The sequence below is a fragment of the Variovorax endophyticus genome (assembly GCF_025376855.1).
Taxonomy (GTDB): domain Bacteria; phylum Pseudomonadota; class Gammaproteobacteria; order Burkholderiales; family Burkholderiaceae_C; genus Variovorax.
This window is the reverse complement of the sequence record NZ_JAHUTH010000010.1, coordinates 109423-165044: the sequence shown is the minus strand read 5'-3', so window position 1 is coordinate 165044 and position 55622 is coordinate 109423. Positions and strand designations below refer to the sequence as shown.

53 protein-coding genes and 1 tRNA gene (2 of these 54 only partly in view) are annotated in these 55622 nt (G+C 68.4%); 32 read left to right on the top strand and 22 right to left on the bottom strand.

Annotation, left to right across the window (positions count from 1 at the left end; all coding sequences use genetic code 11):
• Positions 1-448, bottom strand: partial view of a C45 family autoproteolytic acyltransferase/hydolase gene (locus KV106_RS15530; RefSeq protein WP_261210957.1) — the beginning only. The gene continues 644 nt to the left of window position 1, outside the view; the window shows 448 of its 1092 coding nt (coding positions 1-448); its start codon is at positions 446-448; its stop codon lies beyond the left edge, outside the window.
• Positions 449-468: 20 nt separating this feature from the next.
• Positions 469-1851 carry an omega-aminotransferase AptA gene (gene aptA / locus KV106_RS15525; RefSeq protein ID WP_462982917.1) on the bottom strand — a complete coding sequence of 461 codons (1383 nt, stop codon included), beginning with the start codon at positions 1849-1851 and terminating at the stop codon, positions 469-471.
• A gap of 169 nt (positions 1852-2020) precedes the next feature.
• On the opposite strand from aptA, the gene KV106_RS15520 reads away from it, so the two are divergent.
• On the top strand, positions 2021-2962 hold the full coding sequence (locus KV106_RS15520) for a GntR family transcriptional regulator (RefSeq protein ID WP_261210956.1): 942 nt from the start codon (positions 2021-2023) through the stop codon (positions 2960-2962).
• Positions 2963-3007: 45 nt separating this feature from the next.
• On the top strand, positions 3008-4243 hold the full coding sequence (locus KV106_RS15515) for a serine hydrolase domain-containing protein (RefSeq protein WP_261210955.1): 1236 nt from the start codon (positions 3008-3010) through the stop codon (positions 4241-4243).
• On the opposite strand, the gene KV106_RS15510 is transcribed toward KV106_RS15515, so the two are convergent.
• From KV106_RS15510 to KV106_RS15500, 3 genes are all read right to left on the bottom strand, one after another.
• The gene (locus KV106_RS15510) at positions 4244-4624 is read right to left on the bottom strand and encodes a hypothetical protein (protein ID WP_261210954.1); all 381 of its coding nucleotides are present in this window, start codon (positions 4622-4624) and stop codon (positions 4244-4246) included.
• Positions 4625-4672: 48 nt separating this feature from the next.
• Positions 4673-5137: a redox-sensitive transcriptional activator SoxR gene (gene soxR, locus KV106_RS15505; protein WP_261210953.1), complete on the bottom strand. Its 465-nt coding sequence runs from the start codon at positions 5135-5137 to the stop codon at positions 4673-4675.
• A gap of 66 nt (positions 5138-5203) precedes the next feature.
• Positions 5204-5617: a DoxX family protein gene (locus KV106_RS15500; RefSeq protein ID WP_093343438.1), complete on the bottom strand. Its 414-nt coding sequence runs from the start codon at positions 5615-5617 to the stop codon at positions 5204-5206.
• Positions 5618-5829: 212 nt separating this feature from the next.
• On the opposite strand from KV106_RS15500, the gene dusA reads away from it, so the two are divergent.
• Positions 5830-6879, top strand: coding sequence for a tRNA dihydrouridine(20/20a) synthase DusA (dusA, locus tag KV106_RS15495; RefSeq protein WP_261210952.1), 1050 nt, complete (start codon positions 5830-5832; stop codon positions 6877-6879).
• A gap of 19 nt (positions 6880-6898) precedes the next feature.
• Here dusA and KV106_RS15490 read toward each other — a convergent pair whose 3' ends face one another.
• Together KV106_RS15490 and KV106_RS15485 are read right to left on the bottom strand one after the other, a co-directional pair.
• Positions 6899-7777: a TauD/TfdA dioxygenase family protein gene (locus tag KV106_RS15490; protein ID WP_261210951.1), complete on the bottom strand. Its 879-nt coding sequence runs from the start codon at positions 7775-7777 to the stop codon at positions 6899-6901.
• A 28-nt stretch (positions 7778-7805) separates the two neighbouring features.
• Positions 7806-8819 (bottom strand): tripartite tricarboxylate transporter substrate binding protein, encoded by a 1014-nt coding sequence (locus tag KV106_RS15485; RefSeq protein WP_261210950.1) that lies wholly within the window; start codon positions 8817-8819, stop codon positions 7806-7808.
• A gap of 114 nt (positions 8820-8933) precedes the next feature.
• Between KV106_RS15485 and KV106_RS15480 the strand changes: the two genes are divergently transcribed.
• A complete protein-coding gene (locus KV106_RS15480; RefSeq protein ID WP_261210949.1) occupies positions 8934-9719 on the top strand; it encodes an IclR family transcriptional regulator in 786 nt (261 codons plus the stop codon).
• Between the two features lie 40 nt (positions 9720-9759).
• Here KV106_RS15480 and KV106_RS15475 read toward each other — a convergent pair whose 3' ends face one another.
• Positions 9760-10401, bottom strand: coding sequence for a GntR family transcriptional regulator (locus tag KV106_RS15475; protein ID WP_057593638.1), 642 nt, complete (start codon positions 10399-10401; stop codon positions 9760-9762).
• A gap of 158 nt (positions 10402-10559) precedes the next feature.
• Between KV106_RS15475 and scpA the strand changes: the two genes are divergently transcribed.
• The 7 genes from scpA to KV106_RS15440 are packed head-to-tail and all read left to right on the top strand — an operon-like array spanning position 10560 to position 19420.
• Complete coding sequence (gene scpA, locus KV106_RS15470; RefSeq protein WP_093342684.1) at positions 10560-12722, top strand: methylmalonyl-CoA mutase; 2163 nt, start codon at positions 10560-10562, stop codon at positions 12720-12722.
• 11 nt (positions 12723-12733) lie between these two features.
• Positions 12734-13207, top strand: coding sequence for a GNAT family N-acetyltransferase (locus tag KV106_RS15465; RefSeq protein WP_057593640.1), 474 nt, complete (start codon positions 12734-12736; stop codon positions 13205-13207).
• Positions 13201-14253 (top strand): methylmalonyl Co-A mutase-associated GTPase MeaB, encoded by a 1053-nt coding sequence (gene meaB, locus KV106_RS15460; protein WP_057593641.1) that lies wholly within the window; start codon positions 13201-13203, stop codon positions 14251-14253. Before KV106_RS15465 ends, meaB begins: the two co-directional genes overlap by 7 nt.
• A 40-nt stretch (positions 14254-14293) precedes the next feature.
• Positions 14294-15838: an acyl-CoA carboxylase subunit beta gene (locus KV106_RS15455; protein ID WP_261210948.1), complete on the top strand. Its 1545-nt coding sequence runs from the start codon at positions 14294-14296 to the stop codon at positions 15836-15838.
• A gap of 17 nt (positions 15839-15855) precedes the next feature.
• Complete coding sequence (locus KV106_RS15450; protein ID WP_057593643.1) at positions 15856-17904, top strand: acetyl-CoA carboxylase biotin carboxylase subunit; 2049 nt, start codon at positions 15856-15858, stop codon at positions 17902-17904.
• Positions 17904-18935, top strand: coding sequence for a biotin synthase BioB (gene bioB, locus KV106_RS15445; RefSeq protein WP_261210947.1), 1032 nt, complete (start codon positions 17904-17906; stop codon positions 18933-18935). Before KV106_RS15450 ends, bioB begins: the two co-directional genes overlap by 1 nt.
• Positions 18932-19420 (top strand): VOC family protein, encoded by a 489-nt coding sequence (locus KV106_RS15440; RefSeq protein WP_057593644.1) that lies wholly within the window; start codon positions 18932-18934, stop codon positions 19418-19420. The genes bioB and KV106_RS15440 overlap by 4 nt, the downstream gene beginning before the upstream one ends.
• A gap of 11 nt (positions 19421-19431) precedes the next feature.
• Here the strand turns inward: KV106_RS15440 and KV106_RS15435 are convergent, their stop codons facing one another.
• Positions 19432-19929, bottom strand: coding sequence for an Lrp/AsnC family transcriptional regulator (locus KV106_RS15435; protein WP_208512240.1), 498 nt, complete (start codon positions 19927-19929; stop codon positions 19432-19434).
• Positions 19930-20046: 117 nt separating this feature from the next.
• Between KV106_RS15435 and yedA the strand changes: the two genes are divergently transcribed.
• Positions 20047-20952 (top strand): drug/metabolite exporter YedA, encoded by a 906-nt coding sequence (gene yedA, locus KV106_RS15430; protein WP_261210946.1) that lies wholly within the window; start codon positions 20047-20049, stop codon positions 20950-20952.
• 9 nt (positions 20953-20961) lie between these two features.
• On the opposite strand, the gene KV106_RS15425 is transcribed toward yedA, so the two are convergent.
• From KV106_RS15425 to KV106_RS15410, 4 genes are all read right to left on the bottom strand, one after another.
• Positions 20962-21600, bottom strand: coding sequence for a LysE family translocator (locus tag KV106_RS15425; RefSeq protein WP_057593647.1), 639 nt, complete (start codon positions 21598-21600; stop codon positions 20962-20964).
• Complete coding sequence (locus KV106_RS15420; RefSeq protein ID WP_057593648.1) at positions 21597-22229, bottom strand: RnfABCDGE type electron transport complex subunit B; 633 nt, start codon at positions 22227-22229, stop codon at positions 21597-21599. The genes KV106_RS15425 and KV106_RS15420 overlap by 4 nt, the downstream gene beginning before the upstream one ends.
• Before the next feature lie 19 nt (positions 22230-22248).
• Positions 22249-23700 (bottom strand): polyhydroxyalkanoate depolymerase, encoded by a 1452-nt coding sequence (locus KV106_RS15415; protein WP_261210945.1) that lies wholly within the window; start codon positions 23698-23700, stop codon positions 22249-22251.
• Between the two features lie 166 nt (positions 23701-23866).
• Positions 23867-25063, bottom strand: a complete 1197-nt coding sequence (locus KV106_RS15410) for an amino acid aminotransferase (protein WP_261210944.1) — start codon at positions 25061-25063, stop codon at positions 23867-23869.
• 105 nt (positions 25064-25168) lie between these two features.
• Between KV106_RS15410 and uvrB the strand changes: the two genes are divergently transcribed.
• From uvrB to KV106_RS15340, 14 genes are all read left to right on the top strand, one after another.
• Positions 25169-27289: an excinuclease ABC subunit UvrB gene (gene uvrB, locus KV106_RS15405; protein WP_261210943.1), complete on the top strand. Its 2121-nt coding sequence runs from the start codon at positions 25169-25171 to the stop codon at positions 27287-27289.
• Positions 27290-27528: 239 nt separating this feature from the next.
• Positions 27529-28065: a Fe-S cluster assembly transcriptional regulator IscR gene (gene iscR / locus KV106_RS15400; RefSeq protein ID WP_056580055.1), complete on the top strand. Its 537-nt coding sequence runs from the start codon at positions 27529-27531 to the stop codon at positions 28063-28065.
• Between the two features lie 109 nt (positions 28066-28174).
• Positions 28175-29395, top strand: coding sequence for an IscS subfamily cysteine desulfurase (locus KV106_RS15395; RefSeq protein ID WP_057593652.1), 1221 nt, complete (start codon positions 28175-28177; stop codon positions 29393-29395).
• A gap of 41 nt (positions 29396-29436) precedes the next feature.
• Positions 29437-29850: a Fe-S cluster assembly scaffold IscU gene (gene iscU, locus KV106_RS15390; RefSeq protein ID WP_057593653.1), complete on the top strand. Its 414-nt coding sequence runs from the start codon at positions 29437-29439 to the stop codon at positions 29848-29850.
• 1 nt (position 29851) lies between these two features.
• Complete coding sequence (gene iscA / locus KV106_RS15385) at positions 29852-30175, top strand: iron-sulfur cluster assembly protein IscA (protein ID WP_057593654.1); 324 nt, start codon at positions 29852-29854, stop codon at positions 30173-30175.
• A 63-nt stretch (positions 30176-30238) separates the two neighbouring features.
• A complete protein-coding gene (gene hscB, locus KV106_RS15380) occupies positions 30239-30757 on the top strand; it encodes a Fe-S protein assembly co-chaperone HscB (protein ID WP_261210942.1) in 519 nt (172 codons plus the stop codon).
• Positions 30758-30763: 6 nt separating this feature from the next.
• Positions 30764-32623: a Fe-S protein assembly chaperone HscA gene (gene hscA, locus KV106_RS15375; RefSeq protein WP_261210941.1), complete on the top strand. Its 1860-nt coding sequence runs from the start codon at positions 30764-30766 to the stop codon at positions 32621-32623.
• Positions 32624-32661: 38 nt separating this feature from the next.
• Complete coding sequence (fdx, locus tag KV106_RS15370) at positions 32662-33000, top strand: ISC system 2Fe-2S type ferredoxin (RefSeq protein ID WP_057593657.1); 339 nt, start codon at positions 32662-32664, stop codon at positions 32998-33000.
• Positions 33000-33707 carry a DNA polymerase III subunit epsilon gene (gene dnaQ, locus KV106_RS15365; RefSeq protein WP_057593658.1) on the top strand — a complete coding sequence of 236 codons (708 nt, stop codon included), beginning with the start codon at positions 33000-33002 and terminating at the stop codon, positions 33705-33707. The genes fdx and dnaQ overlap by 1 nt, the downstream gene beginning before the upstream one ends.
• Before the next feature lie 85 nt (positions 33708-33792).
• Positions 33793-33867 (top strand) — tRNA-Val (locus tag KV106_RS15360).
• A 161-nt stretch (positions 33868-34028) separates the two neighbouring features.
• Positions 34029-34157 carry a stereocilin gene (locus KV106_RS15355; RefSeq protein WP_261210940.1) on the top strand — a complete coding sequence of 43 codons (129 nt, stop codon included), beginning with the start codon at positions 34029-34031 and terminating at the stop codon, positions 34155-34157.
• A 28-nt stretch (positions 34158-34185) separates the two neighbouring features.
• The gene (locus KV106_RS15350) at positions 34186-35292 is read left to right on the top strand and encodes an NAD(P)/FAD-dependent oxidoreductase (RefSeq protein WP_261210939.1); all 1107 of its coding nucleotides are present in this window, start codon (positions 34186-34188) and stop codon (positions 35290-35292) included.
• 148 nt (positions 35293-35440) lie between these two features.
• On the top strand, positions 35441-35737 hold the full coding sequence (locus KV106_RS15345; RefSeq protein WP_057593661.1) for a glycine zipper domain-containing protein: 297 nt from the start codon (positions 35441-35443) through the stop codon (positions 35735-35737).
• Positions 35738-35764: 27 nt separating this feature from the next.
• Entirely contained in the window at positions 35765-36478 is a 714-nt protein-coding gene (locus tag KV106_RS15340) for a phage holin family protein (protein WP_261210938.1), read from the top strand.
• Positions 36479-36521: 43 nt separating this feature from the next.
• Here the strand turns inward: KV106_RS15340 and KV106_RS15335 are convergent, their stop codons facing one another.
• A complete protein-coding gene (locus KV106_RS15335; protein ID WP_261210937.1) occupies positions 36522-37610 on the bottom strand; it encodes a quinone-dependent dihydroorotate dehydrogenase in 1089 nt (362 codons plus the stop codon).
• A gap of 43 nt (positions 37611-37653) precedes the next feature.
• Here KV106_RS15335 and rpiA point away from each other — a divergent pair, with 43 nt between their 5' ends.
• Positions 37654-38370: a ribose-5-phosphate isomerase RpiA gene (gene rpiA / locus KV106_RS15330; RefSeq protein ID WP_261210936.1), complete on the top strand. Its 717-nt coding sequence runs from the start codon at positions 37654-37656 to the stop codon at positions 38368-38370.
• On the opposite strand, the gene KV106_RS15325 is transcribed toward rpiA, so the two are convergent.
• From KV106_RS15325 to KV106_RS15305, 5 genes are all read right to left on the bottom strand, one after another.
• Positions 38371-39021, bottom strand: coding sequence for a glutaredoxin family protein (locus KV106_RS15325; RefSeq protein ID WP_261210935.1), 651 nt, complete (start codon positions 39019-39021; stop codon positions 38371-38373).
• 30 nt (positions 39022-39051) lie between these two features.
• Complete coding sequence (locus tag KV106_RS15320) at positions 39052-41109, bottom strand: M3 family metallopeptidase (RefSeq protein WP_261210934.1); 2058 nt, start codon at positions 41107-41109, stop codon at positions 39052-39054.
• Between the two features lie 5 nt (positions 41110-41114).
• On the bottom strand, positions 41115-41966 hold the full coding sequence (folD, locus tag KV106_RS15315) for a bifunctional methylenetetrahydrofolate dehydrogenase/methenyltetrahydrofolate cyclohydrolase FolD (RefSeq protein WP_261210933.1): 852 nt from the start codon (positions 41964-41966) through the stop codon (positions 41115-41117).
• 80 nt (positions 41967-42046) lie between these two features.
• Positions 42047-42679, bottom strand: coding sequence for a response regulator transcription factor (locus KV106_RS15310; protein ID WP_057593667.1), 633 nt, complete (start codon positions 42677-42679; stop codon positions 42047-42049).
• The gene (locus KV106_RS15305; RefSeq protein WP_057593668.1) at positions 42676-45216 is read right to left on the bottom strand and encodes a PAS domain-containing sensor histidine kinase; all 2541 of its coding nucleotides are present in this window, start codon (positions 45214-45216) and stop codon (positions 42676-42678) included. The genes KV106_RS15310 and KV106_RS15305 overlap by 4 nt, the downstream gene beginning before the upstream one ends.
• A gap of 215 nt (positions 45217-45431) precedes the next feature.
• Here KV106_RS15305 and aceE point away from each other — a divergent pair, with 215 nt between their 5' ends.
• The 4 genes from aceE to lpdA are packed head-to-tail and all read left to right on the top strand — an operon-like array spanning position 45432 to position 52350.
• Positions 45432-48158: a pyruvate dehydrogenase (acetyl-transferring), homodimeric type gene (aceE, locus tag KV106_RS15300; RefSeq protein WP_057593669.1), complete on the top strand. Its 2727-nt coding sequence runs from the start codon at positions 45432-45434 to the stop codon at positions 48156-48158.
• 49 nt (positions 48159-48207) lie between these two features.
• The gene (gene aceF / locus KV106_RS15295; protein WP_261210932.1) at positions 48208-49884 is read left to right on the top strand and encodes a dihydrolipoyllysine-residue acetyltransferase; all 1677 of its coding nucleotides are present in this window, start codon (positions 48208-48210) and stop codon (positions 49882-49884) included.
• Between the two features lie 55 nt (positions 49885-49939).
• Positions 49940-50533, top strand: a complete 594-nt coding sequence (locus tag KV106_RS15290; protein ID WP_057593671.1) for an Ntn hydrolase family protein — start codon at positions 49940-49942, stop codon at positions 50531-50533.
• Complete coding sequence (lpdA, locus tag KV106_RS15285) at positions 50530-52350, top strand: dihydrolipoyl dehydrogenase (RefSeq protein WP_261210931.1); 1821 nt, start codon at positions 50530-50532, stop codon at positions 52348-52350. The genes KV106_RS15290 and lpdA overlap by 4 nt, the downstream gene beginning before the upstream one ends.
• A gap of 106 nt (positions 52351-52456) precedes the next feature.
• Here the strand turns inward: lpdA and KV106_RS15280 are convergent, their stop codons facing one another.
• Complete coding sequence (locus KV106_RS15280; RefSeq protein ID WP_057597282.1) at positions 52457-53038, bottom strand: C40 family peptidase; 582 nt, start codon at positions 53036-53038, stop codon at positions 52457-52459.
• A 282-nt stretch (positions 53039-53320) separates the two neighbouring features.
• Here KV106_RS15280 and KV106_RS15275 point away from each other — a divergent pair, with 282 nt between their 5' ends.
• Positions 53321-54400, top strand: coding sequence for a PQQ-dependent sugar dehydrogenase (locus KV106_RS15275; RefSeq protein WP_261210930.1), 1080 nt, complete (start codon positions 53321-53323; stop codon positions 54398-54400).
• 3 nt (positions 54401-54403) lie between these two features.
• On the opposite strand, the gene KV106_RS15270 is transcribed toward KV106_RS15275, so the two are convergent.
• On the bottom strand, positions 54404-55195 hold the full coding sequence (locus tag KV106_RS15270) for an alpha/beta fold hydrolase (RefSeq protein WP_261210929.1): 792 nt from the start codon (positions 55193-55195) through the stop codon (positions 54404-54406).
• Between the two features lie 10 nt (positions 55196-55205).
• On the bottom strand, positions 55206-55622 hold the 3' portion of the coding sequence (locus KV106_RS15265) for a 4-hydroxyphenylacetate 3-hydroxylase family protein (protein ID WP_261210928.1). Its footprint extends 1221 nt past the window's final position; the window shows 417 of its 1638 coding nt (coding positions 1222-1638); its start codon lies beyond the right edge, outside the window; it ends in the stop codon at positions 55206-55208.

The window sequence follows — 55622 nt, the reverse complement described above, 5'->3', positions numbered from 1 at the left end:
GCTGGATGCGCAGCACCACGCCGAGCTCGAGGCTCTCGACACGCCAGTCCCAGTTCTGCGCGTGGATCAGCTTGCCGTCGCGCGCGGCCGAGGGCATGACCACCACGCCGGTGCAGCCGTCGGGCGGCTCGGTGGCCTCGAGCTGCTGGAAGGCATAGAGCATCTCGCTGCGCGCGTTGAGCGCCACGATGTCCTCGGCCGGCACGCCCGCGCCCTCGGCCACGCCCTCGATCTCGCGCAGCATGCCGGCGTCGAAGGCCTCGACCAGCGGCATGAAGCGGCGCGCCAGCGCGCGCGTGCGCTCCCAGTTCAGGCCCACGCGCTCGAAGGCGGCGCGGTAGGTGCGCAGGCTCAGGTCGATGCGGTCGCCGGCCGCGCGGCCGTACTGGCGGCCGCACTGGGCGGCGTCGCCCTCGATGTCGTAGAGGGGGAAGGATTCGATGTCCATGGGGTGCGGTCCTCGGGAATTCAGGCGGGCGTGTCGGTGGGCTGGGCGGTCTGGGCGATGGCCTGGCGCAGGCTGTCGACGATCTGGTCGACGTGCCGGCGCTCGAGCGTGAACGGCGGCGACAGCGCGATCGTGTCGCCGACCGAGCGCACCAGCACGCCGGCGTCGAGGCAGTGCTGCGCCACGGCCTGGGCGTGCGTGCCCGGGCCGGCGACCCAGGGCTGCAGCTCGATGCCGGCCAGCAGGCCGACGTTGCGCACGTCGATCACGCCGGGCAGGCCGCGCAGCGCGTGCAGGCCTTCCTCGAAATAGGGCGACAGCGCCGCGGCCTGGGCGATCAGGCCGTCGTGCACATAGGCGTCGAGCGTGGCCATGGCGGCCGCGCAGGCCAGCGGATGGCCCGAGTAGGTGTAGCCGTGCGAGAGCTCGACCGCGCTCACGCTGCCCTGCATGAAGGCGTCGTGCACCGCGTCGCGCATCAGCACCGCGCCCATCGGCACCGCGCCGTTGGTCAGGCCCTTGGCGGTGGTGATGAGGTCGGGCTTCACGCCGAACAGGTCGGCCGCGAAGTTGGTGCCCAGGCGGCCGAAACCGGTGATGACCTCGTCGAAGATCAGCAGCACGCCGTGCCGGTCGCAGATCTCGCGCAGGCGCTTCAGGTAGCCGCGCGGCGGCGGCAGCACACCGGTGGAGCCGGCCACCGGCTCGACGATGACGGCGGCCACGGTCGAGGCGTCGTGCAGCGAGATCAGCGCCTCGAGCGCGTCGGCCTTGTCGAGGCCGTGCGGCGGCTCGCCGCGCGAGAAGGCGTTGCGCGCCAGGTCGTGCGTGTGCGGCAGGTGGTCCACGCCGTTGAGCAGCGGCCCGAAGGTGCTGCGCTGGCGGCCGATGCCGCCGACCGAGATGCCGCCGAAGCCCACGCCGTGGTAGGCGCGCTCGCGGCCGATCAGCCGGTAGCGGCCGGCCTCGCCGCGCGCGCGGTGGTAGGCCACCGCGATCTTCAGCGCGGTGTCGACCGACTCGGAGCCCGAGTTGGTGAAGAACACGTGGTTCATGCCCCCGGGCGCCATCCCGGCGAGCCGCTCGGCCAGCGTGAAGGCGGCCGGGTGGCCGATCTGGAAGTTCGAGGCGTAGTCGAGCACGTCGATCTGCGCCTTCAGCGCGGCGCTGATGCGCGGGTTGCGGTGGCCGGCGTTCACGCACCACAGGCCGGCGATGGCGTCGAGCACGCGGCGGCCGTCGGCGAGGTCGTAGTAGAGGCCTTCGCTGCCGACGATCAGGCGCGGCGATTGCTTGAACTTGCGGTTGGGGGTGAAGGGCATCCAGAACGCGTCGAGGGACGCGGGCAGGGCGGGCGACGCCGCGGCGGCGTCGGGGGTCGAAAGGGTGTCGGCTGCGGCCACGAGGGTTTTCTCCGTTGGGACGCGACCCGGCGCTCGGGTCGTCGTGGGCCGATCTTGGAGCGTGGATTGTATTTTTGTCGCAAGATGTACATGGTTTTTTGCGGTCAAAAATACAAAGTCGGCGCGATGATCGGCGCCGATCCCGCGATTCCTCCCCGGAGAACCTTGGATGGCCGAAGCACAGATGGACACGCCCCCGGCGCCCCCTGCGTCGCAGATCGCGCCGCTCGCGCAGCGCGTGAGCCGCTACATCCTCGACCAGGCCCTGGCCGGCGGCTACGAGAACGGCCGCCACATGACCGAGGCCGATCTCGCGAGCCGGCTCGGCATCTCGCGCACGCCGGTGCGCGCCGCGCTGCGCTTCCTGCACGAGCGCGCCTTGCTGGCCCATGTGCCCAACCGCGGCTACACGCTGGTGGCCGACCGCGAGGCGCTGGGCCGCGCGTGGCGCGAGATGCCCGAGGACGAGGAGAAGACCCTCTATTACCGGCTGCTGCGCGACCGCCTCGCGGGCAAGCTGCCCACGCGCGTCAACGAGCTCGAGCTGGCGCAGGCCTACGACGCGCCGCGGCCCCTGCTGCGCACCGTGCTGACCACGCTGCTGCAGGACGGCGTGCTGCGCGGGCGCCACTACCAGCGCTGGGAGTTCACCGAGACCCTCGACTCGGTCGAGAGCGAGCGCGAGAGCTACCGCTTTCGCCTGATCGTCGAATGCGCCGCGCTGCGCGAGCCGGGTTTCCGCATCGACCCTGAGCGGCTTCTGGCCTGCCGCGAGCGCCAGCAGAGCCTGCTGGCCCAGGCCGCGCGCTACAACTGGATGGACTTCTTCGAGGCCAATGCGCAGTTCCATGAGCTGCTGGCCAGCTTCTCGGGCAACCGCTTCGTGCTCGACACCGTGCAGCAGCAGAACCGGCTGCGCCGCATGTCGGACCTCTCGGACTATCCGCTCGTGAACGTCGACCTGCTGCACAAGTCCTGCCGCGAGCACCTCGAGATCCTCGACGCGGTCGAGGACGGCGACCTGGCCCGCGCCGCCGAAGGCATGCGGCTGCACCTGAGCCGCGCCAGCGACCTGCTGGAGCGGCGGGTGATGGGCGTGCTCGGCGACTGACTGAATCCGCAACCCAACCTTCTCCTCTTTCTTCTTCTTTTCTTCATGACGCAAGACAACACAGCGCTGGCCGCCGGCTGGCGCGACGGATTCCCCACGGCCGGCGCGCCCGTCACGAGGCCGCGCGAATGCCCGGTGTTCCAGCCGCCGCACAACCGCTGGGCCTTCTCGCACCTGCGCGAGCTGCAGCCCACGCGCAGGGTGGGGCGCGGCAGCGCGCCGGTGGCCGAGCTGCCGCGCGCGATGCGGCCCGAGATCGATGCGCTGCCCTTCGCGCGCTTCGGCGACGGCGCGCCCACGACCTGGCTCGCGGCGCTCGAGGCCATCCATGCCGACGGCGCCGTGGTGCTGCATCGCGGGCGCATCGTCTACGAGCGCTACTTCGGCGCGCTCGACGCGCAGGGCGAACACATGGCGATGTCGGTCACCAAGTCGGTGGTGGGCACGCTCGGCGCCATGCTCGCGGCCGACGGCACGCTCGACGAGAACGCCTTCGTCACGCACTACATCCCCGAACTGGCCGACAGCGCCTTCGGCAGCGCGACCGTGCGCCAGGTGATGGACATGACCACGGCCATCGACTATTCGGAGGAATACGCCGACCCCGATGCCGGCGTGTGGAAGCACGCGCGCGCCGGCGAGCTGCTGCCGCGCCCGGCGGGCTACGCGGGCGCCGAGGGCTACCGGCAGTTCCTGCAGAGCGTGGGCGCGGCGCGCGACGGCACCGTGCACGGCCAGGCCTTCGCGTATCGCACCGTCAACACCGACGTGCTGGGCTGGCTGATCGCGCGCGCGGCCGGGCAATCGGTGGCGAGCCTGCTGGGCGAACTGATCTGGTCGCGCCTGGGCGCCGAGCAGGACGCCAGCTTCGCGCTCGACGGCCAGGGTGCCGAGTTCGCGGGCGGCGGCTTGTGCACCGGCCTGCGCGACCTCGCGCGCTTCGGCGAGGCGATGCGGCTGGGCGGCCATTTCAATGGCGCGCAGATCGTGCCCGAGGCCGTGGTCGCCGACATCCGCCGCGGCGCCGACCCGGCGCGCTTCGCACTCGCGGGCTACACCCGGCTGGCGGGCTGGAGCTACCGCAACATGTGGTGGGTGGCGCACGACGCGCACGGCAGCTTCACCGCGCAGGGCATCCATGGCCAGGCGCTGCACATCGATCCGGTGGCCGAGATGGTGGTGGCGCGCTTCGCCTCGCATCCGCTGGCGGCCAATGCGCACCTGCCGACTTCGATGCCGGCCTTTCGCGCGCTGGCCGCGCACCTCATGGGCGAGGGCTGATCAGCCGGCGATCAGCGCGGCATCGACCACCCGCACGCGGTGGTCGATGTAGTAGCCGCCGAACTCGGTGTAGCGCAGCACCAGGCGCGCGCAGGCGCTGCAGCGGTAGACGTCGCAGCGGTTGTACGGGAAGTGCGCGACCGAGATCGGCGCCTCGGGCGAGTCGTAGCGCGTGCCGGCCGGGTGGAATTCCTCGAACGTGGGTTCGTAGGCCTCGGGGTCGCGCAGCGTGCCGACCTGTTCCATCAGCGCCTTGGGCCAGCGTTCCTCGGTGATGCTTTCCCAGGCCCTGGCGTCCTGCAGGCGGCAGGCGCAGGTGGGGCGCGTGGGCGTGGCGGCTTCGGCGAGCCGGCGGAGGGCGGGGGTGTCGAGCAGGATCATGCGCGAAGGGAGTCTAGTGCTCGTGCCATGTCCGAGCGGCGCGCGGGCTCAAGGCGGATCGTCGAGCAGCACCGCCCCCGGTCCCGTGGCGCCCAGCTGGTCGCCGGGATTGCGCAGCGGGCAGTCGGTCATCGACAGGCAGCCGCAGCCGATGCATTCGCCGAGGTCGTCGCGCAGCCGGGTCAGCACGCGGATGCGTGCGTCGAGCTCGTCGCGCCAGTGCGCGGACAGCGCCTTCCACTGCGCGGCATTGAGGATGCGCCCCTCGGGCAGCCGCGACAGCGAGTCGCGGATGGTCTCGAGCGGAATGCCCGTGCGCTGCGCCACGCGGATCACCGCGATGTGGCGCAGCACCTCGCGCGGATAGCGGCGCTGGTTGCCCTCGCTGCGCCAGCCCTTGATCAGCCCCTTCGATTCGTAGAAGTGCACCGTCGAGACGGCGACGCCGCTGCGCCGGGCGACCTCGCCGACGGTCAGGACCTTGGCGGGCTCGGCGGGATGGTTCTCTGGCATGGCGGAAAGGCTCGGAGTCGGATCGGCGTCTTATAGGCGGTATAGACGATATAGGCGATGGGGCGCTCAGCCGCCGAGCTGCCGCCGCAGGTGGCTCGCGATCGCCGCCGCGAGCAGCCCGCCGATGATGGAGACGTGCTCGAGCGCGAAGTACAGCGACAGCGTGGCGCGCGGTTCGGGCAGCGACCAGAAGCGATGCACGATCGCGATCGTGAGTAGCAGGAACACCGAGAGCGCGCCGGCGCCCAGCCACACGGCGCGATCGACCAGCAGCAGCAGCGAGCCGGCCAGCAGCACGAAGATGGTGGCGACATTGAAGGCCCAGGCCGGCTCGAGGCCCGCCGCGCGCATCTCGCCCACCCCGCCCGCGAAGTTCAGCGCCTTGGCGAGACCCGACGCGGCAAAGACCACGGCGAGCAGTATCCGGGCGGCCAGCCACAGCAGTTGGCTTTCCAACGCGGCATCGATCCACGACCTCATCAACACAGCTCCTGATTTCGGCGGGATATTCGTTGCCGCCATGGGTTCATCGGTGAAGCTCACGCGGGTATTCGGGTGAGCGCGGCGGACTGTAAAACCTCAACCAAACTTGAGGTCAAGCGCTGTCGCCATGCAGCGGAATGGCCGGGTGCGCTACGCTCGCGCCCTGCGCGCTTGCAACCGAGAGAAGCGGCGGCGCCCAAAGACATCGAATGACACCGAACGAGAACCCAGAAAACGCCGGGCCCGGGCCCGATCCAGTGCGAGGCCCTGAAGCGGCCCAGGCGCTCGAGGCGATGCGCCTATCGGTCGCGCCAATGATGGACTGGACCGACCGCCATTGCAGGTATCTGCACCGCCTGCTGAGCCGCCACGCGCTGCTCTACACCGAGATGGTGACGACCGGCGCGCTGGTGCATGGCGACGTGCCGCGGCACCTGCGCTTCAACGCCGAGGAGCATCCGCTGGCGCTGCAGCTCGGCGGCAGCGAGCCGGCCGATCTGGCGCACTGCGCGAAGCTCGGCGAGCAATGGGGCTACGACGAGATCAACCTCAACTGCGGCTGTCCGAGCGAGCGCGTGCAGCGCGGCGCCTTCGGTGCCTGCCTGATGAACGAGCCGCAGCTGGTGGCCGACTGCGTGAAGGCGATGGTCGACGCGAGCAGCGTGCCGGTGACGGTGAAGCACCGCATCGGCATCGACAAGATCGAGAGCTACGAGTTCGTGCGCGACTTCGTGGGCCAGGTCAGCGAGTCCGGTTGCGACACCTTCATCGTGCATGCGCGCAATGCCTGGCTCAAGGGCCTGAGCCCGAAGCAGAACCGCGAGATCCCGCCGCTGCGCTACGCGCTGGTGCATCGGCTCAAGCACGACTTTCCGGCGCTGAAGTTCTCGATCAACGGCGGCATCACGCTCAATGCGCAGGTGCACGAGCACCTGCGGCTGCTCGACGGGGTGATGGTGGGACGCGAGGCGTACCACAACCCCTGGTGGCTGGCCGAATGGGACGCGGAGTTCTTCGGCGCGGCGCCCTCGGAACGCACGCGCGAGGAGGTCGAAACCCTGATGTGCGACTACATGGTGCGCGAGGCGGCCGAGCACGGCACGCCGTGGTCGAACATCGCGCGCCACATGCTGGGCCTGCGCAACGGGCTGCCGGGCGCGCGCCGCTGGCGCCAGGTGTGGAGCGACCACCGCATGAAGAGCAAATCGCCGCACGAGGTGATGGCGATCGCGCACGAGCCGGTGGCGCAGGCGGCCTGAGCCGCGCTCCCGCTTCTTTTCAGGCCGCCATCAGCGTGGCCTCGGGCACGTCCTCGATGGTGGTGCGGCGCAGCTCGCGGCGCTCGGCGATGTCGTAGCGCCGGCCGCGGTGCAGGGTGCTGCGGTTGTCCCACATCACGAGGTCGTGCACCTGCCATTCGTGGCGGTAGACGAACTCGCGCTGGGTCGCGTGCTCGAGCAGGTCAGACAGCCGCATGCGGGCCTCGGCCACGGGCCAGCCGACGATCTCGCGCGCATGCACGCCCACGAACAGCAACTTGCGCCCCGAGCCCGGGTGCGTCTGCACCAGCGGCCAGGCGGCCGGCGGGATGGTCTTCTTCTGCTCGTCGGTGTAGGCCTCGTCGCCCAGCAGGATGCGCGTGTGCAGCGCGTAGTGCTCGGCGCTCAGGCCCTCGAGCTCGGCCTTGTCGCGCTCGGGCAGGGCGTCGTAGGCGGCGCGCAGGTCGGTGAACTCGGTGTTGCCGCCCCAGCTCGGCAGCACCAGCGCATGCAGCATCGAATAGGCGGCGCGCGGGTTCTGGAACGAGCTGTCGCTGTGCCAGAGCTGGTTGGCGAAGTTCGAGAGGTTCTTCGGCGAATCGCGGCGCGCGACGTTGCCTTGCGCATCGACGTTCGAGATGTCGATCAGGCGCTCGTCCTCGAGCCGTTCGGGGCGCTTGAACACCTTCTTGAGGCCGAGGTCCAGCGGCCCGAAGGCCTTGGCGAAATCGATCTGCTGCTGGCCCGTGAGCGGCTGGCCGCGCCACACCAGCACGGCGTAGCGGTTCATCGCGGCGTTGATCTGCCTGACCTCGTCGCTCGAGAGCGGTCGGGCGATGTCGATGCCGCGCGCTTCGGCGGCGAAATGCGGATGCAGGGGGGTGAGTGCTAGGGGCATGGGAAGGGTGTCCGGATGGAAGAGGGGCTCACTCGGGCTGGATGCCCGCGTCGGCGATGACGCGCGCCCAGCGCTTCATCTCCGACTGCACGAAGGCGTCGAACTGCGCGGGCGTGGAGGCGACCACCTCCATGCCCTGTTCCTCGACGCGCTTGCGCATCTCGGGGTCGAGCAGCACGCGGCGCGTGTCCGACTGGATCTTCTCGATGACGGCCGGCGGCGTGCCGTGCGGCGCGATGAAGCCCAGCAGCGCGTTGACGTGGAAGCCGGGCAGGGTCTGCGCGACGGTCGGATAGCTGAAGCCGGGCACCGGCTTGTCGCCGAGGGTGGCGATCAGCTTCATGCGGCCGGCCTTCACGAAGGGCAGCACCGAGAGGAAGGGGTCGACCACGAGGTCGATGCGACCGCCCATGAGTTCGGTATGCGCGGGCGAGCTGCCCTTGAAGGGCGCGTGCAGCATGTCGAAGCCCGCCTCGCGCTTGAGCAGCTCGGCCCCCAGGTGGGTGGTGCTGCCGGCCCCGGGCGTGCCGTAGGTCAGCTTGCCCGGATTCTTCTTCGCATAGGCGATCAGCTCGGCCAGCGTGTTGAAGGGCGCGTCGGGCCGGGCCACGATGGCCAGCTGCAGGTTGGCGATCTGCGTGATGCCCGCGATGTCCTTGAGCGTGTCGTAGGGCAGCGTCTTGCGCAGCGAGGGATTCACCGCGAACGAGGAATTCACCATGCCGATGGTCAGCCCGTCGGGCGGGGCCTTGGCGACGAAGTCGGCACCGATGGCGGTGCCGGCGCCGGGCTTGTAGTCGACGATGACCGGCTGGCCCCAGCCCTCCTGCAGCTTCATGGCGATGAGCCGGCCGACGGTGTCGGTCGGCCCGCCGGGGGCGAACGGCACGATGAGCTTCACCGGTCCCTTGGGGAATGCGGCCGGCGCGGCGGCCCGCGCGAAACCCGGAAGGCCGGCGCCGGCCAGCAGGCCGAGGCCGGTGCCAAGAAGGTCGCGGCGGCGCGGCGACGGCGGGGAGAAGTGGGGGTTTTGTCTCGTCATCTCATTATTTTGAAACTGTGTTCCGAAATAATGATCTCCCAAAGTTCTCGCGTCAACCCGTTTTTGCTGAAAAATGGCAACAAAGATCAATCAGGGAAGCAAAGGTTTCTAAAAATGAATGACGCGATTGGCGGCAGGGAAGAGGTGAGCGCGCTCGCCAGGGGACTGGCCCTGCTGAAGGTGATCGGGATGGCGGCGGCGCCGATGGGCAATCGCGAACTGGCGGATGCGACGGGCATTCCCAAGGCGACGGTGTCGCGGCTCACGGCCACCCTGGTCGGGGCGGGCTACCTGCGGCAGTCGCAGGACAGCGAGCGTTTCAGCCTGGGGCCGGCGCTGCTCGACATGAGCAGCCGCTACCTGCGGCACTTCGACCTGCGCACGGTGGCGCGCCCGCATCTCTCGGCGCTGTCGGACTTCGCGGGCGCGAGCGTGCACATGGGCGTGCGCGACGAGCTCGACATGCTGATCATCGATTCGCTGCGCCCGCGCTCGGTGATGATCAGCTCGCGCATCGAGGTCGGTTCGCGCATGACGATCGCCACCTCGGCCGCCGGACGGGCCTACCTGGCCTCGCTCGCGGCGCCCGAGCAGGAGGCGCTGCTGGCGCAGATCCGGCAGGAAAGCGGTGAGAACTGGCCGCGCATCGAGCCGGGGCTGATCGCCAGCATCGAGGAGTACGCGCGCGTGGGCTACTGCGGCTCGTTCGGCGAATGGCATCCGCACATCCACGCGCTGGGTTTCGCGCTGCGCGGCCCGCGCGGCGAGCGCTACGCGGTGAGCTGCGGCGGCCCGGCCTACCTGCTGCCCAAGGACACCATGCTCGCGCGCGTGGCGCCGCGGCTGCTCGAGACGGCGCAGCGCATCGCGGCCGAGGCGGGCACGGTCGATCTCGATTGAGTGAAGAGAAGCGGGCCGCCGCGCGGCCCCGTGGCGAACGCTAGGCCGCCGCTTCCAGCCCGTTGCTGAAGTGCTCGCGCATGCGCGCCATGGCGGCCTCGCCGTCGCGCGCCTCGATCGCGGCCATCACCGAGCGGTGCTCGGCCAGCGATTCCCCGATCCGCCCGGCCTTGAGCAGCGAGTTGTGGCGGTTGAGCTTCATCACCTTGCGCAGGTCGGCCACCATCTGGTCGCGCCACTTGTTGTTGGCGATCGCCAGCAGGCGCATGTGGAAGCGCTCGTTGACCGCGAAGAAGTGCTCGCGGTCTTCCGGTGCGGCCGCGGCTTCGAGCTCGGCATGCAGCGCGCGCAGTTCGGCGAGCTGGGCCTCGGTGGCGCGCTCGGCCACCACGCCGGCGGCATCGCTCTCGAGCAACGAGAGCAGGTGGTAGACGTCGGCCAGGTCCTGCTCCGACACCTCGGTCACATAGGCGCCACGGCGCACCTTCATCGTCACCAGGCCCTCGGCGGCCAGCACCTTCAGCGCCTCGCGCAGCGGCGTGCGGCTGATGCCGTACTCCTCGGCGAGCTTGAGTTCGTCGATCCAGCTGCCCGGTTCGAGCTCGCGGCGGAAGATCCGCTGGCGCAGCAGCTCGGCCACCTCTTCGTAGAGGGCGCGCGGGGTGAGGGTGACGGCGGACATGGGCGGGACTGTACTTCAAAAATCGCGTTTGAATTAATAATTATGGATCGGTTAGACTCGCGGCCGGCCTGCAAATCCCTGCGCGCCACCAGCGATTCCAGCGAATCCTTTCCTCCAGCAGCACACCCCTGCACGACACACTGCGAAGCGGCGCCTCCATGAGCAGCAAACCCGAACCCTCCTTCAAGCCCGCCACTCTCGAGGCCTGGGCCAAGGCCGCCGCAAAGTCGGCCCCCGGCGGCGACGTCGCCGCGCTGAACTGGATCACGCCCGACGGCATCAGCGTCAAGCCGCTGTACACCGCGGCCGACCTGCAGGGCCTGAAGTACACCGACACGCTGCCGGGCTTCGAGCCCTACCTGCGCGGCCCGCAGGCCACGATGTACGCGGTGCGTCCGTGGACCATCCGCCAGTACGCCGGCTTCTCGACCGCCGAGGAATCGAACGCCTTCTACCGCAAGGCGCTGGCTGCCGGCGGACAGGGCGTGAGCGTGGCCTTCGACCTCGCCACCCACCGCGGCTACGACAGCGACCATCCGCGCGTGACCGGCGACGTGGGCAAGGCCGGCGTGGCGATCGATTCGGTCGAGGACATGAAGATCCTGTTCGACCAGATCCCGCTCGACAAGGTCAGCGTGTCGATGACCATGAACGGCGCGGTGCTGCCGGTGCTCGCGGGCTACGTGGTCGCAGCGGAAGAACAGGGCGTGGCGCAGGACCAGCTCAGCGGAACCATCCAGAACGACATCCTCAAGGAGTTCATGGTCCGCAACACCTACATCTTCCCGCCCGCGCCGAGCATGCGGATCATCGGCGACATCATCGAGTACACGGCGCAGAACATGCCGAAGTTCAACTCGATCTCGATCAGCGGCTACCACATGCAGGAAGCCGGCGCCAACCAGGCGCTGGAGCTGGCCTTCACGCTGGCCGACGGCAAGGAGTACGTGAAGACCGCGCTGGCCAAGGGCCTCGACGTCGACGGCTTCGCCGGGCGCCTGAGCTTCTTCTGGGCCATCGGCATGAACTTCTACCTCGAGGTGGCCAAGATGCGCGCGGCGCGCCTGCTGTGGTGCCGGATCATGAAGGAGTTCGAACCGAAGAACCCCAAGAGCCTGATGCTGCGCACCCACTGCCAGACCTCGGGCTGGAGCCTGACCGAGCAGGACCCCTACAACAACGTGGTGCGCACCACCATCGAGGCGATGGCCGCGGTGTTCGGCGGCACGCAGAGCCTGCACACCAACGCGCTCGACGAAGCCATCGCGCTGCCGACCGAGTTCAGCGCCCGCATCGCGCGCAACACGCAGCTCATCATCCAGGAAGAGACGCACATCACGAACGTGATCGACCCCTGGGCCGGCAGCTACATGATGGAGAAGCTCACGCAGGACATGGCCGACGCGGCCTGGACCATCATCGAGGAGGTCGAGGCCATGGGCGGCATGACCAAGGCGGTGGACAGCGGCTGGGCCAAGCTCAAGATCGAGGCCGCGGCCGCCGAGAAGCAGGCGCGCATCGATTCGGGCAAGGACGTGATCGTCGGCGTCAACAAGTACAAGCTCAAGAACGAGGACGCGATCGAGAGCCTCTCGATCGACAACGTGAAGGTGCGCGACCAGCAGGTGGCGCGGCTGCAGAAGATCCGCGCCGCGCGCGACGGCGCCAAGGTGCAGGCAGCGCTCGACGCGCTCACCGAGGCGGCCGAGAACGGCAGCGGCAACCTGCTGGCGCTGAGCATCGACGCGGTGCGTCTGCGCGCCACCGTCGGCGAGATCTCCGACGCGCTCGAGAAGTCCTTCGGCCGCCACCGCGCCGACACCCAGAAGGTGACCGGCGTCTACGCCGCCGCCTACGACTCCGCCGAGGGCTGGGAGAACCTCAAGACCGAGATCAACGCCTTCGCCGAGGAGCAGGGCCGCCGTCCGCGCGTGATGATCTCCAAGCTGGGCCAGGACGGCCACGACCGCGGCGCCAAGGTGGTGGCCACGGCCTTCGCCGACCTGGGCTTCGACGTCGACATGGGTCCGCTGTTCCAGACGCCCGAGGAGTGCGCGCGCCAGGCGATCGAGAACGACGTGCATGCGGTGGGCGTGAGCACGCTCGCGGCCGGCCACAAGACGCTGGTGCCCGCGATCATCGCGGAGCTGCGCAAGCAGGGCGCGGACGACATCATCGTGTTCGTCGGCGGCGTGATCCCGCGCCAGGACTACGACTTTCTCTACGAGGCCGGCGTGAAGGGCATCTACGGACCGGGCACGCCGATCCCGGCGAGCGCGAAGGACGTGCTGGAGCAGATCCGCGCGGCGGTCGCGGCCTGACGAGAGCGGACGTGGGCGATCTCCTGTCGCGGCTGTCGCTGCAGCCCGTGGAATCCAGCGATTTCGAGGACATGCTGGCGCTGCGCATCGACGCGATGCGCCCGAGCCTCGAGCGTGTCGGCCGCTTCGACCTCGCGCGTTCGCGAGAGCGGCTCAGCGCCGGCTTCGTGATCCCGTTCATGCACCACATCGTGCTCGACGGCGACGGGCGCATCGGCTTCGTCACGCTCAAGCCCGAGGGTGCCGATGCGCTGCGGCTCGACCACCTGTACCTGCGCACCGGCTTCCAGGGCCTGGGCATCGGCGAATGGGTGATGCGCTGGGCCAAGGCGCAGGCGCGCGCGCAGCAGCGCGACATCAAGCTCACGGCGCTGGTGGAGAGCGATGCCAACCGCTTCTACCTGCGGCACGGCTTCGTGCTCGAGGGCGAGGAGGGCGTCGACCTGCACTACCGCTGGCGCCTGGCCGTGGAGGCCGCGTGCTGAACACGGCGCAGGCGCTTGAGCGCGCGATCGCCGAGACGGACGGCATGGCGCAGCGCCGCGCCATCGCCAAGGCCATCACGCTGCTCGAATCCACCCGCGCCGACCACCGCGCGCAGGCCGACGAGCTGCTCACCGCGCTGCTGCCGCGCACCGGCAACTCGTTCCGGCTCGGCATCTCGGGCGTGCCGGGAGTCGGCAAGTCGACCTTCATCGAGACCCTGGGCCTGCTGCTGATCGACAAGGGCCACCGCGTCGCGGTGCTCACCATCGACCCCTCGTCCACCGTCTCGGGCGGCTCCATCCTCGGCGACAAGACACGCATGGAGCGGCTCTCGGTGCACGAGCGCGCCTACATCCGTCCGAGCCCCTCGAGCGGCACGCTCGGCGGCGTGGCCGAGAAGACGCGCGAGGCGATGCTGGTGTGCGAGGCCGCGGGCTACGACGTGGTGATCGTCGAGACCGTGGGCGTGGGCCAGAGCGAGACCGCGGTATCGGGCATGACCGACATGTTCGTGCTGATGCAGCTGCCCAACGCCGGCGACGACCTGCAGGCGATCAAGAAGGGCGTGATGGAGATCGCCGACCTGGTCGTCATCAACAAGGCCGACATCGACAAGGACGCCGCCACGCGCGCACAGGCGCAGATCACCTCGGCGCTGCGGCTGTTCGGCCACCAGGGCAACCCCGACCACGCGGCCGCGGCGCACGACGCGCACAGCGGCGCGCAGGTGCGCTTCTGGCGGCCGGCGGTGCTGCAGCTCAGTGCGCTCGCGGGCACCGGCGTCGATGCCTTCTGGGCTGCCGTGCTCGAGTTCCGCGCGCTGCAGACCGCCAACGGCCGGCTCGCCACGCGCCGGGAGAAACAGGCCACCGCGTGGATGTGGGAGCGCATCGACGCGGGGCTCAAGCAGGCCTTCAGGCAGCACCCGCAGGTGCGCGAGCTGCTGCCGCGGCTCACGCGGCAGGTGGCGCAGGGCAGCCTGCCGGCGTCCACCGCGGCGCGCCAGCTGCTCGCCGCGGCGGCCGTCGCGGCGCCGGCACCATGACTTTCAACGATATCCAGGACCACCGCTTCGAAAGCACACCATGCAAGAACTGATCGACGAACTCGAAAAGCGCCGCGCGCAGGCCCGCCTCGGTGGCGGCCAGAAGCGCATCGACGCGCAGCACGCCAAGGGCAAGCTCACGGCGCGCGAACGCCTCGAACTGCTGCTGGACGACGGCACCTTCGAGGAATGGGACATGTTCGTCGAGCACCGCTCGACCGACTTCGGCATGGCCGACAACAAGATCCCGGGCGACGGCGTGGTCACGGGCTACGGCATGATCAACGGCCGCCTGGTGTTCGTCTTCAGCCAGGACTTCACCGTCTTCGGCGGCGCGCTCAGCGAAGCGCATGCCGAGAAGATCTGCAAGGTGATGGACCAGGCGATGAAGGTCGGCGCCCCGGTGATCGGCCTCAACGACTCGGGCGGCGCGCGCATCCAGGAGGGCGTGGCCTCGCTCGGCGGCTATGCCGACGTGTTCCAGCGCAACGTGATGGCCTCGGGCGTGGTGCCGCAGATCAGCATGATCATGGGCCCGTGCGCGGGCGGCGCGGTGTACTCGCCCGCCATGACCGACTTCATCTTCATGGTGAAGGACTCGAGCTACATGTTCGTCACCGGCCCCGAGGTGGTGAAGACCGTGACGCACGAGAGCGTGACGGCCGAGGAACTGGGCGGCGCCGTGACTCACACCACGCGCAGCGGCGTGGCCGACATGGCGTTCGAGAACGACGTCGAGGCGCTGATGATGCTGCGCCGCCTCTACAACTACCTGCCGCTGAACAACCGCGAGAAGCCGCCGGTGCGCCTGGGCAACAACGGCCAGGGCGACCCGGCCGACCGGCCCGACTATTCGCTCGACACGCTGGTGCCCGAGAACGCGAACAAGCCCTACGACATGAAGGAGCTGATCTTCAAGGTCGCGGACGACGGCGATTTCTTCGAGCTGCAGCCCGACTACGCGAAGAACATCGTCATCGGCTTCGCGCGCATGGAAGGCCAGACCGTGGGCATCGTCGCCAACCAGCCGCTGGTGCTGGCGGGCTGCCTCGACATCAAGAGCAGCATCAAGGCCGCGCGCTTCGTGCGTTTCTGCGATGCCTTCAACATCCCGGTCGTGACCTTCGTCGACGTGCCCGGCTTCATGCCCGGCACCGGCCAGGAGTACGGCGGCATCATCAAGCACGGCGCCAAGCTGCTCTACGCCTATGCCGAGTGCACGGTGCCGAAGATCACCGTCATCACGCGCAAGGCCTACGGCGGCGCCTACGACGTGATGGCCTCCAAGCACCTGCGCGGCGACGTCAACCTGGCCTGGCCGCGCGCCGAGATCGCTGTGATGGGCGCCAAGGGCGCGGTCGAGATCATCTTCCGCGAGGACAAGAACGACCCGGCCAAGCTCGCGGCGCGCGAGGCCGAGTACAAGGCCCGCTTCGCCAACCCCTACGTGGCGGGCGCGCGCGGCTACATCGACGACGTGATCCTGCCGCACGAGACGCGCAAGCGCATCTGCCGCTCGCTGGTGATGCTGCGCGAGAAGAAGCTCGAGAACCCGTGGCGCAAGCACGGCAACATTCCGCTTTGAGCGGCACGGAGAAGAACATGTTCAAGAAGATCCTGATTGCCAATCGCGGCGAGATCGCCTGCCGTGTGATCCAGACCGCCAAGAAGATGGGCATCCTCACGGTCGCTGTCTATTCCGACGCCGACAAGGAAGCCCGCCACGTCGAGCTGGCCGACGAGGCCGTGCACATCGGTGCCGCGCCCAGCCGCGAGAGCTACCTGCTGGCCGACCGCATCATCGAGGCCTGCAAGAAGACCGGCGCCGAGGCCGTGCATCCAGGCTACGGCTTCCTGTCGGAGAACGAAAGCTTCGCGAAGAGGGTCGAGGAAGAGGGCATCGCCTTCATCGGCCCCAAGCACTACTCGATCGCGGCCATGGGCGACAAGATCGCCTCGAAGAAGCTCGCCAACGAGGCCAAGGTCAACACCATCCCGGGCTGGAACGACGCCATCGAGACGGCAGAGCGCGCGGTCGAGATCGCGAAGGACATCGGCTACCCGGTGATGATCAAGGCCTCGGCCGGCGGCGGCGGCAAGGGCCTGCGCGTGGCCTTCAACGACAAGGAGGCCTTCGAGGGCTTCACCTCCTGCCGCAACGAGGCGCGCAACAGCTTCGGCGACGATCGTGTGTTCATCGAGAAGTTCGTCGAGGAGCCGCGGCACATCGAGATCCAGGTGCTCGGCGATTCGCACGGCCACGTGATCTACCTCAACGAGCGCGAATGCTCGATCCAGCGCCGGCACCAGAAGGTGATCGAGGAGGCGCCGTCGCCCTTCATCAGCGACGCCACGCGCAAGGCGATGGGCGAGCAGGCGGTGGCGCTGGCCAAGGCCGTGAACTACCAGAGCGCGGGCACGGTGGAGTTCGTGGTCGGCAAGGACCAGAGCTTCTACTTCCTCGAGATGAACACCCGGCTGCAGGTGGAGCATCCGGTGACCGAGTGCATCACGGGCCTCGACCTGGTGGAGCTGATGATCCGCGTGGCGGCCGGCGAGGCGCTGCCGCTGACGCAGGAGCAGGTCAAGCGCGATGGCTGGGCCATCGAGTGCCGCATCAACGCCGAGGACCCGTTCCGCAACTTCCTGCCCTCGACCGGCCGGCTGGTGAAGTTCCAGCCGCCGGCCGAGACCATGTTCGCGAGCGACACCGAGCACCTGCAGGGCGTGCGCGTGGACACCGGCGTGTACGAGGGCGGCGAGATCCCGATGTACTACGACTCGATGATCGCCAAGCTCATCGTGCACGGCAAGGACCGCAACCACGCGATCGCGCGCATGCGCGAGGCGCTCAACGGCTTCGTGATCCGCGGCATCAGCAGCAACATCCCGTTCCAGGCGGCGCTGCTCGCGCATCCGAAGTTCGTGGCCGGCGACTTCAACACCGGCTTCATCGCCGAGAACTACGGCAAGGGCTTCCATGCCGAGGACGTGCCGCACAGCGAGCCCGATTTCCTGGTCGCGCTGGCCGCCTACGTGCACCGCCGCTACCGCGCGCGTGCCTCGGGCATCAGCGGCCAGCTCGAAGGCCACGGCGTGAAGGTGGGCGAGCAATTCGTGGTGGTCGAACTCGGCGCGCAGGGCGAGCACGTGCACCACCCGGTGACCGTGAGCGACTTCCACGGCAAGACCGGCGCGAGCGCGGTCACGGTCAACGGCAAGACCTACAAGATCGACAGCAGCCTCGCGCTGGGCGCGGTGCGGGTGCAGGGCATCGTCAACGACAAGCCCTTCGTCGCGCAGGTGGAGCGCGGCGCCGGCAAGAATCCGCTGGCGCTGCGGGTGTCGAACGACGGCCGCCAGATCGAGGCCATGGTGCTGTCGCCGCTGGGCGCGCGCTTGCTCGCGCTGATGCCGCACAAGGCACCGCCGGACCTCAGCAAGTTCCTGATGTCGCCGATGCCGGGCCTGCTGGTCGAGGTGGCGGTGCAGCCGGGCCAGCAGGTGCAGGCCGGCGAGAAGCTCGCGGTGATCGAGGCGATGAAGATGGAGAACGTGCTGTTCGCCGCGCAGGACGGCGTGGTCGGCAAGATCTCCGCGGCCAAGGGCGAGTCGCTCGCGGTCGACCAGATCATCCTGGAGTTCAACTGATGGGAGCCAGCGACCTGCAGGCGGTGGTGCTGCACCGGCCCGCGAAGCCGGCGCCGGCGCCCGAGGGCCGCTGGTCGGTCGAGGCGATCCAGGCGCTGCTCGACAAGCCGCTGATGGAACTGCTGTTCGAGGCCCAGACGGTGCACCGCCAGCACTTTCCCGCGGGCGACATCGAGCTGGCCACGCTGCTGTCGGTGAAGACCGGCGGCTGCCCCGAGAACTGCGGCTACTGCCCGCAGTCGGCCGAGTTCGACACCGGCGTGAAGGCGCAGAAGCTGATGGAGGTCGACGAGGTGCTGCGCGCCGCGCAGGCGGCCAAGGACGCGGGCGCCACGCGCTTCTGCATGGGCGCGGCCTGGCGCGCGCCCAAGGACCGCGACGTCGAGAAGGTGGCGGTGCTGGTCGAGGCCGTGAAGGGCCTGGGCCTGCAGACCTGCGCCACGCTCGGCATGCTCGAGCCGCACCATGCACGGCAGCTCAAGGCCGCCGGCCTCGACTACTACAACCACAACCTCGACACCGCGCCCGAGTACTACACCGACATCGTCGATACCCGCAGCTACCAGGACCGGCTCGACACGCTGGCCCATGTGCGCAGCGCCGGCATCAGCGTGTGCTGCGGCGGCATCGTGGGCATGGGCGAGGCGCCGGTGCACCGCGCGGGGCTGATCGCGCAGCTCGCCAACCTCGATCCGTACCCCGAGTCGGTGCCGATCAACAGCCTGGTGCGCGTGCCCGGCACGCCGCTGGCCGACTCGGAACCGATCGATCCCTTCGACTTCGTGCGCATGATCGCGGTCGCGCGCATCACCATGCCGACCGCGCGCGTGCGCCTGTCGGCCGGCCGCCAGCAGATGGGCGAGGCGGTGCAGGCGCTGTGCTTCATGGCCGGCGCGAATTCGATCTTCTACGGCGACAAGCTGCTGGTCACGGGCAATCCCGACGTCGAGGCCGACGTGCAGCTGCTGCGCAAGCTGGGGCTGCGCTCGCACCGCACCTCGACCGAAACGAACCCGGAGTCCTGCCAATGACGAGCGCCATCCAACGTCCCTTCCGCGTGCTGGGCATCCAGCAGATCGCGATCGGCGGTCCCGACAAGACCCGGCTGCAGAAGCTCTGGGTCGACATGCTGGGGCTCGAGGTCACGGGCACCTTCCGAAGCGAGCGCGAGAACGTCGACGAGGACATCTGCGCGATCGGCACCGGCCCGTTCAAGGTCGAGGTCGACCTGATGCAGCCGCTCGATCCCGAGAAGAAGCCCGCGGTGCATGCCACGCCGCTCAATCACGTGGGCCTGTGGATCGACGACCTGCCGACGGCCGTGGAATGGCTGACCTCGCAAGGCGTGCGCTTCGCGCCCGGCGGCATCCGCAAGGGCGCGGCGGGCTTCGACATCTGCTTTTTGCATCCGAAGGCGAACGACGAGTTCCCGATCGCGGGCGAGGGCGTGCTCATCGAGATGGTGCAGGCGCCGCCCGAGGTGGTGAAGGCCTTCGACGCGCTCGCCGGGCGCTGAGGCCGGGCGCTTCAGGCGTTCACGACCTTGCGGATGGGCGGCTTCACGTCCGAGCGGTGCGGCGGCAGCATCGGCTGGTGCTCGCGCGCCGGGTTCAGGATGATCGAGGTCGCGGTCTCGGTGAGGATGCAGAACTTGGTGACCACCGCGTCGAGGTGGCTCACGTCGATCACCGCGATCTCGAGGATCCAGCTGTCCTCGCCGGTCACGTTGTAGGCATTCACGCATTCGGGCGTGTCCTGCACCAGCTTCACGACGCGGTCGTAGTCGGCGCGGCCGACGCGGATCATCGCGCGGATGCCGTAGCCCAGCTTGGCCAGGTTGACGGTGGCGCGGTAGCCGCTGATCACGCCCGCGGCCTCGAGCTTCTTCACGCGCTCGGTCACCGCCGGCTGGCTCAGGTGCACGCGGCGACCGAGCTCGGCCATGGTGAGGCGCGCATCCTTCTGCAGCTCGGCCAGGATGCGGGTGTCGTGGGCATCGAGCGTGGGGTTCAAGGTGGATTCCATCGAAGTCCTTCAAATCGACGGCCGCGAGCCGCCAGAACCGTGATTTGCGCATGGAAGCGCGGCGGCGGCCTTCATACCATGGAGCGGCTCAGTCCCACAACAACAGACACCCTCGACATGCTCTCGCTCGCCACTTCCACGCCGTCCGCGCGCGGCGGACTGCCGCCGATCATCTGGCTCTGCCTCGCCGCCACCTGGCTGGTCTGGGGCTCGACCTATCTCGCGATCAAGTACGCGCTGATCAGCTTCCCGCCCTTCCTGCAGATGGGTTCGCGCTTCCTGTTCGCGGGCCTGCTGCTCGCGGCCTGGATGCGCTGGCGCGGCGCGCCCTGGCCGAACCGGCTGCAGTGGCGCAACGCGCTGGTGGTCGGCACGCTGATGCTCGGCGGCGGCATGGGCGGCACCGCACATGCCGAGGTCTCGGTGGGCTCGGGCCTGGTGGTGGCCTTCATCGCGGTGGTGCCGCTGATCATCGCGCTGCTCAACCTGATCTGGGGGATCGTGCCGACGAAGCTCGAGGCGATCGGCATCGCGCTGGGCCTGGTCGGCGTGCTGATGCTGACCCAGGGCAGCGGCTTCCAGGCCTCGCCGGCCGGGCTGGCCGCCATCAGCATCGCCTGCGTCTGCTGGTCGGCCGGCAGCGTGCTGAGCCAGCGCGCGCTGCCGCTCGCACCGGGCGCGATGGGCTTCGCGAGCGAGATGATCTGCGGCGGCGTGGTGCTGCTGGTGCTGGCTGCGGTCTCGGGCGAGAGCCTCGTGTGGCCGCCCGCGCCGCAGGCCACGGCGGCCTGGTTCTACCTGGTGGTGTTCGGCTCGCTGATCGCCTTCAACGCCTACATGCTGCTGCTGGCGCGCGCGCCGGCCGCGCTGGCGGCCAGCTACACCTTCGTCAATCCGGTGATCGCGATGCTGCTGGGCGTGTGGATCGCGGGCGAGACGGTCACGCGCTTCGAGTGGTACGCGGTGACGGTGATCCTGGCGGGCGTGCTGATGCTGCTGCTCAAGCGCTCGGCCAGAGGCTGAGCCCGTGGCTCAGGCGCCGGGTCGGCGCCACACCGCGAGCGTGGCCGCCAGCAGCCACATGCCCACGGCGCAGCCGCGGTTCAGCGCCTTGAGGCCGCGCTTCGAAAGCCAGCGCACGGCCTGCGTGCCGGCGCCGGCATAGGCCAGCATCACGCAGGTGTCGAGCAGCACGAAGATGCCGCCCAGCAGCAGGTACTGAGGGCCCTGCGGCCGCGCGATGTCGACGAACTGCGGCAGGAAGGCCGCGAAGAACAGCAGCGACTTGGGATTCGACAGCGCCACCGCGAGGCTGCGCAGCAGCGCGATGCGGCCATGCAGCCGGCTCTCGGGAGAGGACTTCGCGAGCGCGGCGCCGAGGTCGGTGGCGTCGCTGCGCCAGAGCTTGATGCCGAGCCACACGAGGTAGGCCACGCCGGCCACGCGGATCGCGTTGAACAGCCATTCCGAGGCGGCCAGCAGCGAGCCCAGGCCGAGCGCGACGACGGCGATCACGATGCTGCTGCCGAGCGAGGCGCCGACGATGCCCCAGCTCGCGCGGCGCATGCCGCCGTCGATGCCGTTCGACAGCGCGAGCAGCATGGTCGGGCCCGGGATCACCGCGAGCGCGAGGGAGGCGAGCACGAAGACGAGCAGGGTGTCGAGGTTCATGGCTTGGGCGTGGAGGGACGTTGGGCGGCGGCGCGGGCGCGCGCGAGCGCGGCCTCGACCACCGAGCGCTTGCGGGCCTCGGCGCTGGGCGCCGCGACCTCGGCTTCGGGGCGCTTCTTGCCCTGGCGCGCGTCGCTGGGCCGATGCTGGCCGTGCAGGGCATAGCGCGCGCGGGCATGGGCCGCCTGCGCGGGCGACCAGGCCTGCCAGCCGGTGCGGCCCGGCGTGGCGTCCTCGAGCGAGATGCAGTCGACCGGGCAGACCGGGATGCAGAGTTCGCAGCCCGTGCAGTGCGCGTCGATCACGGTGTGCATGCGCTTGTTGATGCCGAGGATGGCGTCGGTCGGGCAGGCATCGAGGCACAGCGTGCAGCCGATGCACCAGGCCTCGTCGATCACCGCCAGCCTGCGCGGGCCCTCGGTGCCGAAGGCCGGATCGAGCGCCTGCACGGGGCGGCCGGTGAGCCGCGCGAGCCGCTCGACGCCCTCGGCGCCGCCCGGCGGGCACTGGTTGATCTCGGCCTCGGCGCTGGCCACGGCCTGCGCATAGCCCTCGCAGTCCGGGTAGCCGCAACGGGTGCACTGCGTCTGGGGCAGTGCGTCGTGGATGCGTGCGGCCAGTCCGTTCACGGGAGGGAAAGGAGGGCGCTCAGCGCGCCGCGGCGGCTTTGCGCGCCACGGTCTTCTTCGGGGCGGCCGCGCGCTTCGCGGCCGGTGCCGCCTTCTTGGCTGCAGCCGCCTTCTTGACGGGCGCGGTGGCGGTGGTGGCCGCCAGCCTGCGGCCGGGCTTGACCTGGTCTTCCGCCGCCAGGCTCTCGCGCGCGCCGGCGCGGCTTTGCGGCTGGTCGTTCGCGGCGATGAACTTCTGCATCTTCGGGTAGACCAGTTCGCGCCAGCGGCGGCCACTGAAGATGCCGTAGTGGCCCGCGCCCTTGACCTCGTAGTGCTCGCGCTTCGCATCGTCGATGCCGGTGCACAGCTCGTGCGCGGCCTCGGTCTGGCCCGAGCCCGAGATGTCGTCGAGCTCGCCCTCGACCGTGAGCAGCGCGGTGGCGCGGATGTCCTGCGGCCGCACGCGCTCGACCTCGCCGGTCGGGCTCTTCACGTCCCAGGTGCCGTTGACCAGGTCGAATTCCTGGAACACGGTGCGGATCGTCTCGAGGTAGTAATCGGCGTCCATGTCGAGCACGGCGTTGTACTCGTCGTAGAACTTGCGATGCGCCTCGGCGCTCGCGTCGTCGCCCTTGATCAGGTCCTTGAAGTAGTCGTAGTGGCTGCTCGCGTGGCGGTCGGGGTTCATCGCGACGAAGCCCGTGTGCTGCAGGAAGCCCGGGTAGACGCGCCGGCCCGCGCCAGGGAAGCCCTGGGGCACGCGGTAGATCACGTTGTTCTCGAACCACTCGAAGCTCTTGTTCATCGCGAGGTTGTTGACCGCCGTGGGCGACTTGCGCGCGTCGATCGGGCCGCCCATCATCGTCATGGTGAGCGGCAGCGCCTCGCCGCGGCTGGCCATCAGCGACACGGCGGCCAGCACCGGCACCGTGGGCTGGCACACGCTGACCACGTGGCAGTTGCCGTACTCGGCCTGCAGGCGGCGGATGAACTCCTGCACGTAGTTGATGTAGTCGTCGAGGTGGAACTCGCCGTCCGACAGCGGCACCAGGCGCGCGTTCTTCCAGTCGGTGATGTAGACCTTGTGGTCCTGCAAAAGGGTGCGTACGGTGTCGCGCAGCAGGGTGGCGTAGTGGCCCGACAGCGGCGCCACCACCAGCACCACGGGCTGGCTCTTGAGCGTCTTGAGGATGTGCGGCTCGTCGGTGAAGCGCTTGAAGCGCCGCAGCTGGCAGAACGGCTTCTCCAGCTCGATCACTTCCTGGATCACGACGTCGTCGCCGTCGACCTTGACCGACTTGATGTTGAACTCGGGCTTCTCGTAGTCCTTGCCGAGGCGGTAGAGCAGGTCGTAGCTCGCCGCCATGCGCTGCGCTCCGGGCAGCTGGCTCCAGACGGCGCCGGGGCTGTAGAGCTTGGAGGCGGCCTGGGCGAAGTCCGCGAACGGTTCCATGAGGGAACGCTGGGCTTCGTAGAGTTGGTAGAGCATCGCTGTGTCGAGTTGGAATGTTGCGGTGCAATATATCAGCGCATTTCGACACGCGCAGGGGGCCTAACCCTAGGCCCGGGAAGGCCCTCGGAGATGGCCGCGGGCTTGCGTGAACAAGTTGTGTCGCGGAGGTGACTCGAGCGAGTCACCCCCGCGACGCGGACCGTCAGACGACCTTGGCGATCGACGCGCAGACGTGGTCGATGTTCTTGCTGTTGAGCGCGGCCACGCACATGCGGCCGGTGTCGGTGCCGTAGACGCCGAACTCGTTGCGCAGGCGCACCATCTGGTCCTTGGTCAGGCCCGAGTAGCTGAACATGCCGATCTGGGTGGTGATGAAGCTCATGTCTTCCTTCACGCCGGCGGCCTTGAGGCCGTCGACCAGCTTCTGGCGCATGGCCTTGATGCGCACGCGCATCTCGCCCAGTTCCTTCTCCCACAGGGCGCGCAGCTCGGGGTTGCCGAGCACCGCGGCCACCACGGCGCCGCCGTGCGTGGGCGGGTTGCTGTAATTGGTGCGGATGGCGATCTTCAGCTGCGACAGCACGCGCGCGGCTTCTTCCTTGTTCTCGCACAGCACCGAGAGGGCGCCCACGCGCTCGCCGTAGAGGCTGAAGCTCTTGGAGAACGAGGTCGAGACGAAGAAGGTCAGGCCGGCCGCGACGAACTTGGCGACGGCCGCGCCGTCTTCCTGCAGGCCGTAGCCGAAGCCCTGGTAGGCCATGTCGAGGAAGGGCACCAGGCCCTTGGTCTTGACGGCGGCGACGACCTGGTCCCACTGCGCGGGCGTGATGTCGTAGCCGGTGGGGTTGTGGCAGCAGGCGTGCAGCACGACCACGGTGCCGGCCGGGGCGGCATTGAGCGCGGCCAGCATGCCGTCGAAGTCGATGCCGCGCTTGGCGGCGTCGTAGTAGGGGTAGCTTTCGACCTCGAAACCGGCGTTGGTGAACAGCGCGCGGTGGTTTTCCCAGCTCGGGTCGCTGATCAGCACCTTGGCGGCGGGGTTGAGCTTCTTGAGGAAGTCGGCGCCGACCTTGAGGCCGCCGGTGCCGCCGATGGCCTGGATCGTGGCCACGCGGCCCGAGGTCACGGGCTCGCTGTCGGCGCCGAAGACCAGCACCTTCACGGCGTTGTCGTACGCCGCGATGCCGTCGATGGGCAGATAACCGCGCGCCGTGGGCGCTTTCATCATGTTCTGCTCGGCCGCCTGCACGCACTGCAGCAGGGGCAGCTTGCCGTTGTCGTCGTAGTAGACGCCGACGCCGAGATTGACCTTGTTGGGGTTGGTGTCGGCGGCAAATTGCTCGTTGAGGCCGAGGATCGGATCGCGCGGTGCCATCTCGACCGCGGTGAACATAGACATGGAAAGGTCCTTTGGGATGAAAGCTTCGCTGGCAACCGCTCGAGGCTTTAAGCTTTGCGGTTGCCTTGAATTTTACCGGCGCCACGCCACCTGACGGGTACAGCCATGCCAGAGACCAACGAAGCCATAGCAGACTCGAACAACGCCGACCCCGTGGGGCCCGCTCCCAAGGGCGAATTCATCAGCTTCCCGGGCTCGCCTTTCGAGCTCTATCAGCCCTATCCGCCGGCGGGCGACCAGCCGAACGCCATCGAGAAGCTGGTCGAGGGCGTGGGCGACGGCGAGGTGTTCCAGACCCTGCTGGGCGTGACCGGCTCGGGCAAGACCTTCACCATGGCCAACGTCATCGCCCGCACCGGGCGCCCGGCCATCGTGTTCGCGCCCAACAAGACCCTGGCGGCACAGCTCTACAGCGAATTCCGCGAGTTCTTCCCGAAGAACGCCGTCGAGTACTTCGTCAGCTACTACGACTACTACCAGCCCGAGGCCTACGTGCCGCAGCGCGACCTGTTCATCGAGAAGGACTCCTCGATCAACGAGCACATCGAGCAGATGCGGCTGTCGGCCACCAAGAGCGTGCTGGAGCGGCGCGACACCGTGATCGTGGCCACCGTGAGCGCGATCTACGGCATCGGCACGCCCGAGGACTACATGGAGATGCGGCTGATCGCGCGCGTGGGCGACAAGGTCGGCCAGCGCGACCTGATCGCCCAGCTGATCCGCATGCAGTACACGCGCAACGAGCAGGACTTCGCGCGCGGCACCTTCCGCGTGCGCGGCGACACCATCGACGTGTTTCCGGCCGAGCACAGCGAACTCGCGATCCGCTTCGAGCTGTTCGACGACGAGATCGAGTCGCTGCAGCTGTTCGACCCGCTGACCGGGCGCATCCGCCAGAAGGTGCCGCGCTTCACCGTCTACCCCTCGAGCCACTACGTGACGCCGCGCGACAAGGTGCTGGCGGCGGTGGAAACCATCAAGATCGAGCTCGACGGGCGGCTCAAGGAACTGGTGGCCGCGGGCAAGCTGGTGGAGGCCCAGCGCCTCGAGCAGCGCACCCGCTTCGACCTCGAGATGCTGGCCGAGATCGGTCACTGCAAGGGCATCGAGAACTACACGCGCCACCTCTCGGGCGCGGCGCCTGGCGACCCGCCGCCCACGCTGACCGATTACCTGCCGAAGGACGCGCTGATGTTCCTCGACGAGAGCCACCAGATGATCGGCCAGCTCGGCGGCATGTACAACGGCGACCGGGCGCGCAAGACCACGCTGGTGGAGTACGGCTTCCGGCTGCCGAGCGCGCTCGACAACCGGCCGCTGAAGCTCGAGGAATTCGAGAAGCGCATGCGCCAGTGCATCTTCGTGTCGGCCACGCCGGCCGACTACGAGAAGCAGCACACCGGGCAGGTGGTCGAGCAGCTGGTGCGGCCCACCGGCCTGATCGATCCCGAGGTGGAGGTGCGGCCGGCCACGCACCAGGTCGACGACGTGCTGCAGGAGATCCACGTGCGCGTCGAGAAGAACGAGCGCGTGCTGATCACCACCCTGACCAAGCGCATGGCCGAGCAGCTCACCGACTACCTGGGCGACAACGGCGTGAAGGTGCGCTACCTGCACAGCGACGTCGACACGGTCGAGCGGGTGGAGATCCTGCGCGACCTGCGCCTGGGCACCTTCGACGTGCTGGTGGGCATCAACCTGCTGCGCGAGGGGCTGGACATTCCCGAGGTCTCGCTGGTGGCGATCCTCGATGCCGACAAGGAAGGCTTCCTGCGCGCCGAGCGTTCGCTGATCCAGACCATCGGCCGGGCGGCGCGCAACCTGAACGGCAAGGCCATCCTGTATGCCGACCGGATGACCGACTCGATGAAGCGCGCCATCGGCGAGACCGAACGCCGGCGCGCGCGCCAGATCGCCCACAACGAGGCCCACGGCATCACGCCGCGCAGCATCGTGAAGCAGGTGCGCGACCTGATCGACGGCGTCTACAGCGAGAAGACCGGCAAGGAGATGGCCAAGCTGGACCTCGAGCGTGCCAAGGTCGAGGACATGAGCGAGAAGGACATCGCACGCGAGATCAAGCGGCTCGAGAAGCAGATGCTCGAGCACGCGCGCAACCTCGAGTTCGAGAAGGCGGCGCGGGTGCGCGACCAGCTGGCGCTGCTGCGCGAGCAGGCCTTCGGGGCCGCGGGCGGCGACAACATCGCGATGGCGCCGGCCAGGTAGGCCGAAGGTTTTCGGTAGCGGCGCCCCCGAACGCCCGGAATCGGGTTTACCCGAGCAAAGTCCGGGGCCTTCTGATATACTTGAGCGAAACACTCAACAAAAAAGAAACTTCGCGATGAAGGACCGACTCACAACCACTGGCTCACCAGTGTCAAGAGTCGGGCAGGGCGGAGACGAGATCACCGTGGCTCCCGGGCAACGGTGTCATTTCAACGGTAAGCGCTAAAAAGGAGCTTGCGATGCGTCTCACTACCAAAGGCCGTTTTGCGGTCACAGCCATGATCGATCTGGCTCTGCGTCAGAACACCGGTCCGGTCACGCTGGCCGCGATCAGCCAGCGGCAGCAGATTTCGCTGTCGTACCTCGAGCAACTCTTCGGCAAGCTGCGCCGTCATGAACTCGTCGAATCCACCCGGGGTCCGGGCGGTGGCTACAGCCTGGGCCGCAAGGCCGCCGACATCACCGTGGCCGACATCATCGTGTCGGTCGACGAGCCGATCGACGCCACCCAGTGCGGCGGCAAGGAAAACTGCCTCGGCGAACAAGGCCGCTGCATGACCCACGAACTCTGGGCCTCGCTGAACCAGCGCATGGTCGAGTTCCTCGATTCGGTCACCCTGCAGAAGCTGGTCGACGACCAGATCGCCAAGGGCGTGCAGATCGAGAACAAGCCGGTCGTCAAGCGCGCCATCTCCGCGCAGCCGGTGGTCAAGCCGATCCGCGTCAACGCGCCGAATTCGGTGTTTGCCCTGGGCAACGTCTTCGCCAAGTCCTGAGGACCCGCGACGCAGACGCTTCGAGACGAGTCAGACGCGGCGCCCGGTGGGCGCCGCCAGCGAACGAACAGCGACCAAGAACAACCCCCCACGCCAGCACGAGCCAGCCATGGACGTAACTCCTCATTTCCCGATCTATCTCGATTACGGCGCGACCACGCCGGTCGACCCGCGCGTGGTCGACGCCATGATCCCCTGGTTGCGCGAGCACTTCGGCAACCCGGCGTCGCGCAGCCACGCCTGGGGCTGGGAAGCGGAAGAGGCGGTCGAGAAGGCGCGCGGCTACGTGGCCGAGCTGATCGGCGCCGATCCGCGCGAGATCGTCTGGACCTCGGGCGCCACCGAGTCGAACAACCTCGCGCTCAAGGGCGCGGCACAGTTCTACAAGGGCAAGGGCAAGCACCTGATCACGGTGAAGACCGAGCACAAGGCCGTGCTCGACACCATGCGCGAGCTCGAGCGCCAGGGCTTCGAGGTGACCTACCTCGACGTGCAGGAAGACGGTCTGCTCGACCTCGAGAAGTTCAAGGCCGCGATCCGCCCCGACACCATCCTCGCGAGCGTGATGTTCGTGAACAACGAGATCGGCGTGGTGCAGGACGTGGTGGCGCTGGGCAACATCTGCCGCGAGAAGGGCGTGATCTTCCACGTCGACGCCGCGCAGGCCACCGGCAAGGTCGAGATCGACATCGCCAAGCTGCCGATCGACCTGATGAGCCTGGCGTCGCACAAGACCTATGGTCCCAAGGGCATCGGCGCGCTGTACGTGCGCCGCAAGCCGCGCGTGCGGCTCGAGGCCCAGATGCACGGTGGCGGCCACGAGCGCGGCATGCGTTCGGGCACGCTGCCCACGCACCAGATCGTGGGCATGGGCGAGGCCTTCCGCATCGCCAAGGCCGAGATGAAGGAAGACATCGCCAAGGCCGCGCGGCTGCAGAAGCGCCTGCTCGACGGCCTGAAGGACGTGGAACAGGTCTTCATCAACGGCGACCTCGAGCACCGCGTGCCGCACAACCTGAACATGAGCTTCAACTACGTCGAGGGCGAGTCGCTGATCATGGGCATCAAGGGCCTGGCGGTGTCGTCGGGCTCGGCCTGCACCTCGGCCAGCCTCGAGCCCAGCTACGTGCTGCGCGCCCTGGGCCGCAGCGACGAACTGGCCCACAGCAGCCTGCGCATGACCATCGGCCGCTTCACGACCGAGGAAGAGATCGACTACGCCATCTCGACCATCAAGCACAACGTGGCCAAGCTGCGCGAATTGAGCCCCCTGTGGGAAATGTTCCAGGACGGCGTCGACATCAGCACGATCCAGTGGTCGGCGCACTGAGCCCGAAGCTCCACGATTGAACAAAGTTTGAGAGGTACACCATGGCATATTCTTCCAAGGTCATCGACCACTACGAAAACCCGCGCAACGTCGGCTCCTTCGAAAAGGGCGACGACTCGGTCGGCACCGGCATGGTCGGCGCGCCGGCCTGCGGCGACGTGATGAAGCTGCAGATCAAGGTCAACCCCGAAACCGGCGTGATCGAAGACGCGCGCTTCAAGACCTATGGTTGCGGCTCGGCGATCGCTTCGTCGTCGCTCGTGACCGAATGGGTCAAGGGCAAGACGCTCGACGAAGCCGCCGCGCTCAAGAACGCGCAGATCGCCGAGGAACTGGCGCTGCCGCCGGTGAAGATCCACTGCTCGATCCTCGCCGAGGACGCGATCAAGGCGGCCGTGAGCGACTACAAGGCCAAGCACGGCGCGAAGAGCGCCGAAGCCGCGGCAGCGCACTGAGATGGCCGTCACGCTGACAGAAGCCGCCGCGCGCCATGTGAATCGCTACCTCGGCAAGCGAGGCAAGGGCGTGGGCGTGCGGCTGGGCGTGAAGACCACCGGTTGCTCGGGCCTGGCCTACAAGCTCGAGTACGTGGACGAACTGACGCCCGAGGACGTGGTGTTCGAGGACCACGGCGTGAAGGTGCTGGTGGATCCGAAGAGCCTGGCCTACATCGACGGCACGCAGTTGGACTTCGTGCGCGAGGGCCTCAACGAAGGCTTCAAGTTCAACAACCCGAACGAGCGCGACCGCTGCGGTTGCGGGGAAAGCTTCCGCATCTGATGCGCAGTCGCTGACCGCGACAACAGCCGCCACCATGTCATGTGCTGGCGGTTTTTTATTGCCATGAACCTGAACGACACCGACTTCGAGCTGTTCGCCGTCCCCGCGACTTTCGCGCAGGACCGCGCGGCGCTGGACGCGCGCTGGAAGGAACTGCAGCGCGAAGCCCATCCCGATCGCTTTGCGGCGCAGGGCGCGGCCGCGCAGCGCGTGGCCATGCAATGGTCGGTGCGCATCAACGAGGCCTACCAGCGGCTCAAGGACCCGGTGCGGCGCGCGAGCTACCTCTGCGAGCTGCACGGTGCCCCGGTCAATGCCGAGCACAACACGGCGATGCCGCCCGACTTCCTGATGCAGCAGATGGAATGGCGCGAGGCGCTCGACGAGGTCGAGGACATCGCCGCGCTCGAGCGCCTGCAGGCCGAGGTCGACGCGGGCCGCGCCCGCGCGCTCTCGTCGCTCGACTGGCTGATCGACGAGAAGGGCGACTACCCCGCCGCCGCGCAGCAGGTGAGAGCCCTCATGTTCATTGAGCGCTTCGGCCACGACGTCGAAGCCAAATCGGATCAGTTGGGACAATAAAGCCCTATGGCTCTTCTTCAGATTTCCGAACCCGGCCAGGCCCCCGATCCGCACCAGCGCCGCATCGCCGTCGGCATCGACCTCGGCACCACGCATTCGCTGGTGGCCTCGGTGCGCAACGGCGTGGCCGAATGCCTGCCCGACGACCAGGGCCGCGTGCTGCTGCCCTCGGTGGTGCGCTACCTCGACAAGGAGCGCCGCCAGATCGGTTTCGACGCGGTCGCCGCGCGCGCGCAGGACCCCTCGAACACCATCACCTCGGTCAAGCGGCTCATGGGCCGCGGGCTGGCCGACGTGACCCACCGCGAAGCGATGTCCTATGCCATCGGCGGTGGCGACGGCGGCATGGTGCAGGTGCACACCGCGGCGGGCGACAAGTCGCCGGTCGAGATCAGCGCCGAGATCCTCGCGACGCTGCGCTACCGCGCCGAGGACACCTTCGACGACGAGCTCTACGGCGCGGTCATCACCGTGCCCGCCTACTTCGACGAGGGCCAGCGCCAGGCCACGAAGGACGCGGCGCAGCTGGCCGGCCTCAACGTGCTGCGGCTGATCAGCGAGCCCACCGCGGCCGCCATCGCCTACGGTCTCGACAACGCGAGCGAGGGCGTCTATGCGGTCTACGACCTCGGCGGCGGCACCTTCGATATTTCCATCCTGCGGCTCACGCAGGGCGTGTTCGAGGTCATCGCGACCGGCGGTGACTCGGCGCTCGGCGGCGACGACTACGACCATGCGCTGGCCGATTTCGTGCTGGCGCAAAGCGGTGTCCAGACCGCGAGCGAGACCGACAAGGCCGCCGTGCTCGTGGCGGCGCGTGCCGCCAAGGAAGCGCTGACCGATGCCGACACCGTGACCTTCGCCGCCGACGTGGGCGGCCAGCCGCTTCGCTTCGCGCTGCAGCGCGCGCAGTTCGACGCGGCCACCAAGGCGCTCACCGACCGCACCCTGGCCGCCGTGCGCAAGGCGCTGCGCGATGCCAAACTCAAGGCCGACGACCTGCAGGGCATCGTGCTGGTGGGCGGGTCGACGCGCATGCCGCAGGTTCGCGAGGCGGTTGCCGAGTTCTTCGGCCGCGAGCCGCTGGTCAATCTCAACCCCGACGAGGTCGTCGCGCTCGGCGCCGCGATCCAGGCGAACCAGCTGGCCGGCAACAACGGCGCGGGCGAACTGCTGCTGCTCGACGTGATTCCGCTGTCGCTGGGCCTCGAGACCATGGGCGGCCTGGTCGAGCGCATCGTGCCGCGCAACCAGACCATCCCGACCGCGATGGCGCAGGACTTCACCACCTACCAGGACGGCCAGACCGCGCTGGCGTTGCACGTGGTGCAGGGCGAGCGCGACCTGGTGGCCGATTGCCGCAGCCTCGCGCGCTTCACCTTGCGCGGCATCCCGCCGATGGCCGCGGGCGCCGCGCGCATCCGCGTGACCTTCACGGTCGATGCCGACGGCCTGCTGAGCGTGAGCGCCAAGGAACAGGCCAGCGGCGTGGAAGCCAGCGTCACCGTCAAGCCTTCCTATGGGCTGTCGGACGACCAGATCGCGACCATGCTGCAGGAGAGTTTCTCGACGGCACAGCAGGACATGCAGGCGCGCGCGCTGGTCGAGGCCCGCGTCGATGCCGAGCGCATGCTGCTCGCGACGAAGAGCGCGCTCGATGCCGACGGCGACCTGCTCGACGCACAGGAGCGCACGGCCATCGATGCATCGATGAGCGCGCTGCGCCTGAGTGCCCAGGGCAACGACGCCGCCGCGATAGAGGCCGCCACCAAGGCGCTGGCCGAGATCACCGAGCCCTTCGCCGCGCAGCGCATGAATGCCGGCATCGCCCGCGCGCTCTCGGGGCGCAAGGTCGAATCCCTCTAAGACAAGAACACCGCAAAGAACGACAACGCAGGCGCTGCATGCCCACGATCAAGATCTATCCGCATCCCGAATACTGCCCGCAAGGCGCCGAGATCACCGCGCCTGCGGGCACCTCGATCTGCGAGGCCCTGCTCGACAACGACATCAACATCGAGCACGCCTGCGAGATGAGTTGCGCCTGCACCACCTGCCACGTGATCGTGCGCGCGGGCGGCGGCTCGCTCAACGAGGCGGAGGAGGGCGAGGAAGACCTGCTCGACCGCGCCTGGGGCCTGGAGCCGCAGTCGCGCCTGAGTTGCCAGGCGATCCTGGCGCAGGAGAATGTGACGATCGAGATTCCGAAGTACTCGATCAACCACGCGAAGGAAAACCACTGATGAGTCGTCTGATCGTTCTCGATACGGAAACCACCGGGCTGTCGGCCGAGAACGGCGACCGCGTCATCGAGCTGGGCTGCGTGGAGCTGTTCAACCGCAAGCTCACCGGCAACGACCTGCACATCTACTTCAATCCCGAGCGCGAGAGCCACGAGGACGCGCTCAAGGTGCACGGCCTGACGACCGACTTCCTGCGCGACAAGCCGAAGTTCGCCACGCTGGCCAACGACATCGTCGAGTACCTGCGAGGTGCCGAGCTGATCATCCACAACGCGGCCTTCGACGTGGGCTTCCTCAACAAGGAGTTCGAGCGTGCCGGCCTGCCGCCGCTCAAGACCTTCGTGAGCGAGGTGACCGACACGCTGGCCATGGCCAAGCAGGTGTACCCGGGCAAGCGCAACTCGCTCGACGCGCTGTGCGACCGCTTCGGCGTCGACCGTTCGAACCGGACCTTCCACGGCGCCAAGCTCGACGCCCAGCTGCTGGCCGACGTCTACATCAACCTCACGCGCGGCCAGGACGCGCTGCTGATCGACGTGGCCACCACCGAGCCCGAGGTGGGCACCACGGTGATCGCCATCGATCTCAGCCGCATCGAGCTGCCGGTGCTGGTGGCGACCGAGCATGAACTCGCCGAGCACGACGCCGTGTTGTCCCAACTCGACAAATCGAGCAACGGTCGCACACTCTTTCGCCAAAACGCTTGAAAAGCTGTGGCATAATCTAAGGCTTCGCAGAACGCGATTCATCCAGGCGCTGAAGCCCATCGAAGAGATCGGGCAGAGGCGTCAGGGGCGGTTAGCTCAGGGGTAGAGCACAGCATTCACACTGCTGGGGTCGGAGGTTCGAAACCTCCACCGCCCACCAATTTCCCGGTTCCATTTTTTCTTCTCCGTCGGAGCTTTGGCCCGACGGCATCGCCGTTTGCGTGTCGGTGCGCGCCGACGTCAGGTGCCGTCGCGTGCTGCTGGCTGTGCGGGGCTTCGCGCCTAGAACCGAGGCACGACTTCAATCCAGGAGAAAAGATCATGGCGACCGCACCCGATCTTCCGACGCCGATCACGCCCACGCCGGGCCTGCCCGTGGAGCCCGACGAGGGGCCAGGCACGCCGCCCGACGAGCCCACCGATCCCGAGCCGCCGCCGACCGCAACTTGAGCCGCGCGGCGCGCGCTAAGCTCGCCGCATGGACGATCTCGATTGCGCCGTCATCGGCGGTGGTGTGGTGGGTTTGGCCGTGGCGCGTGCACTCGCGCTCGCGGGCCGCGAAGTGATGGTGCTCGAGGCCGAAGGCGCCATCGGTACCGGCACGAGTTCGCGCAACAGTGAAGTCATTCATGCGGGGATCTACTACCCGCAAGCTTCGTTGAAGGCGAGGCTCTGTGTCGAAGGCAAGCAATTGCTCTATGCGTATGCCGAAGCGCGCGGCGTGCCGCACCGGCGCTGCGGCAAGCTGATCGTCGCGACCTCGGCCGAACAGGTGGCGCAGCTCGAGGCGATCCGGCTCAAGGCCGCGGCCAACGGCGTCGACGACCTCGAAACGATCTCGGCGGCGCAGGCCGTCGCGCTCGAACCGCAACTGCGCTGCATGGCCGCGCTGGTCTCGCCGAGCACCGGCATCGTCGACAGCCATGCGCTGATGCTGAGCCTGCTCGGCGATCTCGAGAACGCGGGCGGCATGCTGGCGTTGAAGTCGGCCGTGAAGCGCGCGGACCTGGAGGAGGGCGGCATCGTGCTGACCGCGCAAGACGGCACGCGGCTGCGCTGCCGCAGCGTGGTCAACGCGGCCGGTCTGGGTGCGCCCGATCTGGCGCGCCACTTCGGAGGACTCGCCACCGAGACCGTTCCCACCGCCTATTTCGCGAAGGGCAACTACTTCACCCTGTCGGGCCGCGCGCCCTTCGGCCGGCTGGTCTATCCGGTGCCCGAGCCCGGCGGTCTCGGCGTGCACCTGACGATCGACCTCGGCGGGCAGGCCAAGTTCGGACCCGATGTGCAATGGGTGAGCTCGCCCGACGACCTGGTGGTGGACCCGGCGCGCGGCGACGCCTTCTATGCCGAGGTGCGCAAGTACTGGCCCGCGCTGCCCGATGGCGCGCTGATCCCGGGCTACGCGGGCATGCGACCGAAGATCTCGGGACCCGGCGATCCCGCGGCCGACTTCCGCATCGACGGACCGCGCGCGCATGGCGTGCGAGGCCTCGTCAACCTGTTCGGCATCGAGTCGCCGGGGCTCACGAGCAGCCTCGCGATCGGCCGACACGTGGCGGACCTGCTCGCGGCCGAGGACTGAATTCCGCGCCGATCGCGAACGATCTCTTGCAGAACTCTTTGTGGATGCAGTCCTGTGCGGGCGATGTAGCCTGTAACATGACAGCACGCCATTTGTAGGCGTGAAGCCGCCGGCGCGGTGCCGGTGTCATCACGGAGGAAGGTTTCCAATGAGTGCATCCAAGAATCTCGAGGCGGCAGCCGAGGACATCGCGAGCGACGTGCGTGGCGTGCTCGCCAGCAAGGACCTGGATTCGGTTCCCCACATCAAGGCGCTGCGCCAGCGCATCGACACCAAGCTCGCGATCGCCCGCGAACTCGCCGCCGAGAAGAGCCGCCTCGCCGCCAAGAAGGCCCGCGAAGCCGCCTCGGCCACCAACGCCTATGCCCACGACGAACCCTGGCAGATCGCCGCTGGCGCGCTGGCCGTCGGTGTGCTGGTGGGCCTGCTGCTTGGTCGCCGCTGATCGAACCATGACAGCGGAGGGCCGCCGATGAGGTTGCTCTCTCTTCTCGGACTGGACCGGCGCCTGCGCCGGCTGCGCATTGCCGCGGCCGAGGGCGCGATGGCCGCCGAAGACCGTGTGCAGCTGCTGCGCATGGCCTGGGAGGAGGAGAAGCAGCGGCTCAAGCTGGTGCTGGTCCTCGCGATCGTGCTGCTGGGCCTGACGACGATCGCCGTCGCGCTGCTGTCCGTGGCCGTCGTGGTCCATTTCTGGGACACGCCGCAGCGCACCACCGCCGCCTGGTCGGTGGCCGCGCTCTGGGTCGTGCTGTGGCTCGCGGCCGCCTGGGGCCTGTGGACCCAGCTGCGCGGTGCCTCGAACAGCTTCACGCCGACCCGCGAGGAACTGGCGCGCGACTGGACCTGGGTGCAGGAGCGCTTCGGACTGGGCGACGAGCCCGGCGAAGAGGACGAGCCGGCGCCACGCCGTCCGGCCACGCGCGAGGAACTGATCGAGCGCATCGAGCGCCAGCGCCTGCGCATCGCGACCTTGCAGGGTGGCGGTATCGCCGCCGCGCAGGGCGAGGAGCGGGCGGCCCCCCCGCCGCCCGACGAAACCCCGACCGCCACGGCGCTGCGCATCGCGCGCGAGCATCCGGTGGCCACGGGTGTCGCCGTGGCTGCGGCGCTGGTGGTGGTGCGCCCGAAGCGCCTGCTGCGCTGGGCGACCTTCGTCGCGCCGATCCTCTGGCGCATGCGCTGAAACGGCCGGCGAGCCGCGCTCGCCCGCCTCTCAACTGAAAAACTCAGGCGCTGCCGCGGTCCCGCTGCAGCGCCTGTGCCGTTTCATGGACCAGCGCCGGGCCGCGGTAGATCAGGCCGGTGTAGATCTGCACCACGTCCGCGCCCGCCGCGATCTTGGCCCTGGCATCGGCCGCGCCGAGGATGCCGCCCACGCCGACGATCGGGAAGTCCTTGCCCAGTGCGGCGCGCAACTGGGCGATCACGCGGTTGCTCGATTCGCGCACCGGCGCACCCGACAGGCCGCCGGCTTCCTTCGCATGCGGCAGTCCCTCGACCGCATCGCGCGCCAGCGTGGTGTTGGTGGCGATCACGCCATCCATGCCGTGGCGGCGCAGCGTGGCGGCGATCACCGCCACCTGCGCCTCGTCGAGATCGGGCGCGATCTTCACGAACAGCGGCACGCGGCGCGGCGCGCCGCCGATGGGCTGGCGCGCCAGCGTCTCGCGCCGCTCGGCCACGGCGCCGAGCAGCGCGTCGAGCGCCTCGTCGCTCTGCAGGCTGCGCAGGTTGGCGGTGTTGGGGCTCGAGATGTTGATCGTTACGTAGTCAGCATGCGGGTACACGCCGTCGAGGCAGGCGATGTAGTCGTCCATCGCGCGCTCGATCGGCGTGGCGGCGTTCTTGCCGATGTTCAGACCCAGCAGCATCGGCGCCTTCGCGCGAGCCGCGTTGCGGCGAAAGCGTGCCTTCTGCACGTTGGCCAGGAAAGCGTCGAGTCCGTCGTTGTTGAAGCCGAGCCGGTTGATCAGCGCCTGGCGTTCGGGCAGGCGGAAGATGCGCGGGCGCGGATTGCCGGGCTGGCCCTTGGGCGTGACGGTGCCGACCTCGACGAAGCCGAAGCCCATGGCGGCGAAGGCGTCGATGCAGCGTGCGTTCTTGTCGAGGCCGGCGGCGAGGCCGACGCGGTTCGGGAACCGCAGGCCGGCCAGGGTGACGGGATCGTCGACGCGCGGCGCCGAGTAGGCGCAGGCCAGCGGCGTGTTCTGCGTGCGCGCGAGCCCGTCGAGCGTCAGTTCATGGGCGTGCTCCGGGTCGAAACCGAACAGGAAGGGGCGGGCCAGGCCGTAGAGCGAGGAGGGCAGCAGGGACATCGTCGGATAATTCGGGGCTTCAATGAGCCCAGGATTCTCCGCGATGACCGCACCCCTTCCTTCTTCTTCCGCCGCAGCCGCCCCCATCTCCCAGGACGAACTCAAGGTCCAGGTGGGCCGCGCCGCCCTGGCCTACGTGGTGAAGGGCGAGATCGTGGGTGTGGGCACCGGCTCGACGGTCAACAAGTTCATCGACGCGCTGGCCACGATCAAGGACCAGATCCGTGGCGCCGTCTCGAGCTCGATCGCCTCCACCGAGCGCCTGCGAGCACTGGGCATCCAGGTGTTCGACAGCAACGAGGTCGAGGAGCTGGGCGTCTACATCGACGGCGCCGACGAGATCGACCCGCGGGGTTTCATGGTGAAGGGCGGCGGTGCCGCGCTCACGCGCGAGAAGATCATCGCGGCCCAGTCGCGCCGCTTCGTCTGCATCGCCGATGCCTCGAAGCTGGTCGACACGCTCGGTGCCTTTCCGCTGCCGGTCGAGGTGATCCCGATGGCGGCGCGCCGCGTGATGCGGCAGTTCGCGGCGCTGGGCGGCCAGGCCCAGGTGCGAGAGAAGGACGGCCTGCCGCTGGTGACCGACAACGGCCAGCACATCGTCGACGTGACGGGCCTGAAGATCGCCGATCCGCTGGCCTTCGAATCCGAGGTGAGCCAGTGGCCCGGCGTGGTCACCGTCGGCGTGTTCGCGCACCAGAAGGCGCATGTGTGCCTGCTCGGCACGCCCGAGGGCGTGCGCACGCTGGACTTCGCCTGATCAGAACTTGATGCCGGCCGGGTTCTCCGGCGTCGGCCCGCTCGGCGGTGCCGCGGGCAGCGGCTGCTCCTCGGGCGCCGCGCGCGGGGCGGCGGGTGCGGGCGCCGGTGCGCGCGTGAGCTGGGCGACCATCGGCTGCGCCGGCGGATTGCGGTAGCCGCTGGGCAGGCCGTTGCTCCTGGGATAGCCGGCCGCGTCGAGGTATTGCGCCCACTGCGTGTCGGAAAAGCCGGGCAGTTGCTGCGTGCCGATGGTCAGCAGCGGCAGCGAGGTCTGGCCGCTGAGCTTCTGCAGCGCTTCCACCTCCTGGTTGCTGTTCACCGTGCGTTCCTGGAACGGGATGCCGCGCGTCGTGAGCAGCGTGCGCGCCATCGCGCAGGGCGCGCATTCGTCGCCGCTGTAGAGCGTCACCGGATAGCGCTGCGCGATCTGGCGCAGCTCGTAGGGCAGGCCCGCGTTGGCGCCCGTGGCGGGCGCCGGCTGCGCATTGGCGGCGGGTTCGGTGCTGGCGGTGGGCGCGCGGTCCGAGAAGGTGACCCGGCCGTTCTTGTCGACCTGCCGGTAGACCGGTTGCGCCACCGCGCCCGCGGCGGCGAGCAGGAGGACGAAACCGGTCAGGCGACTTGGTGAGAATTTGTAAATCGGGCGCATGGCCCGAGTATCTCAAGCTTCAGCGCCGCATCAAGCCGGCTGCGGCTCGGCCATGCCCTGGTGTCGCAGCAGCGCATCAAGCTGGGGTTCGCGGCCGCGGAAGGCCTTGAACGACTCCATCGCGCTGCGGCTGCCACCGGCCTCGAGGATGGCCTGGCGGTACTTGCGGCCGGTCTCGATGCTCGGTTCGCCGTTGGCGCCCACGGTTTCCTCGAAGGCCGCGTAGGCATCGGCGCTCAGCACCTCGGCCCACTTGTAGCTGTAGTAGCCGGCCGCATAGCCGCCCGAGAAGATGTGGCTGAAGGTGTTCGGCGTACGGCTGAAGGGCGGCGAGGGCATCACGGCCACCTCGGCGCGCACCTGGGCCAGCAGCGCGAGCACGTCGCCGGGCTTCGCGGCCGCGGCGTGGTACTCGGTGTGCAGCAGCATGTCGAACAGCGAGAACTCGATCTGGCGCAGCGTCTGCAGGCCGCTCTGGAAGTTCTTGGCCGCGGTCATCTTGTCGAACAGGGCGCGCGGCAGCGGCGCGCCGGTGTCGACGTGGGCCGTCATGTGGCTCAGCACATCCCATTCCCAGCAGAAGTTCTCCATGAACTGGCTCGGCAGCTCGACCGCGTCCCATTCGACGCCGCTGATGCCCGAGACGTCGCGCTCGTTCACCTGCGTGAGCATGTGGTGCAGTCCGTGGCCGAACTCGTGGAACAGGGTGGTCACGTCGTCGTGCGTGAGCAGCGGCGGCTTTCCGCCCACGCCCTCGGCGAAATTGCAGACCAGTTGCGCGACCGGGGTCTGCAGCCGGCCGTCGTCGGGCCGCAGCCAGCGCGCGCGCACGTCGTCCATCCAGGCGCCGCCGCGCTTGGCGGCACGCGCGGAGGGGTCGAGGTAGAACTGGCCGACCTTCTGGCCGCCGCGCTCGATGCGATAGAACTCGACGCTCGGATGCCAGGTCGGTGCGCTGTCGCGGCGGATCGAGACCTCGAACAGCGTCTCGACGATCTTGAACAGGCCCGCCATCACCTTGGGCGCCGGGAAGTACTGCTTGACCTCCTGTTCGCTGAAGGCGTAGCGCGCTTCCTTGAGCTTCTCGCCGACGTAGCTCCAGTCCCAGGGCTGCGGATCGGCCAGGCCCAGTTGCGTGGACGCGAAGGCGCGCAGGTCGGCGAGGTCGCGCTCGCCGTAGGGGCGGGCCTTGGCCGCGAGGTCGCGCAGGAACTTCACCACCTGCTCGGGCGACTCGGCCATCTTCGGCACCACCGAGAGCTCGCCGAAGTTGCGGTAGCCCAGCAGCTTCGCCTCTTCCTCGCGCAGCGCGAGGATCTCGCCGATCAGCGCCGTGTTGTCGAAGGCCGGGTCGCCGAGTTCGCTGGCGCGCGTGACGTAGGCGCGGTAGAGCGTCTCGCGCAGCGCGCTGCTCCTGGCGAACTGCATCACCGGCAGGTAGCAGGGCATCTTGAGCGTGAGCTTGTAGCCGTCCTTGGCCTCGGCTTCGGCCGCGGCGCGCGCGGCATTGACCACGTCTTCCGGCACGCCCTCGAGTTCGCCGAACTGTGCGTAGTAGGCGAAGGCATCGGTCGCGTCGAGCGCGTTCTCGCTGAACTTCTGGCTCAGCTCGGCCTGGCGTTCCTGGATTTCGGCGAAGCGCTGCTTGGCCTCGCCCTGCAGTTCGGCGCCGCCGAGCACGAAGTTGCGCACCGCGTTGCGATGCGCCTGGCGCTGCTCGGCATCGAGCGTGGCGACGTCGATCGCCTTGTACTTCGCGTACAGGCGCTCGTCGGAGCCCAGGCGGGTCCAGAACGCGGTCACGCGCGGCATCGCCTCGTTGTAGGCGGCGCGCAGCTCGGGCGTGTCGGCCACGGCGTTGAGATGGCCGACCGCGCTCCAGGCACGGCTGAAGCGTTCCGAGGCCACGTCGAGCACCTTGGAGATCGCGCTCCAGCTGGCGGGGAAGTCGGGGGCCGTCACCGTCTGCAGCGCGGTCTCGGCATCGGCGAGCAGCACGTCGACCGCGGGGGCGACGTGTTCGGGCCGGATACGGTCGAACAGCGGGAGGTCGGTGAAGTCGAGGAGGGGGTTGTTCGAGGTGGCCATGGTGTTCACTTGGCGGCGCGTTCGGCCGCTTCAAGGGTGTTGGCGAGCAGCATGGCGCGCGTCATCGGGCCGACGCCGCCGGGCACCGGGGTGATCCAGCCGGCGACTTCCTTCACGCCGTCGAAGTCGACGTCGCCCGCGAGCTTGCCGTCGGCCTTGCGGTTCATGCCGACGTCGATGACCACCGCGCCGGGCTTGACCATGTCGGCCGTGAGGAGGTTCAGCTTGCCCACGGCCGCGACGATCACGTCGGCCTGGCGCGTGATGGCGCCCAGGTCCTGCGTGGCGCTGTGGCAGATGGTCACGGTGGCGCTCTTGGCCAGCAGCATCATGGCCATCGGCTTGCCGACGATGTTGCTGCGGCCGATCACCACCGCATGCTTGCCGCGCAGGTCGTAGCCGATGGATTCGAGCATCTTCATGCAGCCGAAGGGCGTGCAGGGCCAGAAGCCCGGCGCGCCGGTCATCAGTGCGCCGGCGCTGGCGACGTGGAAGCCGTCGACGTCCTTCGCGGGCGAGATGGTCTCGATGACCTTCTGGCTGTTCATGTGCTTGGGCAGCGGCAGCTGCACCAGGATGCCGTGCACCGCCGGGTCGTCGTTGAGCACGCGGATGCGCGCGAGCAGGTCGGCCTCGCTCAGGTCGGCCGGGTAGGTCTCGAGCGTGGCCGAGAGACCGGTCTGCGTGCTGTCGTTGACCTTGTGCTTGGTATAGACCTGGCTGGCCGGGTCCTCGCCCACGAGGATGATGGAAAGGGCCGGGTTCACGCCGCGGGCCTTGAGCGCCGCGGTGCGGCCGGCGACTTCGGCGCGGATGGTTTTGGCGAGGGCGTTGCCGTCGATCAGTTGGGCGGTCATCGGTTTCGATTTTCCAAGTAAAAACGCCCGCTTGCGCAGGCGTGGGGGTCATGCATCGCTATCGAACAGATAGCCGGCGTCTAGGCCTTGGCAGCGGGCGCCGCCTGTCCGAGCGCGATCTTCAGCAGATCGGCCACGGTGTTGGCGTTGAGCTTCTCCATGATGTTGGCGCGATGCGCCTCGACGGTCTTGATGCTGATGCCGAGGTCGTCGGCGATCTGCTTGTTGAGGCGGCCGGCGACGATGCGCTCGAGCACCTGCGCCTCGCGGCCCGTGAGCTTGGACAGCAGCGCGTCGCGGCTGGCCGACTGCTGGTGCTGCGTGAAGGCGCCGCGCGCGTGTTCGAGCATGCGCTCGACCAGCGCGACGAGTTCCTCGTCGTTGAAGGGTTTCTGGATGAAATCCATCGCGCCCTTCTTCATGCTGTCGACGGCCATCGGCACGTCGCCGTGGCCGGTGATCACCACGATCGGCAGCGGCGAGCGGCGCTCGATCAACCGGTCCTGCAACTCCAGGCCCGTCATGCCACCCATGCGGATGTCGACGATCAGGCAGGCCACCTCGCGGGGGTCGTAGCGGGAGAGGAAGGACTCGGCGGAATCGAAGCAGCGGACCCGGTAGTCCTTGCCTTCGAGCAGCCACTGGAGCGAATCGCGTACGGCTTCGTCGTCATCGACGACATACACAGTGCCCTTTTTCGGAATCAAACTCATGCAGGTACCTTTACCTCGTCACTTGCTAGGGAACTGATAGCGTCCAACACCGGAATCCAGAAGGAAAAACGGCATCCGATCACATCCGGGCCATTGTAGATGTTCTCCGCCTGCATCCGGCCGCGGTGCGACTCGACGATGGTGCGGCACAGGTTCAGGCCGATGCCCATGCCCTCGGGCTTGGTCGAGAAGAAGGCCTCGTAGAGCCGGTCCATGACCTCGGGCGCGAGGCCCTTGCCGGTGTCCTGCACCGAGAACTCGATCGCGTTGTGGCCCTCGATCACCTTCGGCAGCACGCGCAGCTCGACGCTGCGCCGCGCCAGCGGGCGCTCGGCGAGGTCGATCGATTCGGCCGCGTTCTTCAGCAGGTTGACCATCACCTGCTCGATCAGGATCGGGTCGACGCGCACCATCGGCAGCCGCGCCGCCACGTAGTGGTTGAGCCGCACGTTGCGCCGGCGCAGCTCGATGCCGGCCAGCTCGACCGCCTCGCTGACCATGGTCGCCACGTCGGCCGGCGTGCGGTTGGGTTCGCTGCGCTTCACGAAGGAGCGGATGCGCTGGATGATCTGGCCCGCGCGCTGGGCCTGCTTCGAGGTCTTCTCGAGCGCGGCCAGCAGCGCATCGTTGTCGATCGACTGGCTCTTGATGCGCGACATCATCCCGTTGCAGTAGTTGCTGATCGCGGTCAGAGGCTGGTTGAGCTCGTGCGCCACGCTCGAGGCCATCTCGCCCATGGTGATCAGCCGGCTCGCCGATTGCGCGCGGTCGGCCTGCGCGGCCGCCTGTTCCTCGGCATCGCGGCGCGGCGTGATGTCGGTGGCGATCACCAGCTGCGCCAGGCGGCCGTCGACCCAGGTCAGGTAGCGCGAGCGCACCTCGAGCCACTTGCCGAGCTCGGGCACGAAGATCTCGTTGTTGGCCGCCTGCGCGGCGGTCAGCGTGTCGATCGGCAGGCCGGCGTAGGGGTCGACGTCGTCCAGGCCCTCGTCGTGCGCGTTCGAGGCCGGCACGCCGGCCTGCGCCACCATGCCCAGGTGGCCGACGGTGTCGGAGCCGAACCACAGGCGGTAGAGCTTGTTGGCGAACAGCAGCTCCTCGCTGCCGATCGGCGCCACCGACACCGCGGCGTCGAGCGCCTCGAGCACGGTGGTGAAGCGCTCGTACGAGGCCGACAGCTGCTCGCGGATGCGCGTGGGCTCGGTGATGTCGGTCATCGAGGTCATCCAGCCGGTCTGGTGGCCGCGCGCGTCGATCAGCGGCGAGACGTACAGCCGCGCGTCGAACACGCTGCCGTTCTTGCGCTTCACGCGCACCTGGAAGCCGCCGGGCAAGGCACGGCCGTGCAGCTCCTCCTCGAGCCGCTCGTTCATGATCTCGCGATCGGACTCGAGCCAGTAGGGGAAGGGCGGTGTCTGGCCGACCAGCTCTTCCTCGGCCCAGCCGGTCATCGCGCAGAAGGCGGCGTTGACGTAGGTGATGCGGCCCTGCAGGTCGAGCACCCGCATGCCGGTCAGCATCGAGTTCTCCATCGCGCGGCGGAAGTTGGTCTCCGCCACCAGCCGCTGCTGCGCCTGCAGCCTGCGGCGCGTGTGGCGCCAGGTGCCGATCAGCATCCAGCTGGTGAGCACGCTGAGCGCGCAGACCAGCCAGAACAGCCCGTTGCCGACCACGCCCTGCGAGGTGCGGTAGGCCTGGGCGCGCAGCACCAGCGCATTGCCCACGGGCGAGACCGGTACCTCGTATTCGTTGGTGCGCTCGCTCCAGGGCAGCAGGCGCGCGCCGGTCTCGCGCAGGTTGGCGGTGTTGCCCGCGATCACCTTGCCCTTGGCGTCGAGCAGCGACACCGCGTAGCGCGCCTGCACCTCGGAAGGCATGCCGTAGCGCAGCAGGCCATCGACCGAGAACTCGCCGAGCACCACGCCCGCGAACAGGCCCTGGTCGAACAGCGGGATGTGCAGCTGCAGCATGGCGGGCGGATCGCCGCCGGCCGCGGGCTGGGAGAACACCGGCTGGCGCAGCTCGCGCGCCAGCGCGTAGTTGCTCTCGATGTCGCCGGGGCGCAGCACGTCGCCGATCAGGTGCTGCTGCGCCGGATGCACGCTGGGCGCGGCATAGCCGGCCTTGAAGCGGCGGCGGTCGTCGATCCAGGTGATGGTCTGCAGCTCGGGGAACTGGCTCACCAGCGATTCGGCGCGGCTGGTGAACTCGATCGGGTCGATCTCGCGGTTGGAGGCATCGCGCGCGATGCGCATCAACTGCTCCTGGCGCTCCAGCAACCGCAGCCGCATGCGCTGCTGGGCGTACTCGACGTCGCGGCGCACCGACTCCTGCTCGCGCTCGACCTCCTCGGTGCGCAGGTACCAGAAGGCGGTGACGATCGCCGCGAGGAACAGCAGCACGGCGGCCATCGGGGCCAGCATCGCGACGGCGTCCTGCAGCACCGGGGTCTGGCGGCGCCACCAGCGGCGCCACCACGACAGCGGCGAGGCGTTGACGGCACTGCGGGCCACGGCCAGCGGGGAGGAAAAAGGCATCGCGAGAGTTTATTAGGTGACGGAGTTTCCTAGGCGCGGGTTATCGACGGTGGCACTGGTCCCGGCGCGGTCTGCGGCCGCTCCGGATTCGTGAAAATGTCACATTAAGAAATCTATACGCACTATTTGAAATTACAGTATTTCTGTGCGACACTCCGCGCGCTCACACGCAGAGCGCCTAAATTACGCCCACAGCCCCAAAAGGAGAGACAAGCATGTCGGCAAATCCCGAGAAGCAATTCGGCCCGGCCGCGAACGACGCGGATTCCCAGGAAACGCGCGAGTGGATGGACGCCTTGTCCGCCGTGATCCAGAGCGAGGGCCCCGAGCGTGCGCACTTCCTGCTCGAGCAACTCCTCGAACATGCCCGCCAGAACACGGTCGACATGCCGTTCTCGGCCAACACGGGCTACGTCAACACCATCGAGCCGTCGCAGGAAGCCCGCAGCCCCGGCAACCTCGAGATCGAACAGCGCCTGCGTGCCTACATGCGCTGGAACGCGATGGCGATGGTGGTCAAGGCCAACCGCCACCACCCGCCCGAAGGCGGCGACCTCGGCGGCCACATCGGCTCCTTCGCTTCGCTGGCCAGCATGTTCGGCGCCGGCTTCAACCACTTCTGGCACGCCGAGAGCGAGAACCACGGCGGCGACCTGCTCTACATCCAGGGCCACGTCTCGCCCGGCATCTACGCGCGCGCCTACCTCGAAGGCCGCCTGACCGAGGAGCAGCTGCTCAACTTCCGCCAGGAAGTCGACGGCAAGGGCCTGTCGAGCTACCCGCATCCCAAGCTGATGCCCGAGTTCTGGCAGTTCCCCACGGTGTCGATGGGCCTGGGCCCGCTGATGGCGATCTACCAGGCGCGCTTCCTCAAGTACCTGCATGCCCGCGGCATCGCCAACACCGAGAACCGCAAGGTCTGGGTGTTCTGCGGCGACGGCGAGATGGACGAGGTCGAGTCGCTGGGCGCCATCGGCCTGGCGGCGCGCGAGAACCTCGACAACCTGATCTTCGTCATCAACTGCAACCTGCAGCGCCTCGACGGCCCGGTGCGCGGCAACGGCAAGATCATCCAGGAGCTCGAGGGCGAGTTCCGCGGCGCCAACTGGAACGTGGTCAAGCTGATCTGGGGCAAGGGCTGGGACGCGCTGCTCGAGAAGGACCATGACGGCGCGCTGCGCAAGATCATGATGGAGTGCAACGATGGCGACTACCAGTCGTTCAAGGCCAACGACGGTGCCTACGTGCGCAAGAACTTCTTCGGCCGCGACCCGCGCACCTTGAAGATGGTCGAGCACATGAGCGACGACGAGGTCTGGAACCTGCAGCGCGGCGGCCACGATTCGCAGAAGGTCTACGCGGCCTTCCACGCGGCCCAGAACCACCAGGGCCAGCCCACCGTGCTGCTCGTCAAGACCGTCAAGGGCTTCGGCATGGGCAAGATCGGCGAGGGCAAGAACACGGTCCACCAGACCAAGAAGCTCAACGACGACGACATCCGCGCCTTCCGCGACCGCTTCAACATCCCGATCCCCGACAGCCAGATCGCCGAGCTGCCGTTCTACAAGCCGGCCGACGACACGCCGGAAATGAAGTACCTGCACGAGCGCCGCAAGGCCCTGGGCGGCTACCTGCCGCACCGCCGCGTCAAGGCCGAGGAGAGCTTCACCGTGCCCGCGCTCGAGACCTTCAAGGCGGTGCTCGAGCCCACGGCCGAGGGCCGCGAGATCTCGACCACGCAGGCCTACGTGCGCTTCCTCACGCAGTTGCTGCGCGACCAGGCCCTGGGCCCGCGCGTGGTGCCGATCCTGGTCGACGAGGCGCGCACCTTCGGCATGGAAGGCCTGTTCCGCCAGGTCGGCATCTACAACCCGCACGGTCAGCAGTACACCCCGGTCGACAAGGACCAGGTCATGTACTACAAGGAAGACAAGGCCGGCCAGATCCTGCAAGAGGGCATCAACGAGGCCGGCGGCATGTCGAGCTGGATCGCGGCGGCCACGTCGTACAGCACGAACAACCGCATCATGGTGCCGTTCTACGTGTACTACTCGATGTTCGGCTTCCAGCGCATCGGCGACCTGGCCTGGGCGGCCGGCGACATGCAGGCGCGCGGCTTCCTGCTCGGCGGCACCTCGGGACGCACCACGCTGAACGGCGAAGGCCTGCAGCACGAGGACGGCCACAGCCACATCCTGGCCAACACCATCCCGAACTGCGTGAGCTACGACCCGACCTTCGCGCACGAAGTCGGCGTGATCCTGCACCATGGCCTCAAGCGCATGGTCGAGAAGCAGGACAACGTCTACTACTACCTCACGCTGCTCAACGAGAACTACCCGATGCCCGGCCTGCAGCCCGGCACCGAGGAACAGATCATCAAGGGCATGTACCTGTGCAAGCAGGCGCCGACGGTCAAGGCGGCCAAGGGCAAGGAAGCCCCCACCGTGCAACTGCTGGGCTCCGGCACCATCCTGCGCGAGAGCTTCGCGGCGCAGGAACTGCTCGAGAAGGACTGGGGCGTGAGCGCCGGCGTCTGGAGCTGCCCGAGCTTCAACGAGCTGACCCGCGACGGCCAGGACGCCGACCGCTGGAACCTGCTGCACCCGACCGAGGAAGCGCGCGTGCCCTTCGTGGCGCAGCAGCTCGGCGGCAGCACCGGCCCGGTGGTCGCCTCGACCGACTACATGAAGGCCTACGCCGAGCAGATCCGTCCCTTCGTCCCCAAGGGCCGCAACTACAAGGTGCTGGGCACCGACGGCTTCGGCCGCAGCGACTTCCGCAACAAGCTGCGCGAGCACTTCGAGGTCAACCGCCACTACATCGTGGTGGCCGCGCTCAAGGCCCTGGCCGAGGACGGCGTGCTGCCGGCCGCCAAGGTGGCCGAGGCGATCAAGAAGTACGGCATCAATGCCGACAAGGTGAACCCGCTCTACGCGTAATCACGATTCCCCACAACCAAGACGCGCCTTCCGGCGGGAGACAAACGATATGGCAGCAGTGGAAGTCAAGGTACCCGACATCGGCGATTTCGATGAAGTCGCTGTGATCGAGGTGCTGGTGAAAGTGGGCGACACGGTCAAGCCCGAGCAGTCGCTCATCACCGTGGAGTCGGACAAGGCCTCGATGGAGATTCCGTCGTCGTCCGCCGGCGTGGTCAAGGAACTCAAGGTCGAGGTCGGCAGCAAGGTGAAGGAAGGTTCGGTGGTGCTGGTGCTCGAGGCCGAAGGGGCCGGCCAGGCCGCCGCGCCGGCGCCCGCGGCCGCACCCGCGGCCAGCGCGCCGGCATCCGCCGCCGCGGCACCCGCACCCGCTGCGGCGGCTGCACCGGCCGCCGCCGCCGGCCCGGTCGACGTGAAGGTGCCCGACATCGGCGACTTCAAGGACGTCGCGGTCATCGAGGTGCTGGTCAAGCCCGGCGACACCATCAAGGTCGAGCAGTCGCTGATCACGGTCGAATCGGACAAGGCCTCGATGGAGATCCCGTCGTCGGCCGCCGGCACGCTCAAGGAACTCAAGGTCAAGGTCGGCGACGTCGTCAACATCGGCGACCTGATCGCGGTGATCGAAGGCGCCGCCCCCGCTGCGGGCGCCGCGCCCGCACCGGCGCCGGCTCCCGCGGCGGCCGCTGCGCCCGCCACGGCTTCGGCCTCCGCGCCCGCACCGGCTCCGGCTGCTCCCGCGCCGGCCGCCGCCGCGCCGCACGATCCCACCAGGAGCCCGTCGGCCGGCCTGCCGCATGCCTCGCCCTCGGTGCGCAAGTTCGCGCGCGAACTCGGCGTGCCGCTCGAGGAGGTCAAGGGTTCCGGTCCCAAGGGCCGCATCACGCAGGAAGACGTCCAGGGCTTCACCAAGGCCGTGATGAGCGGCCAGGCCACCACCAAGGCTTCGGCCGCGGCCAAGCCCGCGGCCGGTGGCGGTGCCGACGGCGCCGCGCTGGGCCTGCTGCCCTGGCCGAAGGTCGACTTCACGAAGTTCGGCACGGTCGAGCGCAAGGACCTGTCGCGCATCAAGAAGATCAGCGGCGCGAACCTGCACCGCAACTGGGTGATGATCCCGCACGTCACGAACAACGACGATGCCGACATCACCGAGCTCGAAGCCTTCCGCGTCGCCACCAACAAGGAGAACGAGAAGTCGGGCGTGAAGGTCACGATGCTGGCCTTCGTGATCAAGGCGGTGGTCTCGGCGCTCAAGAAGTTCCCCGAGTTCAACACCAGCCTCGACGGCGACACGCTGGTCTACAAGCAGTACTTCCACATCGGCTTCGCGGCCGACACGCCCAACGGCCTCGTGGTGCCGGTGCTGCGCGATGCCGACAAGAAGGGCATCCTGCAGATCAGCCAGGAGATGGGCGAGCTCGCCAAGAAGGCGCGCGACGGCAAGCTCGGCGCGGCCGACATGCAGGGCGGCTGCTTCTCGATCAGCTCGCTCGGCGGCATCGGCGGCACGCACTTCACGCCGATCATCAACGCGCCCGAAGTGGCCATCCTCGGCCTCTCGAAGAGCGCGATGAAGCCGGTGTGGGACGGCAAGCAGTTCGTGCCGCGCCTGACGCTGCCGCTGTCGCTGTCCTATGACCACCGCGTGATCGACGGTGCCTCGGCGGCGCGTTTCAACGCCTACCTGGGCCAGGTGCTCGCCGACTTCCGCCGCGTGCTGCTATGAGCGCCGAGGCTGCTTCGGCGGCCGCTGCGCCCCTGGCGAACCGGCGCGAGGCCCCATGACCACGGTCGTGGCCGTCCGCAAGAACGGCCAGGTCGCCATGGCGGCCGACGCGCTCGTGACCTTCGGGGACACGCGGCTCACGCACCGGCAGGAGGCGAACCAGAAGATCTTCTCGATCGAGGACGCCGCCGGCCACAGCCTGTTCGCGATGGCCGGCGCCGCGGCGCACTTCCTGGTGCTGCAGCATGCGCTGGCCGCGCAGCCGCGCGAGTCGCTGCTGTTCGGCAGCAAGCACGAGGTGTTCCGCACCTTCACGATGCTGCATCCGGTGCTCAAGAGCTCGTTCTTCATGGAGACCAAGGAAGACGACCACGAGCCCTACGAGTCGAGCCAGTTCACGATGCTGCTGGCCAACGCGAGCGGGATCTACGGCATCTACAGCTACCGCGAGGTGTTCGAGTTCAAGCAGTTCTGGAGCATCGGCTCGGGACGCAGCTTCGCGCTCGGCGCCATGCATGCGGTGTACGACCAGAAGTCGCGCTCGGCGCGCGACGTGGCGGAGGCGGGGATCGCCGCCGCCTGCGAATTCGATCGCAATTCGGCCGGACCGGTCGACTCTCTCACACTCAAACTGAAAGTGTCCAAATGAGCGAACAACAAATCAAGGTGCCCGACATCGGCGACTTCGACGAAGTGGCGGTGATCGAGGTGCTGGTGAAGGTGGGCGACACGGTGAAGGCCGAGCAATCGCTGATCACGGTCGAATCGGACAAGGCCTCGATGGAGATTCCGTCGTCCGCGGCCGGCGTGGTGAAGTCGCTGGCGGTGAAGGTGGGCGACAAGGTCAAGGAAGGCTCGGTGGTGTTGACGCTGGAGGCGGATGCCGCCGCCGCGCCCGCGCCGGCTGCAGCGGCCCCGGCGCCCGCCGCCGCGGCGCCCGCGCCCAAGGCCGCGGCGCCCGCACCGGCCCCGGTCGCGGCACCCGCGGCCTCGAACTACGGCGGCAAGGTCGACGTCGAGTGCGACGTCATCGTGCTCGGCGCCGGCCCCGGCGGCTACTCGGCCGCCTTCCGCGCCGCCGACCTTGGCCTGAAGGTCGTGCTGATCGAGCGCTACGCCACCCTCGGCGGCGTCTGCCTCAACGTCGGCTGCATCCCCTCGAAGGCGCTGCTGCACGTGGCCTCGGTGATGGACGAGGTCAAGCACTTCGCCGACCTCGGCGTGAGCTTCGCCGCGCCCACGGTCGACCGCGCCAAGCTGCTGGGCCACAAGAACAAGGTGGTGGGCAAGCTCACGAGCGGCCTCACCGCCATGGCCAAGATGCGCAAGGTCACGGTGCTGCGCGGCGTGGGCAACTTCGTCGACCCGCATCACATCGAGGTCGAGGAGACCTCGGGCACCGGCTGGGACACCACCGGCAGCAAGCAGACCGTGAAGTTCCGCAGCGCCATCATCGCCGCCGGCTCGCAGGCCGTGAGCCTGCCCTTCATGCCGAAGGACCCGCGCGTGGTCGACTCCACCGGCGCGCTCGAACTCGGCACCGATCCCAAGCGCATGCTGATCCTGGGCGGCGGCATCATCGGCCTCGAGATGGGCACGGTGTATTCCACGCTCGGCGCGCGCCTCGACGTGGTCGAGATGCTCGACGGCCTGATGCAGGGCGCCGACCGCGACCTGGTGAAGGTCTGGCAGAAGATGAACGCGCCGCGCTTCGACAACCTCATGCTCAAGACCAAGACGGTCGGCGCCGAGGCCACGAAGGAGGGCATCAAGGTCACCTTCGAGGGCGAGAACGCGCCCAAGGAACCGCAGGTCTACGACCTGGTGCTGCAGGCCGTGGGCCGCAGCCCCAACGGCAAGAAGATCGGCGCCGAGAAGGCCGGCGTGGCCGTCGGCGAACGCGGCTTCATTCCGGTCGACATCCAGATGCGCACCAACGTGCCGCACATCTTCGCGATCGGCGACATCGTCGGCCAGCCGATGCTGGCCCACAAGGCGGTGCACGAGGCGCACGTGGCGGCCGAGGTGATCGCGGGCGAGCTCAAGGGCGACAAGGAGTTGGCGAGCGCGGCCTTCAATGCCCGCGTGATCCCGAGCGTGGCCTACACCGACCCCGAGGTGGCGTGGGTGGGCCTGACCGAGGACCAGGCCAAGGCCGAAGGCATCAAGGTCAAGAAGGGCCACTTCCCGTGGACCGCCTCGGGCCGCGCGATCGCCAACGGCCGCGACGAGGGCTTCACCAAGCTGCTGTTCGACGCCGAGACGCACCGCATCCTCGGCGGCGGCATCGTCGGCACCCATGCCGGCGACATGATCGGCGAGATCGCGCTGGCCATCGAGATGGGCGCCGACGAGATCGACATCGGCAAGACCATCCATCCGCATCCCACGCTGGGCGAGAGCATCGGCATGGCGGCGGAAGTGGCGCACGGCACCTGCACCGACCTGCCGCCGCAAAAGCGCTGAGGGGTCGGGGGCCGCCTCGCGGCCTTCGCCCAAAACAAAAAAATCCCGCGGCTGCGGGATTTTTTTCGTCCCGGCCCCAGTGCGAAGTGGGCCGAAGGAGGGGAATTCAGTCGCCGGTGCGGGCCGACGCCGCGGCGGCGCGGATCTCGTCGTTCGATCCGCCGCCGAGCACGCGGCGGGCGCCGTCGAAGCGGCGGCTCCAGTAGCTGCCGTTCATGTCTTCCACGCGCACCTGGGCGCCCGAGCGCGGCGAGTGGATGAACTTGCCTTCGCCGACGTAGATGCCCACATGGCTGAAGGCGCGGCGCATGGTGTTGAAGAACACGAGGTCTCCGGGCTTGAGTTCGCTGCGGTCGATCTTCTCGGTGGCGGCGGCCTGTTCTTCCGCGCGGCGCGGCAGCATGTGGCCGACCGTCTGGTTGTACATGGCGCGCACGAAGCCGCTGCAATCGAAGCCGGTGTCTTCCGAATTACCGCCGCGGCGGTACGGAACACCGAGGAAGCCGATGGCGGTCATCACGAGATCGGAGGTGCGCTCGGTGACGGTCTGGCGGACTTGCCTCAGTTGCCCCACCAGGCCTTTTTCGGCCAGGAGTTGGCCGACTTCGTCGGTCCGGTCCGATGGTTGGGGAGCTGCATGGGCAGCGACGGCAATCAGGAGGGACGCGGGTAGGACGAAAAAACGCATGGCGCGTAGGATATTGATGACGGCTGGCACTGTCAATTTGATCTGAATTAGAGATTGTGCCGCCAACCCGTTGATTTATTTGAAATTTTTGAATCATCGGACAACTAAAATGTAACGGTCGACCCGTGATGCCGGATAAACAGTTCGGCCTCCAAGACCCTTCGAAGTCGACAACTGTCTTCATGTGGGTTTGAAAAACCGCCAAGATCATTCGTTTTGCGGGGAAAACACATGAAATCGCTCTCCAGGCCCTCTCGCCGCGTCCTCGGCCGTGTTTTCGTCATGTCGGGTTTGATCTTTGGCGCGGCCGCCATGGCACAGGGTCGATCTGAGACCGTGGCTTCGGGGCTCGAAAGTCCCTGGGGCGTGGGCTTCCTGCCGGGCGACCGTTTCGTGGTCACCGAGAAGCCCGGGCGCATCCGCATCGTGGCCAAGGACGGCAAGCTGGGCGCGCCGCTGGCCGGCCTGCCGGCCATCGCGGCGGGCGGGCAGGGCGGCCTGCTCGACGTGCTCGTCGACGCGGACTTCCGCAGCAACCGCACGCTGTACTTGTGCTTCTCGGAGCCCGATGCCGGCGGCAGCGCCAACAGCACCGCGCTTGCGCGGGCGCGGCTGTCATCCGACGACACCCGGCTCGAGAACCTGCAGATCATCTTCAGCCAGAAGCCCAAGGTCGCGAGCCGCGCGCACTTCGGCTGCCGCATCGTCGACCGCGGCGACGGCACGCTCTATCTCACGCTGGGCGACCGCTTCAGCCGCAAGGAAGATGCGCAGCGGCTCGACAACCACCTCGGCAAGATCGTGCGCATCCGCAAGGACGGCAGCGTGCCCGACGACAACCCCTACGCCGGCCGGCCGGGCCCGCTGCCCGAGATCTGGAGCTACGGCCACCGCAACGGGCAGGGCGCCACGCTCGGGCCCGACGGCCGCCTGTGGATGACCGAGCACGGCCCGCAGGGCGGCGACGAGATCAACATCGCGCAGGCCGGCCGCAACTACGGCTGGCCCGTGATCACCTACGGCGAGAACTACGGCGGCGGCAAGATCGGCGACGGCATCACGGCCAAGGAAGGCATGGAGCAGCCGCTGCACTATTGGGTGCCCTCGATCGCGACCTCGGGCATGGCCTTCCTGACCAGCGACCGCTATGGCGCCGCATGGAAGGGCAACCTCTTCGTCGGCTCGCTGAAGTTCGGCTACCTCGACCGCATCGAGCTCAAGGACGGCAAAGTGGTGGCCGAGCACAAGCTGCTCGAGGACGGGCGCGCGCGCATCCGAGACGTGAAGCAGGGGCCCGACGGGCTGCTCTACGTGCTGACCGACGAGTCGAACGGCAAGCTGCTGCGGCTGCGGCCGAACTGAGCGTCAGCCGGGGCAGCCGGGCAGCGACAGCGTCGGCAGCATCCGCTGCCACAGGCGCCGCCATTCGGGCCAGTCGTGGCCGCCCTCGGTGGTGAAGACGCGTTCGGCCGGCAGCGCACCGGCCAGCAGCCGGTGACTGAAGGCGAAGCGGTCGTCGAGGCCGTAGCCCAGGTAGAGCGGCGGCCGCGCGCCCGCCGTCTGCGTGTAGCCCGCGTAGCCGCGCAGCCATTGCCAGAGCTGGGTTTCGTTCGGCGTGCGCGGGGTGGCGGCGCCGCTGTCGAGCGGCCCGTTCCACTTCGCGAGTCCGCCCGCGTTGGCGATGTCGGTGCTCAGCGTGCGTTCGCCCAGGTAGGGCGCGATCGCCACCACGCCGGCCACTTCGCCCGGATGCGTCTGCGCGTAGAGCAGGCCGCCGAAGCCGCCGAGCGAGATGCCGACGATCCAGATCTGGCGGTAGCCCTGGCGCCGCGCGGGGGCGATCACGTCGGCATCCAGCCGCTGCAGCACGGTCCTGTCGTTGTAGTAGCCGAGGTGCGCGTCGACCAGCATCGTGTCGACCGCGAGCCGGTTCTCGCGCACCGCCTCGACGAAGCCTTCGCGCTCGAACTCGTCGGGCGTCGAATAGGCGCCCGGCAGCATCACGAGCAGGGTGTCGGCCTGGCGCGTGCAGCGCTGGGTTTCGAGCACGGTCGCCAGCGGCACCGTGCTCTTGCGCACGCCGCCGCAGCCGGCCACCAGCAGCACGGCACCGATGCCGAGAGCCGCGAGGCAGAGCCGCTTCGTCAGGACTTTCATCCCGCCGAGTCTAGGCCTGGGCGCGGTGAGGCTTGGGCAGTTCGACCATCACCGGCTGCCCGGGCGTGGAGCAGCCCGTGTCGCAGCACTTGCCGGGCTGGCGGTTGCGCGTGATCGCGCGCTGCGGATCGTGCGGCGCGGCCGCGGGCGAGCCGTCGGCGGCGATGCCGCGCTCCAGCAGCCGCTCGACCAGCTCCACCTTCGAGCCCACCGGGTAGTGGCGCCAGATCTCCTGCTTCATCGCGGCGGGCGAACCGCCGCCGTGCAGGCTGATCACGCTGTACCAGCCGCCCTGGTAGCCGGCCGTCAGGTCCTCGATGAAGCGGGCCGCCTCGATGCGCTGTTCGTAGGGCACGGCCGGATTGGCGCGCAGCACGTCCGACAGCCGCGCCGCGGTCTCGGGGTTGTGGTCCTCGTCGGGGCCGGG

Excerpts from the sequence above, each read along its gene's own strand:
- KV106_RS15485 (WP_261210950.1), bottom strand. The coding sequence starts at position 8,819 with ATGACGAGACAAAACCCCCACTTCTCCCCGCCGTCGCCGCGCCGCCGC.
- iscA (WP_057593654.1), top strand. The coding sequence starts at position 29,852 with ATGGCCGTCACGCTGACAGAAGCCGCCGCGCGCCATGTGAATCGCTAC.
- dusA (WP_261210952.1), top strand. The coding sequence starts at position 5,830 with ATGACACCGAACGAGAACCCAGAAAACGCCGGGCCCGGGCCCGATCCA.
- KV106_RS15310 (WP_057593667.1), bottom strand. The coding sequence starts at position 42,679 with ATGAGTTTGATTCCGAAAAAGGGCACTGTGTATGTCGTCGATGACGAC.
- KV106_RS15520 (WP_261210956.1), top strand. The coding sequence starts at position 2,021 with ATGGCCGAAGCACAGATGGACACGCCCCCGGCGCCCCCTGCGTCGCAG.
- iscR (WP_056580055.1), top strand. The coding sequence starts at position 27,529 with ATGCGTCTCACTACCAAAGGCCGTTTTGCGGTCACAGCCATGATCGAT.
- KV106_RS15290 (WP_057593671.1), top strand. The coding sequence starts at position 49,940 with ATGACCACGGTCGTGGCCGTCCGCAAGAACGGCCAGGTCGCCATGGCG.
- hscB (WP_261210942.1), top strand. The coding sequence starts at position 30,239 with ATGAACCTGAACGACACCGACTTCGAGCTGTTCGCCGTCCCCGCGACT.
- KV106_RS15345 (WP_057593661.1), top strand. The coding sequence starts at position 35,441 with ATGAGTGCATCCAAGAATCTCGAGGCGGCAGCCGAGGACATCGCGAGC.
- yedA (WP_261210946.1), top strand. The coding sequence starts at position 20,047 with ATGCTCTCGCTCGCCACTTCCACGCCGTCCGCGCGCGGCGGACTGCCG.
- aceE (WP_057593669.1), top strand. The coding sequence starts at position 45,432 with ATGTCGGCAAATCCCGAGAAGCAATTCGGCCCGGCCGCGAACGACGCG.
- hscA (WP_261210941.1), top strand. The coding sequence starts at position 30,764 with ATGGCTCTTCTTCAGATTTCCGAACCCGGCCAGGCCCCCGATCCGCAC.
- lpdA (WP_261210931.1), top strand. The coding sequence starts at position 50,530 with ATGAGCGAACAACAAATCAAGGTGCCCGACATCGGCGACTTCGACGAA.
- KV106_RS15355 (WP_261210940.1), top strand. The coding sequence starts at position 34,029 with ATGGCGACCGCACCCGATCTTCCGACGCCGATCACGCCCACGCCGGGC.
- soxR (WP_261210953.1), bottom strand. The coding sequence starts at position 5,137 with ATGCCAGAGAACCATCCCGCCGAGCCCGCCAAGGTCCTGACCGTCGGC.
- KV106_RS15410 (WP_261210944.1), bottom strand. The coding sequence starts at position 25,063 with ATGTCTATGTTCACCGCGGTCGAGATGGCACCGCGCGATCCGATCCTC.
- KV106_RS15455 (WP_261210948.1), top strand. The coding sequence starts at position 14,294 with ATGCAAGAACTGATCGACGAACTCGAAAAGCGCCGCGCGCAGGCCCGC.
- KV106_RS15320 (WP_261210934.1), bottom strand. The coding sequence starts at position 41,109 with ATGGCCACCTCGAACAACCCCCTCCTCGACTTCACCGACCTCCCGCTG.
- KV106_RS15425 (WP_057593647.1), bottom strand. The coding sequence starts at position 21,600 with ATGAACCTCGACACCCTGCTCGTCTTCGTGCTCGCCTCCCTCGCGCTC.
- KV106_RS15480 (WP_261210949.1), top strand. The coding sequence starts at position 8,934 with ATGAATGACGCGATTGGCGGCAGGGAAGAGGTGAGCGCGCTCGCCAGG.
- iscU (WP_057593653.1), top strand. The coding sequence starts at position 29,437 with ATGGCATATTCTTCCAAGGTCATCGACCACTACGAAAACCCGCGCAAC.
- KV106_RS15325 (WP_261210935.1), bottom strand. The coding sequence starts at position 39,021 with ATGCGCCCGATTTACAAATTCTCACCAAGTCGCCTGACCGGTTTCGTC.
- rpiA (WP_261210936.1), top strand. The coding sequence starts at position 37,654 with ATGACCGCACCCCTTCCTTCTTCTTCCGCCGCAGCCGCCCCCATCTCC.
- KV106_RS15340 (WP_261210938.1), top strand. The coding sequence starts at position 35,765 with ATGAGGTTGCTCTCTCTTCTCGGACTGGACCGGCGCCTGCGCCGGCTG.
- KV106_RS15440 (WP_057593644.1), top strand. The coding sequence starts at position 18,932 with ATGACGAGCGCCATCCAACGTCCCTTCCGCGTGCTGGGCATCCAGCAG.
- KV106_RS15275 (WP_261210930.1), top strand. The coding sequence starts at position 53,321 with ATGTCGGGTTTGATCTTTGGCGCGGCCGCCATGGCACAGGGTCGATCT.
- KV106_RS15280 (WP_057597282.1), bottom strand. The coding sequence starts at position 53,038 with ATGCGTTTTTTCGTCCTACCCGCGTCCCTCCTGATTGCCGTCGCTGCC.
- dnaQ (WP_057593658.1), top strand. The coding sequence starts at position 33,000 with ATGAGTCGTCTGATCGTTCTCGATACGGAAACCACCGGGCTGTCGGCC.
- bioB (WP_261210947.1), top strand. The coding sequence starts at position 17,904 with ATGGGAGCCAGCGACCTGCAGGCGGTGGTGCTGCACCGGCCCGCGAAG.
- KV106_RS15490 (WP_261210951.1), bottom strand. The coding sequence starts at position 7,777 with ATGCCCCTAGCACTCACCCCCCTGCATCCGCATTTCGCCGCCGAAGCG.
- KV106_RS15270 (WP_261210929.1), bottom strand. The coding sequence starts at position 55,195 with ATGAAAGTCCTGACGAAGCGGCTCTGCCTCGCGGCTCTCGGCATCGGT.
- aceF (WP_261210932.1), top strand. The coding sequence starts at position 48,208 with ATGGCAGCAGTGGAAGTCAAGGTACCCGACATCGGCGATTTCGATGAA.
- scpA (WP_093342684.1), top strand. The coding sequence starts at position 10,560 with ATGAGCAGCAAACCCGAACCCTCCTTCAAGCCCGCCACTCTCGAGGCC.
- KV106_RS15350 (WP_261210939.1), top strand. The coding sequence starts at position 34,186 with ATGGACGATCTCGATTGCGCCGTCATCGGCGGTGGTGTGGTGGGTTTG.
- KV106_RS15415 (WP_261210945.1), bottom strand. The coding sequence starts at position 23,700 with ATGCTCTACCAACTCTACGAAGCCCAGCGTTCCCTCATGGAACCGTTC.
- fdx (WP_057593657.1), top strand. The coding sequence starts at position 32,662 with ATGCCCACGATCAAGATCTATCCGCATCCCGAATACTGCCCGCAAGGC.
- KV106_RS15335 (WP_261210937.1), bottom strand. The coding sequence starts at position 37,610 with ATGTCCCTGCTGCCCTCCTCGCTCTACGGCCTGGCCCGCCCCTTCCTG.
- folD (WP_261210933.1), bottom strand. The coding sequence starts at position 41,966 with ATGACCGCCCAACTGATCGACGGCAACGCCCTCGCCAAAACCATCCGC.
- KV106_RS15500 (WP_093343438.1), bottom strand. The coding sequence starts at position 5,617 with ATGAGGTCGTGGATCGATGCCGCGTTGGAAAGCCAACTGCTGTGGCTG.
- uvrB (WP_261210943.1), top strand. The coding sequence starts at position 25,169 with ATGCCAGAGACCAACGAAGCCATAGCAGACTCGAACAACGCCGACCCC.
- KV106_RS15510 (WP_261210954.1), bottom strand. The coding sequence starts at position 4,624 with ATGATCCTGCTCGACACCCCCGCCCTCCGCCGGCTCGCCGAAGCCGCC.
- KV106_RS15450 (WP_057593643.1), top strand. The coding sequence starts at position 15,856 with ATGTTCAAGAAGATCCTGATTGCCAATCGCGGCGAGATCGCCTGCCGT.
- KV106_RS15305 (WP_057593668.1), bottom strand. The coding sequence starts at position 45,216 with ATGCCTTTTTCCTCCCCGCTGGCCGTGGCCCGCAGTGCCGTCAACGCC.
- KV106_RS15435 (WP_208512240.1), bottom strand. The coding sequence starts at position 19,929 with ATGGAATCCACCTTGAACCCCACGCTCGATGCCCACGACACCCGCATC.
- KV106_RS15395 (WP_057593652.1), top strand. The coding sequence starts at position 28,175 with ATGGACGTAACTCCTCATTTCCCGATCTATCTCGATTACGGCGCGACC.
- KV106_RS15475 (WP_057593638.1), bottom strand. The coding sequence starts at position 10,401 with ATGTCCGCCGTCACCCTCACCCCGCGCGCCCTCTACGAAGAGGTGGCC.
- KV106_RS15515 (WP_261210955.1), top strand. The coding sequence starts at position 3,008 with ATGACGCAAGACAACACAGCGCTGGCCGCCGGCTGGCGCGACGGATTC.